The sequence below is a fragment of the Cryomorpha ignava genome (assembly GCF_010686655.1).
Lineage (GTDB): Bacteria > Bacteroidota > Bacteroidia > Flavobacteriales_D > Cryomorphaceae > Cryomorpha > Cryomorpha ignava.
The window spans coordinates 1-57,671 of record NZ_JAAGVY010000024.1 but is presented as its reverse complement, the minus strand read 5'-3'; the positions used below and the strand labels follow the sequence as shown (position 1 = coordinate 57,671).

At 40.3% G+C, this 57,671-nt stretch carries 50 protein-coding genes and 1 riboswitch; of the genes, 22 read left to right on the top strand and 28 right to left on the bottom strand.

Translation table 11 applies throughout. From position 1 onward, the window contains the following. Nucleotides 1-65 precede the first annotated feature (65 nt). Nucleotides 66-265, top strand: a riboswitch (cobalamin riboswitch). 125 nt (nt 266-390) lie between these two features. The 4 genes from G3O08_RS12690 to G3O08_RS12675 are packed head-to-tail and all read left to right on the top strand — an operon-like array spanning nt 391 to nt 4,296. Further along, nucleotides 391-2,298, top strand: coding sequence for a TonB-dependent receptor (locus tag G3O08_RS12690; RefSeq protein ID WP_163285755.1), 1,908 nt, complete (start codon nt 391-393; stop codon nt 2,296-2,298). Continuing rightward, on the top strand, nt 2,288-3,331 hold the full coding sequence (locus G3O08_RS12685; RefSeq protein WP_163285754.1) for a YncE family protein: 1,044 nt from the start codon (nt 2,288-2,290) through the stop codon (nt 3,329-3,331). Before G3O08_RS12690 ends, G3O08_RS12685 begins: the two co-directional genes overlap by 11 nt. Before the next feature lie 35 nt (nt 3,332-3,366). Then, nucleotides 3,367-3,849, top strand: coding sequence for an Mpo1 family 2-hydroxy fatty acid dioxygenase (locus tag G3O08_RS12680; protein ID WP_163285753.1), 483 nt, complete (start codon nt 3,367-3,369; stop codon nt 3,847-3,849). Then, nucleotides 3,850-4,296 carry a GNAT family N-acetyltransferase gene (locus tag G3O08_RS12675; RefSeq protein ID WP_163285752.1) on the top strand — a complete coding sequence of 149 codons (447 nt, stop codon included), beginning with the start codon at nt 3,850-3,852 and terminating at the stop codon, nt 4,294-4,296. Nucleotides 4,297-4,325: 29 nt separating this feature from the next. Here G3O08_RS12675 and G3O08_RS12670 read toward each other — a convergent pair whose 3' ends face one another. Next, on the bottom strand, nt 4,326-4,994 hold the full coding sequence (locus tag G3O08_RS12670) for a HEPN domain-containing protein (RefSeq protein ID WP_163285751.1): 669 nt from the start codon (nt 4,992-4,994) through the stop codon (nt 4,326-4,328). Between the two features lie 267 nt (nt 4,995-5,261). Between G3O08_RS12670 and G3O08_RS12665 the strand changes: the two genes are divergently transcribed. The 6 genes from G3O08_RS12665 to G3O08_RS12640 all read left to right on the top strand — a co-directional run bounded on the left by G3O08_RS12665 (nt 5,262) and on the right by G3O08_RS12640 (nt 12,407). Further along, nucleotides 5,262-5,618, top strand: coding sequence for a hypothetical protein (locus G3O08_RS12665; RefSeq protein WP_163285750.1), 357 nt, complete (start codon nt 5,262-5,264; stop codon nt 5,616-5,618). Between the two features lie 44 nt (nt 5,619-5,662). After that, nucleotides 5,663-7,999 (top strand): TonB-dependent receptor, encoded by a 2,337-nt coding sequence (locus G3O08_RS12660; RefSeq protein ID WP_163285749.1) that lies wholly within the window; start codon nt 5,663-5,665, stop codon nt 7,997-7,999. Nucleotides 8,000-8,020: 21 nt separating this feature from the next. Next, nucleotides 8,021-8,632 (top strand): type 1 periplasmic binding fold superfamily protein, encoded by a 612-nt coding sequence (locus G3O08_RS12655; RefSeq protein WP_163285748.1) that lies wholly within the window; start codon nt 8,021-8,023, stop codon nt 8,630-8,632. Between the two features lie 27 nt (nt 8,633-8,659). Next, entirely contained in the window at nt 8,660-9,391 is a 732-nt protein-coding gene (locus G3O08_RS12650; protein WP_163285747.1) for a hypothetical protein, read from the top strand. 97 nt (nt 9,392-9,488) lie between these two features. Next, nucleotides 9,489-11,630, top strand: a complete 2,142-nt coding sequence (locus tag G3O08_RS12645) for a S9 family peptidase (protein WP_163285746.1) — start codon at nt 9,489-9,491, stop codon at nt 11,628-11,630. Nucleotides 11,631-11,636: 6 nt separating this feature from the next. Then, the gene (locus tag G3O08_RS12640; protein WP_163285745.1) at nt 11,637-12,407 is read left to right on the top strand and encodes a metallophosphoesterase family protein; all 771 of its coding nucleotides are present in this window, start codon (nt 11,637-11,639) and stop codon (nt 12,405-12,407) included. Here the strand turns inward: G3O08_RS12640 and G3O08_RS12635 are convergent. From G3O08_RS12635 to G3O08_RS12615, 5 genes are read right to left on the bottom strand one after another with little or no spacing between them, the layout of a single operon-like run. Next, a complete protein-coding gene (locus G3O08_RS12635) occupies nt 12,404-12,913 on the bottom strand; it encodes an ABC transporter ATPase (protein WP_163285744.1) in 510 nt (169 codons plus the stop codon). The genes G3O08_RS12640 and G3O08_RS12635 overlap by 4 nt on opposite strands. Next, nucleotides 12,913-13,707 carry a (Fe-S)-binding protein gene (locus G3O08_RS12630; protein WP_163285743.1) on the bottom strand — a complete coding sequence of 265 codons (795 nt, stop codon included), beginning with the start codon at nt 13,705-13,707 and terminating at the stop codon, nt 12,913-12,915. Before G3O08_RS12630 ends, G3O08_RS12635 begins: the two co-directional genes overlap by 1 nt. Before the next feature lie 13 nt (nt 13,708-13,720). Then, nucleotides 13,721-15,049, bottom strand: a complete 1,329-nt coding sequence (locus G3O08_RS12625; RefSeq protein WP_163285768.1) for a 4Fe-4S dicluster domain-containing protein — start codon at nt 15,047-15,049, stop codon at nt 13,721-13,723. After that, the gene (locus G3O08_RS12620; protein WP_163285742.1) at nt 15,050-16,081 is read right to left on the bottom strand and encodes an MlaD family protein; all 1,032 of its coding nucleotides are present in this window, start codon (nt 16,079-16,081) and stop codon (nt 15,050-15,052) included. A gap of 16 nt (nt 16,082-16,097) precedes the next feature. Beyond that, nucleotides 16,098-17,270 carry an N-acetylmuramoyl-L-alanine amidase family protein gene (locus G3O08_RS12615; protein ID WP_163285741.1) on the bottom strand — a complete coding sequence of 391 codons (1,173 nt, stop codon included), beginning with the start codon at nt 17,268-17,270 and terminating at the stop codon, nt 16,098-16,100. Nucleotides 17,271-17,415: 145 nt separating this feature from the next. Here G3O08_RS12615 and G3O08_RS12610 point away from each other — a divergent pair, with 145 nt between their 5' ends. Next, nucleotides 17,416-20,040: a putative LPS assembly protein LptD gene (locus G3O08_RS12610; RefSeq protein ID WP_163285740.1), complete on the top strand. Its 2,625-nt coding sequence runs from the start codon at nt 17,416-17,418 to the stop codon at nt 20,038-20,040. On the opposite strand, the gene G3O08_RS12605 is transcribed toward G3O08_RS12610, so the two are convergent. The 7 genes from G3O08_RS12605 to glyA all read right to left on the bottom strand — a co-directional run bounded on the left by G3O08_RS12605 (nt 20,041) and on the right by glyA (nt 28,874). Then, the gene (locus G3O08_RS12605) at nt 20,041-21,825 is read right to left on the bottom strand and encodes an OstA-like protein (RefSeq protein ID WP_204336869.1); all 1,785 of its coding nucleotides are present in this window, start codon (nt 21,823-21,825) and stop codon (nt 20,041-20,043) included. 31 nt (nt 21,826-21,856) lie between these two features. After that, complete coding sequence (locus tag G3O08_RS12600) at nt 21,857-23,143, bottom strand: adenylosuccinate synthase (RefSeq protein ID WP_163285738.1); 1,287 nt, start codon at nt 23,141-23,143, stop codon at nt 21,857-21,859. Nucleotides 23,144-23,152: 9 nt separating this feature from the next. Further along, nucleotides 23,153-23,506 (bottom strand): STAS domain-containing protein, encoded by a 354-nt coding sequence (locus tag G3O08_RS12595; protein WP_163285737.1) that lies wholly within the window; start codon nt 23,504-23,506, stop codon nt 23,153-23,155. Nucleotides 23,507-23,515: 9 nt separating this feature from the next. After that, nucleotides 23,516-23,971, bottom strand: a complete 456-nt coding sequence (locus G3O08_RS12590) for a Fur family transcriptional regulator (RefSeq protein WP_163285736.1) — start codon at nt 23,969-23,971, stop codon at nt 23,516-23,518. Between the two features lie 62 nt (nt 23,972-24,033). Continuing rightward, complete coding sequence (locus tag G3O08_RS12585) at nt 24,034-26,262, bottom strand: RelA/SpoT family protein (RefSeq protein ID WP_163285735.1); 2,229 nt, start codon at nt 26,260-26,262, stop codon at nt 24,034-24,036. A gap of 34 nt (nt 26,263-26,296) precedes the next feature. After that, nucleotides 26,297-27,574, bottom strand: a complete 1,278-nt coding sequence (gene fahA / locus G3O08_RS12580) for a fumarylacetoacetase (RefSeq protein WP_163285734.1) — start codon at nt 27,572-27,574, stop codon at nt 26,297-26,299. Between the two features lie 28 nt (nt 27,575-27,602). Beyond that, nucleotides 27,603-28,874 carry a serine hydroxymethyltransferase gene (gene glyA / locus G3O08_RS12575; RefSeq protein ID WP_163285733.1) on the bottom strand — a complete coding sequence of 424 codons (1,272 nt, stop codon included), beginning with the start codon at nt 28,872-28,874 and terminating at the stop codon, nt 27,603-27,605. Between the two features lie 92 nt (nt 28,875-28,966). Between glyA and G3O08_RS12570 the strand changes: the two genes are divergently transcribed. Then, nucleotides 28,967-29,380, top strand: coding sequence for a thiol-disulfide oxidoreductase DCC family protein (locus tag G3O08_RS12570; RefSeq protein WP_163285732.1), 414 nt, complete (start codon nt 28,967-28,969; stop codon nt 29,378-29,380). A gap of 697 nt (nt 29,381-30,077) precedes the next feature. On the opposite strand, the gene G3O08_RS12565 is transcribed toward G3O08_RS12570, so the two are convergent. Next, complete coding sequence (locus tag G3O08_RS12565) at nt 30,078-32,030, bottom strand: T9SS type B sorting domain-containing protein (RefSeq protein ID WP_163285731.1); 1,953 nt, start codon at nt 32,028-32,030, stop codon at nt 30,078-30,080. 107 nt (nt 32,031-32,137) lie between these two features. Here G3O08_RS12565 and G3O08_RS12560 point away from each other — a divergent pair, with 107 nt between their 5' ends. Continuing rightward, entirely contained in the window at nt 32,138-36,094 is a 3,957-nt protein-coding gene (locus G3O08_RS12560; RefSeq protein WP_163285730.1) for a T9SS type A sorting domain-containing protein, read from the top strand. A gap of 216 nt (nt 36,095-36,310) precedes the next feature. On the opposite strand, the gene G3O08_RS12555 is transcribed toward G3O08_RS12560, so the two are convergent. The 3 genes from G3O08_RS12555 to G3O08_RS12545 all read right to left on the bottom strand — a co-directional run bounded on the left by G3O08_RS12555 (nt 36,311) and on the right by G3O08_RS12545 (nt 38,503). Beyond that, nucleotides 36,311-36,943, bottom strand: coding sequence for a peroxiredoxin (locus tag G3O08_RS12555; RefSeq protein WP_163285729.1), 633 nt, complete (start codon nt 36,941-36,943; stop codon nt 36,311-36,313). 97 nt (nt 36,944-37,040) lie between these two features. Further along, nucleotides 37,041-37,769 (bottom strand): ZIP family metal transporter, encoded by a 729-nt coding sequence (locus tag G3O08_RS12550; protein ID WP_163285728.1) that lies wholly within the window; start codon nt 37,767-37,769, stop codon nt 37,041-37,043. Next, nucleotides 37,766-38,503, bottom strand: a complete 738-nt coding sequence (locus G3O08_RS12545) for a class I SAM-dependent methyltransferase (RefSeq protein WP_163285727.1) — start codon at nt 38,501-38,503, stop codon at nt 37,766-37,768. The genes G3O08_RS12550 and G3O08_RS12545 overlap by 4 nt, the downstream gene beginning before the upstream one ends. Before the next feature lie 149 nt (nt 38,504-38,652). Between G3O08_RS12545 and G3O08_RS12540 the strand changes: the two genes are divergently transcribed. Together G3O08_RS12540 and G3O08_RS12535 are read left to right on the top strand one after the other, a co-directional pair. Continuing rightward, complete coding sequence (locus G3O08_RS12540) at nt 38,653-39,210, top strand: SiaB family protein kinase (protein WP_204336868.1); 558 nt, start codon at nt 38,653-38,655, stop codon at nt 39,208-39,210. Between the two features lie 15 nt (nt 39,211-39,225). Then, entirely contained in the window at nt 39,226-39,609 is a 384-nt protein-coding gene (locus tag G3O08_RS12535; protein WP_163285725.1) for a DUF1987 domain-containing protein, read from the top strand. 78 nt (nt 39,610-39,687) lie between these two features. Here G3O08_RS12535 and G3O08_RS12530 read toward each other — a convergent pair whose 3' ends face one another. From G3O08_RS12530 to G3O08_RS12520, 3 genes are read right to left on the bottom strand one after another with little or no spacing between them, the layout of a single operon-like run. Continuing rightward, nucleotides 39,688-40,581: a TIGR01777 family oxidoreductase gene (locus G3O08_RS12530; RefSeq protein WP_163285724.1), complete on the bottom strand. Its 894-nt coding sequence runs from the start codon at nt 40,579-40,581 to the stop codon at nt 39,688-39,690. Then, nucleotides 40,578-41,402, bottom strand: coding sequence for a DCC1-like thiol-disulfide oxidoreductase family protein (locus G3O08_RS12525; protein WP_163285723.1), 825 nt, complete (start codon nt 41,400-41,402; stop codon nt 40,578-40,580). Before G3O08_RS12525 ends, G3O08_RS12530 begins: the two co-directional genes overlap by 4 nt. 44 nt (nt 41,403-41,446) lie before the next feature. After that, nucleotides 41,447-41,953, bottom strand: a complete 507-nt coding sequence (locus G3O08_RS12520; protein ID WP_163285722.1) for a GbsR/MarR family transcriptional regulator — start codon at nt 41,951-41,953, stop codon at nt 41,447-41,449. 144 nt (nt 41,954-42,097) lie between these two features. On the opposite strand from G3O08_RS12520, the gene G3O08_RS12515 reads away from it, so the two are divergent. Beyond that, on the top strand, nt 42,098-43,042 hold the full coding sequence (locus tag G3O08_RS12515) for an FkbM family methyltransferase (RefSeq protein WP_163285721.1): 945 nt from the start codon (nt 42,098-42,100) through the stop codon (nt 43,040-43,042). 11 nt (nt 43,043-43,053) lie between these two features. Here the strand turns inward: G3O08_RS12515 and uvrB are convergent, their stop codons facing one another. After that, on the bottom strand, nt 43,054-45,072 hold the full coding sequence (uvrB, locus tag G3O08_RS12510; RefSeq protein ID WP_204336867.1) for an excinuclease ABC subunit UvrB: 2,019 nt from the start codon (nt 45,070-45,072) through the stop codon (nt 43,054-43,056). Between the two features lie 153 nt (nt 45,073-45,225). On the opposite strand from uvrB, the gene G3O08_RS21885 reads away from it, so the two are divergent. The 6 genes from G3O08_RS21885 to dnaN all read left to right on the top strand — a co-directional run bounded on the left by G3O08_RS21885 (nt 45,226) and on the right by dnaN (nt 50,520). Further along, on the top strand, nt 45,226-45,384 hold the full coding sequence (locus G3O08_RS21885) for a DUF6728 family protein (protein ID WP_394352325.1): 159 nt from the start codon (nt 45,226-45,228) through the stop codon (nt 45,382-45,384). Nucleotides 45,385-45,391: 7 nt separating this feature from the next. Next, nucleotides 45,392-45,688 (top strand): putative quinol monooxygenase, encoded by a 297-nt coding sequence (locus tag G3O08_RS12505; RefSeq protein ID WP_163285720.1) that lies wholly within the window; start codon nt 45,392-45,394, stop codon nt 45,686-45,688. Between the two features lie 122 nt (nt 45,689-45,810). Beyond that, the gene (gldF, locus tag G3O08_RS12500) at nt 45,811-46,545 is read left to right on the top strand and encodes a gliding motility-associated ABC transporter permease subunit GldF (RefSeq protein WP_163285719.1); all 735 of its coding nucleotides are present in this window, start codon (nt 45,811-45,813) and stop codon (nt 46,543-46,545) included. After that, nucleotides 46,542-48,269 (top strand): gliding motility-associated ABC transporter substrate-binding protein GldG, encoded by a 1,728-nt coding sequence (gldG, locus tag G3O08_RS12495; RefSeq protein WP_163285718.1) that lies wholly within the window; start codon nt 46,542-46,544, stop codon nt 48,267-48,269. The genes gldF and gldG overlap by 4 nt, the downstream gene beginning before the upstream one ends. Before the next feature lie 10 nt (nt 48,270-48,279). Next, the gene (locus G3O08_RS12490) at nt 48,280-49,311 is read left to right on the top strand and encodes a DUF4340 domain-containing protein (protein ID WP_163285717.1); all 1,032 of its coding nucleotides are present in this window, start codon (nt 48,280-48,282) and stop codon (nt 49,309-49,311) included. A gap of 87 nt (nt 49,312-49,398) precedes the next feature. Then, nucleotides 49,399-50,520: a DNA polymerase III subunit beta gene (gene dnaN / locus G3O08_RS12485; protein WP_163285716.1), complete on the top strand. Its 1,122-nt coding sequence runs from the start codon at nt 49,399-49,401 to the stop codon at nt 50,518-50,520. 91 nt (nt 50,521-50,611) lie between these two features. Here the strand turns inward: dnaN and G3O08_RS12480 are convergent, their stop codons facing one another. The 7 genes from G3O08_RS12480 to G3O08_RS21880 form a co-directional block, all read right to left on the bottom strand. Beyond that, entirely contained in the window at nt 50,612-50,953 is a 342-nt protein-coding gene (locus tag G3O08_RS12480) for a tRNA-binding protein (RefSeq protein WP_163285715.1), read from the bottom strand. 53 nt (nt 50,954-51,006) lie between these two features. After that, nucleotides 51,007-53,415 (bottom strand): TonB-dependent receptor family protein, encoded by a 2,409-nt coding sequence (locus tag G3O08_RS12475; protein ID WP_163285714.1) that lies wholly within the window; start codon nt 53,413-53,415, stop codon nt 51,007-51,009. Then, a complete protein-coding gene (locus G3O08_RS12470) occupies nt 53,393-54,751 on the bottom strand; it encodes an HTTM domain-containing protein (RefSeq protein WP_317164066.1) in 1,359 nt (452 codons plus the stop codon). Before G3O08_RS12470 ends, G3O08_RS12475 begins: the two co-directional genes overlap by 23 nt. Further along, nucleotides 54,738-55,859, bottom strand: a complete 1,122-nt coding sequence (locus G3O08_RS12465) for an imelysin family protein (RefSeq protein WP_163285713.1) — start codon at nt 55,857-55,859, stop codon at nt 54,738-54,740. Before G3O08_RS12465 ends, G3O08_RS12470 begins: the two co-directional genes overlap by 14 nt. A 1-nt stretch (nt 55,860) precedes the next feature. Further along, complete coding sequence (locus G3O08_RS12460; RefSeq protein WP_163285712.1) at nt 55,861-57,018, bottom strand: DUF4856 domain-containing protein; 1,158 nt, start codon at nt 57,016-57,018, stop codon at nt 55,861-55,863. A 116-nt stretch (nt 57,019-57,134) separates the two neighbouring features. Beyond that, complete coding sequence (locus G3O08_RS12455) at nt 57,135-57,356, bottom strand: DUF1232 domain-containing protein (protein ID WP_163285711.1); 222 nt, start codon at nt 57,354-57,356, stop codon at nt 57,135-57,137. Between the two features lie 181 nt (nt 57,357-57,537). Further along, a partial coding sequence (locus G3O08_RS21880; RefSeq protein ID WP_163285710.1) for a T9SS type A sorting domain-containing protein occupies nt 57,538-57,671 on the bottom strand: 134 nt, incomplete at its 5' end.

Genomic DNA, 57,671 nt, shown 5'->3' with positions numbered 1-57,671 from the left:
TACAAACGTATATTAAAACAAATGGTTTTCCTATTGATTTATTTGGGCGTATAATTTTATATGTGCTAACTTTGCGCCGCTAAGGTTCATTTTTATTCTTGCCGGAATAAAAGGAATAATAGGGAATCAGGTGTAAATCCTGAACAGTACCCGCTGCTGTAAGCTCTTATACTTCAGTCAATCACGGCCACTGCTTCACAATGCGAGGTGGGAAGGCTGACTGAAGGGAGCGAGTCAGAAGACCTGCCTTTGCATTTAAATTTATTTCTGGCTTTCGGGATTAGAAGCATGAAATTACCTGGGCAATTTGCCCCTGTATTTCAATTTTTCTCCTTTTAGCCGAATTACATTGAAGAAAAGGTTATGCCTGATTGGATGGTTCGGATAAAAGTGAAATTAGGAATTGCTGCCCTTTTTGGTATGCTTTCCGGTTTCGCTCATGCACAAGTTGATACGCTGCTTATCAAGCAGGTAGAAATTGTGGGGCATAATTTTCAGGAAGACCTGGTGGGAATTCATCTGGAAAAGCTAAAACCCGTGGATGCTCCGCTTAGTTTGGGGAAAAGTCTCGATAACTGGCTGGCAAACAGAACCAATCTGGTATTGCGCGGCTATGGCCCGGGTAGTAGCTACGGCATATCCATTCGCGGAAGCAGCACCAGCCAAACCCAGATTTTAGTAAACGGTGTACCTTTTGAAAATCCCGGTCTCGCTACTTCTGATGTTTCAACCCTTCCAAATGCTATTTTCTCGGGAATGTCGCTGTATCGTGGCTCGGCGGCATCATATCTGGGCAATGCAGCTATTGGCGGAAGCATTTTAATGGAAACCGGCGAATCAGAAAACCATGAGATTTTCACTCAAAATTTTTCGGTGGGAAGTTTTGGCAATTTGAGCACTGTTTCAAAAATGCAATACGGTACCAATCGCTTTTCGGGAACTACACGCGTTTATTTCAATAAGGCTAAAAATAACTTTTTGAGACCGGATCCGATTGATAAAAACGAGGAAATCCGTCAGACCAATGGAGCTTTTCAAACAGCTGGCATTGCGCAAGATCTAAACTTTTACGGAAAGGGGAATGCAAAGGGCCACGTCTTTCTTTGGGCTGGCGATACACGACGCGAAATACCGCCTATAAAGTCAAAAAGAAATGCCGAAACCACCCAGAGAGACGAGAGCTACAGAGCGCAAGGTATTTTTGAAACGAAATTTCAATCGCTTGAAATTAAGGTGAATACTGCACTCGATCACGGTCGTTTAAATTATTATGACCATTCGGCAGGGCTCGATGAAGATTCCGAATACACCACTTTTCACACACAAGCAGAGCTTCGAAAAACGATTGGAAGATTTCGGGTATTTGCACTTGGAATTTTCCGGGACTCGCATGTGCTTACCGAAAACTATGAAGGTTCGCAGCGCCGCACAAGTCCGGCCGTGGTTGGAGGTGTTAATACAGCCTTTTGGAAATTGAGAACAAAAATGTCGCTGGTTTTAAGACAGGAGTTTTTAAACGGTGAAGCGTTGCCCGTTGTACCGGTAATTTCGCTTGAGCAAAAAATTGCTGAGCCACTTTACGTCACCCTTTCAGCTGGAAAAGCATACCGCTTGCCTGGATTGAACGATTTGTTTTGGTCGCCTGGCGGAAATCCGGATTTAAAACCTGAATCGGGCTGGTTTCAGGAAGCGGGAATGAAGTACGATAAAAAATACGAGCACAGTAAAATATCGATTGGCATATCTGGCTTTCACCGCTTGATAGAAAACTGGATACAATGGGCACCGAGTGGTGATTTCTGGTCGCCACGGAATATTAAGAAAGTAAGAAGTCAGGGATTTGAAGGCTCTGCGCGAATTGAAAATAACATTGGGTTACTTGTTTTTGAGCATCAGGCGTCTGCAACTTATGCGCAGGCCACAAATTTAGAGGCGGCCTTTGAGGGAGATCAGTCGGTTGATAAGCAGCTGATTTATATGCCATTTTGGTCTGCGATTTTTCAGGAATCCATATCCACGAAAAATCAACTGTTCAAAATTCATTTTATTGGGAAATATACGGGCGAGCGCTTTACCACAGGCGATAATCTGCGCAGCCTTGATCCATTTTTCACATTTGATATTGAATGTGTTTCAGACCTAAAAATCAAAAACCTTCCATTATCCATATTCGCGGCGGCGCGCAATATTTTTGATGTAGAATACCAATTACAAGCTTCACACTATATGCCCGGAATTAATTTTGAAGTGGGCGTTCAACTAAAAATAAATCTTAAAAAAACAAAAAATGAAATTTAATTATCTCTTGTGCGCTCTGGCGCTTATTCTATTTTCTTGTAGTTCTGATGATGACACCGAACTACCCGTGGTAAATCCTGATTCGGAAAATCTAATCCTAATTGGAAATGAGGGTGCTTTTATGGGCAATAGTGCCAGCCTTACTCTTGTAGATCGCGATGTGAATGAAGCGACTCAAAATGTTTATTCCAGTGCAAACGAAGATGCTGAACTTGGTGATGTTACGCAGAGTTTGTATCAATTCAATGATGAAATTTATGTGGTGGTAAATAATTCAAGTAAAATTGAAGTATTAGACGAAAATAACTTCACAACCAAGCGCACTATTGTTGGCTTGGAATCGCCGCGCTATATGCTTTTTGAAAGTGCCGATAAGGCCTATGTTTCTGATTTATATGAAGTTGGTATTCACATTGTTAATCCAGCAAATGGCACCTATACATCATTTATCAATACGCCTTTTCCAATTGAGCACATGGTGGATTACAACGGAGAAATTTGGTGTAGCGCTACCGGAAACGATAAGGTTTACTTTCTTGATTCGACTACCGATATGGTATCTGATAGCCTTGAGCTCACCTATGGTGTTAACGAGATTGTACAAGATGAAAATAACGATTTTTGGATTCTTTCACGGGGAGATGCTTTCGGAACTCCTGTGATAGCTGCCGTACTACACAAAGTAGATGGTGATTCAAAAGCTGTTGTGAGCTCTTACACACTCCCCCTTTCTCCCGGATATGGCGAGAGTATGGCGATGAGCAGCAATAAAGAGGATGTACTTTTTATAATGGATGGTAAGATTTTTAAAATGGGGATAGATGAAACTACCCTGCCTGCATTGCCATTTATTGAAAAAACGAGTAGCTTTTATAGCCTTTCGGTAAATACTGCCAACGGAGAGATTGCTGCCACAGATGCTTTTGATTATTCACAATCTGGAAAAGTGTATTTTTTTACTGCTAATGGCGTTGATATTGACAATTACAGTACCGGAATTGTACCGCATAGTGTATTGTGGTTGGAAGATTAAAAAAATCATTACTTTCATAATTCAATTTTCGAATTATGAAGACAATGCAAGACTGGTTTGATGCTTACGGCGAAAGCCATAAAGACCACACCAACAAAACGATACATTGGATTTGTGTGCCTTTGATTTTTTATTCCATTGTGGGAATATTGTCATTGGTTCCGTTTGAATTTATAAAAGGTTGGTTCCCTTACGGAATTCAGCCTTTTATACATTTGGGCACGCTGCTGGTCTTGTTTGGTGTTCTGTTTTTTTTAAGGCTTAGCATCCCAATTGCTATTGGCATGTTGGTCGTTTCATTCATTATTCTTTTGCTCGTAAATCAGACCCATTTAGCTTTTGGCAATCTTGCCTGGGTATTTTTTGTCAGTGTTTTTGTTTTGAGCTGGATTGGTCAGTTTATTGGCCATAAAATAGAAGGGGCAAAGCCTTCATTTTTTGACGATTTAAAGTTTTTGATGATCGGCCCTGCCTGGCTTTTACATTTCATTTACCGAAAACTGGGAATTTCATACTAAATGAACACTTTCCACATAGCAGAAATCTCTGCTGAAGAAACTTTTCCATTGCGCTCACTGGTTTTGCGAAGTAGAGATAGCAGCATTCCATGCCCTTTTGAAGGCGATAAAGAAAAAACGACGCACCATTTTGGATACGTTCGCGAAAATGAAATTGTGGCCATTGCCAGTTTTTATCAGCGAAAAAGTGATTTGTTGGGGCAAAAGGAAATGGTTCAGCTGCGTGGAATGGCGACTCACCCCGATTATTCTGGTCAGGGCTGTGGCAAGGAGCTGATGGAATTTACAATCGATTTTTATAGAGATAATGGTTTTGATCTAATTTGGTGCAACGCCCGCGAAATTGCTTTTGGATTTTACCAAAAGCTGGGATTTTTAAGCAAGGGTGAAAACTTTCTTATTCCTGAAATAGGCGTTCACCGTGTGATGTATTATGCTTTTGAGTGATATTATGATTGTATTATCGCTCAATATTTTCATCTAATTTCTAATCCTGTTCTTTTCACTAAATCTATCAATGGAGAAATATTTGTGCTGTTAAATATATCTTTACCAACAAGATAGGGCTCTATCTTTGTGTTGACTTTTCTGGTCAAATTCCAAATTCTTCCAGTCAATTGGTCATCCTCATTTTCAGATACAATCAGTACATCAATGTCGCTATCTTCAGTGGCGGTATTTGACAAATAACTTCCGTATAAGAAGGCTTTGTCAACTGTAATTCCTTCTGAACGTAGCAGGCTAATATATTTTTTCAATATCTCTACAATCTCACTTTTAGCCATTGGAATAAGGATTTTAGTCATTTCATAATAGTTATTCACTGTGGAAATATCAGGAAGCATAGGATTGTAATCCGGATAACGACCTTGCAACTGATACTTCATCAATATCCCAAGAAATATTTGATTTTCCTCATTTAATTCTAAGCCCGCTTTTTCTGATAGATAAACCAAGTTATGAGATTTAGGAGCAACTTCTTCTGATGTTTTGACAACATGCGCCTTAATGGCTTTTTCGATCACTAAATGACAAAAAAATAAACCGTGCAAAATTCGTTTTTCCCGTATAAGTAATGCAGCAGTTACCAAGTCATCTTCAGCTCCATTGATCCAATATGCTATCTGTTTTTTTACATCAATCATTTTGTAATCTAATCATTCAAAGATACTAAAAACGTTAAATCAATTAATTAAATCGTCTAATGTATTACAGGCGCTGATTGCGTGTTGTGAAATAGCAGACATAAATAGTATAAATACCGACGGGTTCCATTTGTCGCTTTTAATAATGTGATTAGAATCGCAGGCTCATTTTACAGACGGAAATTTGCTCATGTCCTTCATTTCTAAAATTCTCTAAAGAATATCAATTTTCAAATTTCTCAATTTATAATTAGTAACTTTGCCCCCATGCAACTGCGTAAGCTAAAAGTTCATATTTCCTGGTTTTTCCTGATGGTTCTCTCATTGGGATTGGCCGACTTTTCCCTACACGCCTTAACACATGAGCACGCCCAATCGCACGAGTCATACCATTCCGTATGTGAGTATGATTCAAAAATTGAAACTGGAGCTACAACAATTTTTAATGCTGAACAGGAATGTTTGCGCTGCGGACAGTTTTTGGTACATACGGCTTGGGCGGTAGCCGATTTGGTTTCTGTTCAATTACTTGATTACTTCGAAACTCTCGTAGTATTTTCTCATTATCAACTGATTTCAAACAAATTGCCTTCTGCCTTTTTGCGCGGGCCACCGGAAGCATAGCAAGTCGTTTCGCTTCTTTTATTTGTTGAAATTCATCAGTATTCATGAAATTTTATTTGCCCCTAATCGGGCTTTTGCTCGCTGCAACGCAGATTTCTGCACAGCAAGAAAATTGCGATATAAAAATTTACGGTCGTATTCTCGATTCCAATTCCGGAACCGGATTGCCGTATGCTACTATTCAGATTAATGGTACTGGTGAGGGAACAGTCGCCGATAGCCTTGGAGCTTATCAATTGGCAAATCTCTGTGCCGGAAGAATCACCCTTAAACTCTCACATATTGGTTGCGCACCGGAGTCCAAAACATTTATCCTCCATTCCGACACGATTTTAAATTATTACATGGATCATTCCGATCACTTTTTAAAAGAATTTGAAATTGTAGCAGGTGCAGAGCGTATATCGGCAGACAGAAATATCCAGTTGTCGAAATTGGAAATGCGTGAATCTACGGGTTTGCAACTCGCCGATAGGATGAAGGAAATGCCCGGAATTCGCGTGCTTCAATCGGGAAATACCATATCGAAACCCATATATCGCGGTTTGCACAGCAATCGGCTTTTAATCTTTAACAACGGTGTGCGTCAAGAAGGACAATATTGGGGTGCAGAACATGCTCCAGAAATTGATTCTTACTTAATAAATCAGGTAGAATTGCTCGATGGAGTAGAAGGATTGGCCTATGCGCCAGACGCCATAGGAGGAATAATTAAAATAGAATCTGAAAGCGTTTTTGCATCTGATTCGCTGCACGGAGATTTCCAGTCGAGCCTTTCAACTAATGGTCGAGGCGGTTCCGCAGCCTTATCACTGGGTGGTAGGCTTGCAAAGAAACTTCCGCTTTATTATCAGTTTCAGGGATCTCTGAAAAAACTTGGAGATGTTGAAACTCCTGATGTTGTTTTGTCTAATACCGGAACCGAAGAGTACAACTATTCTTATGCGCTCGGCTATAAAACTAAAAACTTGGTTTTAAATACGTTCTACAGCAAATTCAATCAGGAAGTTGGGATTTACCGCTTTTCGCACCTCGGAAATCTTACCGATTTACTTGAAGTGCTTGGCGGTGGCCGTCAACCAGATACACTCGATTTTAGCTATGACATAAATCGTCCGCGGCAGGTAATAGACCACGAACTTTTTAAGGCTGAAATGCGCTTGATAACAGGAAGATCATCAAGTCTTGCGGCGAAATATTCAAGACAGTTTAATTCACGGCAGGAATTTGATGCACATACAGGAATAAATCCATCGCAAGAAGAGCTGGCCAGGCCACAACTAAGCTACAGGCTGCTCACTCATCAGGGAGATATTACCTTTTCGTACCGCAAAGAAAGGCTGGAAGGGAAAATGGGCATAGCCGGAATTGCCAGAACCAATACCTTTTCGGGAAGGAGTTTTATTCCAGATTATGAGAATTATCAAGTGGGGTTATTCCTTGTTCAGTCTTATACCCTTCCGGGAATAAAGCTCAATGCCGGTTTGCGATATGATTTCTACAATTCAGATATTTATGCGCCTTATGGCAGCCCCGAGAATCCGATTAACCAAAATTTTAAAGGTTTTGCTGGTGCAGTTTCGGCGGTTCAGCAATTTGAAAATGCGTCGATCAAATACGAAATCTCTTCCCATTGGCGGGCTCCTGGAGTAAATGAACTTTTTAGTTCGGGGTTGCATCATGGTGTAGGAGTAATTGAACAAGGCGACTCTACACTTTCGCAGGAGCGCTCTTACAATGCTTCGCTCGTATTCGTGAAAAACTGGCAGAAACATCAATTCAACCTCTCGCCTTACCTGAATTATATCCGCAATTTCATCTATCTCAATCCCGAATCTATTGAGCTTACCATACGCGGCGCATTCCCAAGAATGGATTACAAGCAAGCCAATGCGGTTTTTGCTGGTGTTGATTTAGATTATTCCACAAATTTTAAAAGGTTTGATATCAACCTTGCGGCCAGCATGATTTATGCTCAAAATATAAGTCAAAACAGCAAGTTAAACGGAGTTCCTCCACAGCAATTTTCGGCGGAAGCCAAATACAATTTCAGAAAATGGCGCAAAATTGAAAATCCGTTTATTGCCGTAAAAGGAAGCTATACCATGGAGCAATACCGCGCTCCTCAAGTGCTTCCGGCCGATTTGTTTTTAAACCAAAACACCGATGCGGAATTGCCCTCCAGTTTTGATTTTGCCCCAGCGCCAGATGGGTATTTTCTATTGAATATTCAGGCGGGATTCGCAATAAAGAGGAATTTTATTTCCTTAACTGTGGATAATACGCTGAACAAAACCTACAGAAATTACCTCGATCTCTTCCGATACTATGCAGATCAACTCGGCTTAAATTTTACACTTAGATATCAATATAATTTTTAAACCTTTAAAATTCTAAATCAAATGAAAAACTCAAAAATTATTTCAAAAGCTCTTATAATATTCGCAATCCCTGTGGTTTTTGCCTGTGAGGGCAATGATGATGACAATCCGCAAATTGAAAATGAAGCTGAATTGATAACGGTTCTGAATATTACGCTTATCAATCCGGTAACAAATGATACAACATTTGCGGTTTTTTCTGATCCGGATGGCCCCGGTGGAATTTCCCCTACGGTGACGCCGATTACATTGAAATATACAGGAGAAAATGGGCAGTACTTGGCGCATGTAGAAGTTCTGGATTCTTCAAATCCCAATGATGTGGAACAAATCAATCCGGAGATTTTGGAAGAGGCAGATATGCACCAATTTTTCTACCTTCCCAATACCGAAGCTGGTGAGGTCGTGAACATTTCTTACGATCCACAAGAAATCGACAGCAATGGGAATCCACTTGGGATTTCTTCAATCTGGAATGTGTTGGGGCTAACAAATCAAGGCGAAACGGTGACAATTGTTTTACGTCATTCTCCAAATAAAGGTGGGGCAGGAGTTGCCACGGGCGACATTACCAATGCCGGCGGCGAGACCGATATAGAAGTTACATTTCAGCTGGAAATTCAGCCTGAGTAATACGGCGCGATTTTGTACTTTTCGGGCATGAAATTTAAAGCTGTGCTTCTTGGTCTTGCGATTCTGTTTCTGGCTTGTACCAAAGTTGAAAAAGATGAGAGAGCCCCGGTAATTGAGTCGCTAGATCTAAATAGCGACTCTTTTCGGCCACCTGATGTAGTGAAAATTACGGTGGCATTGTCAGATAATGAAAATCTTGATCAAGTGAGAGTGCGTATTTCGCCCGCTTTTGCGAAAAGTTTTGGCGACTGGAAAGATTTACAAGTCAGAGATATTTCCGGACAAACCTATGAGGGGTCATTTTCATTTGTGATTCCCGATACGGCTCGCTCGGGTTATTATCAAATAGTTACCCAAGGAGCCGATTTGAGAGGCAATGGTACCAAAGATTCCATTCTCTATTTTACTATTAATCAGCCCGGATTTGCTCCTAATATAATTGATTTTCAAACAGATCCACCAATCGTTGAAGACGTGATATACATGAGCGGTCAGGATAGCCTGCGCTTTACGGGATTGCTAATAGATAATGTCCAGCTAAAAGAAGTAACCTTCGATTTGCGATCAACAAACGACGAGCGGATAAAAATGCTGACTCATGATATTCCCGATTCGCTTACATCATGGGATTTGGCTTTAAATACCGATACGATTTTACCCGATTACGAAACAAAATTTCCGGGATTGCTGCTGGTAAAAGTGCTCGATAATGATGGGAATCAAACACGGATGGAAGTACCTGTTGATTATACACCGTGATTTAGTAATAGGCTTCGATGACTCCATAGCGATTCAATAGATGACTCTTATTTCTGGCTTTTGCCAATTACCTCTATATTTGGGCAAAATTTTAAATATGTTGAAGCATTTCATTGCGGTAATATTCCTTGTTTTCTCTTTCTCAATTCAAGCTCAGGAACTTAAAACGCTTGATCTGGAAACTGCTGTTTCGCAGGAGTATAGATCTTTGTATCCGGATCGATTAAAGGGAGTTGAGTGGATTTCTCCAACAAATTTTGCCACAATCGGTGACGATGGCGAGCTTATGATAAGAAATACTGCTGGCGATACAGTTAGAACTATTATTGCTTCAGATTTAAATCCACAATTGACGAAATTGAAGGTGGACTCAATAAAAAGTGTAAGGCCTTATGCCTGGCTTGATGCCAATACTTTTTTGATTCGTTGTGGTGGTGATTTAGTAAGTGTGAATACAGAAGATTTGACTGCCAAAATGTATATGCACATTCCGGCAAAAGCCGAAAACATTGAGTTTTCTTCTGCATCGGGTTATATGGCTTACACCTTAGAAAACAATGTGTTTATTGCAACTTCTGCAGATTCAGCCATTCAGGTTACCAACCACAGCAAAGAATCTGAAATAAGCGCAGGCGTTGCCATTCACCGATCAGAGTTCGGAATTACAAACGGACTTTTTTGGTCGGAAGATGGAAAATCGCTCGGCTTCTACGAAATGGACGAAAGTATGGTAACCGATTATCCATTGGCAAATTATACACCCATACCGGCTGAAGTTAACCTGATAAAATACCCAATGGCCGGTCAAAAAAGCCACCATGCGAAAACAGGGATTTTTGTGGTGGGAAGCGAAGAACTGGTTTATCTGAAAACCGGTGAACCGCTTGATCATTACCTTACCAATTTCACATTCTCGCCTGACGGAAAAAAGGCATATCTCGCAGAAATTAACCGCAATCAGAATGAAATGAAACTCAATGTGTACAATGCGGCCACAGGCGATTTTGAAAAAACATTGTTTACCGAAATTGATGCGAAATACGTAGAACCCGAGCAGCCGCCTTATTTCCCTAAGGGCGACGGCAAAGAATTTTTATGGATGAGCGAGCGTGATGGATTTAATCATATCTACTCATACACCGCCGATGGCAAACTCTTAAAGCAAGTCACTAAAGGCAATTTTGATGTTTTGGAAATCAATGGCCAAACAACCGATGGAAAAACCATAATCGTAACCGCAGTAGAAGGTCTGATAGATCGCGCAATATATGCCGCAAGCGTAAAATCTGGTAAGATGAAAAAGCTCACCGCCGAAAAGGGCTCATATCAGGTTACGATGGACAAAGGAGATAATCTCATGGTGGCTTTATCTTCTCCTGAATATGGAAATAAGGTTACAATAGTCGACGTAAACGGCAAGGTGATTTCTACTCCGTTATCTGCCGAAAATCCGCTTGAGGATTACAAAATTGGTGAAATGGAATTCCCGATTATTACTGCTGCTGATGGTACAAAACTTCAGGGACGATTGATAAAGCCTTATGATTTTGATGCTTCAAAAAAATATCCTGTCATCGTTTATGTATATGGCGGGCCACATGCTCAAATGGTTAGAAACGACTATAAGGGCGGAGCAAATGTATGGATGTATGAGGCTGCAAATCGAGGTTATATAGTCTTTACTGTTGACAATCGAGGAAGTGGAAACAGAGGGATGAAATTTGAACAGGCCGTTTTTAGAAACCTTGGAACGGTTGAAATGGAAGACCAGTTGAAAGGAGTGGAGTATTTAAAAACTTTGCCTTACGTCGATGCCGATAAAATGGCGGTTCACGGCTGGAGCTTTGGAGGATTTATGACTACTTCGCTTATGCTGCGCCACCCGGGAGTTTTTAAAATAGGTGTTGCCGGCGGACCGGTTACAGACTGGCGCATGTATGAAATTATGTATGGCGAGCGCTATATGGATACACCGGAGCAAAACCCCGAAGGATATAAAATTGCCGATTTGAAAAATTACGCAGATCAACTGGAAGGTGATTTGCTTCTTATTCATGGGTTAGATGACAATGTAGTAGTGCCGCAACATAGCTACACGCTACTGCAGCAGTTTGTTACCAACGGAAAGCAGGTTGATTTTTTCACTTATCCAAATCATGAACACAATGTTCGTGGAAAAGATAGGGTGCACCTTATGACTAAAGTTCTGGATTATATAGATTTGCATTTCAAAGAGTAAATAATCTTGAAAAGCCGAAGTGAAAGAGCCATTGATCGACTGAATATCAACCTTATCGATCCGCTCGACAAGCGAAGAAAATCGTTCTTTGTACCTAAACCAGCATCGGGAAGAAGATTGGTAATTACCGATATTCACGGGTGCTATCAAACGTTTGTGAAATTGCTCGATGCTGTCGATCTAAAGAAACACGATCAGCTTTTTATTATCGGCGATATGATAGATCGGGGACCTTATTCTTATCTGGTGCTCGACAAAATCTGGCAATTACTCGATAGAGGATACCAAGTGTTTCCGCTACGTGGGAATCACGAACAGCTTTTTCTGAATTTTAACCGCGAGAATGCCCGAAAGCTTTTTTCGTTTGCTTCCCGCCAATACGCGTCTCATTTAATTGATAGTGACGGAAGGCTCAACAGCGATGTCGATAAATTTTTCGGGAATTTACCGTTTTACTACGAAACAGATATTGCTTTTTTGGTTCACGCCGGTTTTGATACCAATCTCAAAAACCCTTTTGAAGCATGGAAAGACATGATATGGGTACGAAGCTTTTGCTATAACGAAAAACGGCTGAAAGGCAAAATGGTCATTCACGGACACGTGCCAACCAATTACGAGTCTATTAGTCAAGAAATTGAAGAAGGAGCAAAAATAATCAACCTTGATAATGGTTGCATTCGCTCACGCGTAGATGGTTACGGAAAGCTGCTATGCTTTAATCTGGATACACGAGAGTTAATCGCACAAAAAAATATTGATCTCCTTCCGATTTAATCGATCAAACGGCTTTGCCAGCTCTCCGAAATAGGAATAAGCCAGTTGTTATCCATTTCTTCTCGGGTGCGAATCAGATTATTGAAAACCAGTGTTTTGTTGGATATTTCACCTGCTTCGAAAGCATCTTTAAGGCCGTGCATGTCAATTATTTTCACTTCTCCATTTTCACTGATGTATGCCACGTCAGTGCGATTTAAAAGCGAAACGCTGTACTCTTTCTCTAATGATTTGATGAAGTGAACAGAGCTGTCTATTGAGCAGCCCGAAGCGGAAAACCCAGTTTCGTCTACAAATAAACAGATAAACTGATTAAAAAATAGTTGACAATCTGCGATTAGGTTATTGCCATGAGCAGACCATTTTTCAACGAAAGTAGTGCACGTATCATCAATTTTTGCGGCTTCACTTTCGGTAAATGGTTTTGAAGCCTGGTAAATCCATACTTTTGCGTTTGGACTAATACGCTCCTTAATTTTTATTTCTACAGTCTTTGTGCTTAACATTATAAATCATTTGCTTGAGCGATAAGCTCGGCAACATCCATTACCTGCGTCTCGTCTTCTTTATTAAAATTCTTTACACCATCTGTCATCATCGTATTGCAAAACGGGCAACCAGTGGCAATAATATTTGGTTTTACTCCCAATGCTTCTTCGGTACGTTCTACATTTACTTCTTTGTTTCCCGGTTCTGCTTCCTTCCACATTTGTGCGCCACCTGCTCCACAACAAAGTCCTTTGCTTTTGCAGCGCTTCATTTCAACGAGCTCGGCATCAAGCTTTTCTATAAGCGAACGCGGAGCGTCATACACATTATTTCCGCGACCCAAATAACACGGATCGTGAAAAGTAATACGCTTTCCTTTAAATACTCCGCCACCTTGTATGGTGAGCTTCCCTTCATTTATAAGCCCTTGTATAAATTGGCTGTGGTGCTGTATTTTATAATTACCACCAAGACCCGGGTATTCATTTTTTATGGTGTTAAAGCAATGTGGGCAGCCTGTTATGAGATTCTTAATTCCATATCCGTCGAGCACCTGAATATTCATCATGGCTTGCATTTGAAATAAAAACTCATTTCCGGCGCGCTTGGCAGGATCGCCGGTGCAGCTCTCTTCAGTACCTAAAACAGCAAATTTCACATCGGCCGCATGTAGGATTTTGACAATCGCCTTGGTAATCTTTTTTGCCCGATCGTCAAAACTTCCCGAGCAGCCAACCCAAAAAAGTACTTCCGGCATTTCGCCGGCAGCAGCCATTTCGGCCATGGTTGGAACTTTAATATATTCACTCATTATTTGTTCTTTTTTAATTCTCCTCGGCCCATTTTAATCGGTCGGTGGCAGGAAATGCCCAAGGGGCTCCGTTATTTTCAATATTCGTGTTCATAGAGTTCCATTCGGTTGGCGATTTAGCGTCTTCCATTAGCATATAGCGACGCAAATCGACAATAATTTCCAATGGGTCAATGTTCACAGGACAAGCATCTACGCAAGCATTGCAGGTAGTGCAAGCCCAAAGTTCTTCTGGGGTTATGTAATCGTAAAGAAGCGATTTTCCATCATTGTGATCTTTGCCATGCTGATCAATATTTTTGCCCACTTCCGCAAGTCTGTCGCGGGTATCCATCATGATTTTTCTTGGCGAAAGGAGCTTTCCGGTGATATTTGCCGGACAAACAGATGTACATCTTCCACATTCAGTGCACGAATAGGCATCCATCAAATTTTTCCAATGTAAATCCTGAACATCCTTAGCGCCAAATTTTTCTGGTACTGCACCTTCTTCCGGTTCGGGAGGCGCCGCATAAGGATCTGCTTCCGGATCCATCATTAAGTTTACCTCATCGGTAACATTAGACAAATTGGTAAACTCGCCTTTTGGTATGAGCTTGGCGTAGTAAACATTCGGAAAAGCCAATAAAATATGGAAATGCTTTGATATAGGTAAGTAATTTAAAAACAGTAGAATACCAATGATGTGAAACCACCATGCACCCCGCTCAATGCCAATAAGTGTTGAAATGGATAAGTCACCAAAAACGGGAAGCAAAAGACTGCTAACAGGGTATGCTCCCGCCTGTACATAGTGCTCTGCGCCTTTTTGCTGAAGCACATAGTCAGCTCCATTCATACTTAGGAAAGCAGTCATCAATAAAATTTCAATAATGAGGATTAAGTTGGCATCATTCTTTGGCCAGCTCGTCATTTCACGGGCATGAAGGCGCTTGATTCGTCCAATATTTCTTCGGACAAGAAAGACCACACAAGCGAGAAGAACAAGTATGGCTAATATTTCAAAACTTCCAATAAGGATGTCATAAAAACCACCGAGAAATGCGAAAATACGATGCGTACCGAAAATTCCATCAATAATAATTTCAAGAACTTCAAGGTTGATAATAACAAAGCCAACATAAATGAAAATGTGCATAATACCGGCGAGTGGTCGCACTACCATTTTAGATTGACCCAAGGCTACCCGCGCCATCATGGCAAATCTTTCACCTTTTCTATCGCTCCGATCTACATCCTTTCCAAGTAAAATATTCCGGCGGATTTTGCTGACCTGAAAAGCGAAAAGTCCTGCCAGAGCAATTAAGATCACGATGAAAATAATATTAGAAATACCCATAATTTACTTGTTGTTTTCGCTGTCTTTTACATATTCTTTCAGCTGTTCAAGTTCCGATTTTGTAAGTTCTATACTCTTGTTTTTTCGGCCGAACACCGAGAACTGTACGTAGCGACTTGGATTGATTCGAATATCTTCCATAAGCAAATCAAGGTTGGCAGAAGCCGACTCAAGTTTGTTGTACAGTTCAGGATTGTTGATCAACATCCCAAGTGATCCCTCGCCATTGTTGATCTTTTCAACCATATCGTTTACGGTAGTCAATGCCAGATTTGCATTTAGCAAAGTCTCTGATATTTTGGCTTTGGCCAATGTGTCGCTAATCTGCGAAAAGTTTTTGATGATGTTGTTCAGTTCGCCTCCATTCTCAGCCAAAACAACAGAAAGGCTGTTGATATTCTCTAAAATTTCACCAATCCGTATTTTCTCTTCCTGCACAAGGGTATCAATTCTAAAAGAGGTGCGCTGCAGGCTTGCTATTGCATCATTTATACCTTTAAAGCTCTGTACCAGATTGTTTTGAGATTGTGGATTTAAAATAACTTCTATAACCCTAATTACAGAGTCAACAGATGAAATAAGCCCTTCGGCTTTTCTTTTAATAGGTTTGAGTTGCTCATTTACACCTTCTACCAGGTCTTGTTCAATATCCGGCGTTAGCGTATCTCCCGATTGTGCAAGTACCGAACTATTCCCCATCACCAATTGTACTTGCATAGATCCAAGTAAATCGGCCGCTCTTAGCAGTGCTTTTGAATCTTTAGGGATATCAAATTCTTTGTTAACAGATAAGGTAACCAATAGATTACCTGATCCGTCCTGAATGATTTCAATATTCTTTATCTGGCCTACTTTGAAGCCATTCAGCACCACAGGATTAGATTTTTCAAGACCGTTTACCTTGTTGTAAATACCGTAGAAAGTGCGTGATTTATCAAAAATATAAACGCCTTTTAAATAGTTAAAGCCAATGAAAAGAAGTGCAATGGCTACAATAACTACAATTCCTATTTTCGTTTCCTTGCGAACTTTCACAGATTCGATTTTTGTTTTAATTTGTCAATTTTAAGGCTTTTTCCAAAGCTATCCGGTTATTGTGTTCATCAAAAGCTACTACAAATGCTCCTTTGTACCCACTTTGCCGCGCACCTTTCTGGAGGTTCTTAGCTCCTTCATAAGTACTTGTTGAGCCGTAAAGATATTTATACATTCCGTTATCTTCATACTCTATTACGTTTTCAAGTCCTTTGAAGTTCCCAGGTTTTAATTCCACCTTAGCCGATGAAGATAATAGCTGAACTTTAAATATAACACCTTTTGGCGTATTTGTTTCAGAATTGGGTTGAATCGCCTCTTTTGATTTGTCGTTTTCTACCTTTTCAGGCTGCGCTTCATCCAATATTTCCATAGTGGTTTTATACGTTTTAAAAGCTCTGTAAATAGCAGATGCAGTGTAGTCTTGGCCTTGATCGCTAATCAAAAAGTCTTCTTCTTCTTTATTGGTCAAAAACCCCAGCTCGACTAAAACACTAGGCATTGTGGTAAACGAAATAACCCAGTACGGAGCCTGACGCACACCTCTGTCTATCCGACCGACCCGATCGCGCATTTGATCTTGCACTTCCTTGGCAAATTTTAAACTTTGATGTATGTGGGCATTTTGGCGTAGGCTAAGTTCTATTAAGCCTTCCGGCGAATTTGGGTCAAATCCTCCGTAGTTCTCATCAAGATTTTCTTCCAGCAACATGGCTTTATTCTCTTTCTGCGCCATTCTTAAATTGGCTTCTGTTTTGGCCGCTCCCATTACGTAAGTGCCTGTTCCCTTGGCAGATTCTCTCGTAAAAGCATCGCAATGAATAGAAATGAACAGATCAGCATCTTTTGTATTTGCAAATTTGGTGCGTTCGTGAAGCGGAATAAAAGTATCGTCGTCGCGCGTGTAATAAACTTCTACATCGGGAAAGGCCTCTTTTATGTAAGCACCCACTTTTAAAGATACATTAAGTGCAATTGTTTTTTCGGTCACTTTATTGCGACCGGTTCCCAGATTTCCGGGATCTTTTCCACCATGCCCTGCATCTATAACTACGCGGGTTATTACACCTTTGCTGGTTTTTTTTGGCACGGTAGATGCTATCAGAATAATCCCTGAAAAAAGGATTATTGCGATGATAAATTGCGGTCTTTTTTTAGACCATTTAGATAATTGGATTTTTACGTCCATGTTTAATTAGGTATTTACGTAGTTTTGGACGATTTTAAATGTACAGAAAATCATAAGTAAAGTTAGGCATATCGCACCAAATCGTCACACGACAAAGTTAGTTTTTATCCTTGGACTGATGTTCATAATCGGGTCAAATCGATCTATGGCACAAACCAATGTAGATTCTGTGAAAACAGATACCGTGCCGAATTTGGTAAATGATACTACTGTTGTGGCTACAGATACGTTAACACAAACCCTTGAAGGTGATACTTTACAGGTAAAACCAGCCGAAAGTAATTCTGTAATATCAAGCAAAATAAATTACAGCGCCTCTGATTCTATTGACAATGATGTAATTAATAAAAAGGTATATCTCTACGGAAATGCCAAAATTCAGTATGAAGATATAACACTTACCGCTGCGAGAATAGTTTACGATTTCGAATCGTTTACTGTGCATGCTGAAGGGGTGCGCGATACGGCTGACAATTGGGTGAATCTTCCAAATTTTAAACAGGGCACTTCAGAGTTCGTATCCAATGAAATGGATTATAATTTTAAATCGAAAAAGGCCTATGTCAGGCAGGTTCAAACAGAAATTATAGAAGGTACTCTTACTGGCGAAAGAGTTAAAACGGTTGACAACAACAATGTAGTTTACATCCGAAAAGGAGAATACTGCCCTTGTGAAGATCCAAATGCGAAGACCAGATTTAAAATCGGCAAATTAAAAATTATTAAGGATAAGCAGATTGTTACCGGGCCGGGATATCTCGCTTTGGGCAAAATTCCTACACCGCTCGTGTTTCCATTTGGCTTTTTTCCAAATTCTGAAGATCGACAGGCTGGCTTAATCGTACCTAGCTATGGAAATGGCGGAACTAAAGGATATTTCTTAAACGACCTTGGCTTTTACCTCCCGATTAGTGATTATGTGGACACGAAGATTTTGGGCGATATCTATTCTCGTGGTAGCTGGGGTCTCGAAAACCTTACCCGATATCAAAAACGCTATAAATTCACAGGCGGCTTTGGAGTGCAGTACAACAAACAAGTGCTTGGTGATAGAGATTTGAATAATTATTCTGAAACAAACTCCTTCTTTGTTAATTGGAATCACAAACAGGACATGAAAGCGCGACCGAATTCTAATTTTGCCGCATCTGTAAATGCAGGAAGTACCTCCAATTTCCGAAATGATCTCAATGCATCACAAGAAAATTATCTCACGAATACTTTCCAATCGAGCATTTCATACAACAAAAGCTTTTATGATTCGCCTTGGTTTTTTACAGTGCAAGCTGGTCATCAGCAAAATTCGCAAACCGAAATATATAAGTTTACACTACCTGAAATTTCCTTAGATCGGGCCAGAACAATGCCATTAGATGGGCTTTTTAACGACAATCCCAAGCAGCAGTTTTACGAAAAACTCGGTATTACCTATTCCGCCAATTTTAGAAACGAGCTTTCTGTAAAGGAATCTGAACTGTCCGTAAATAATTGGCCGGAGCTTGAAAAACAATTTAAAAATGGTATTCAACACAATGCTGGTGCTTCGATGCCATTAAATGCAGGGCCATTCACTTTTACACCTTCATTCCGCTATACCGAGCGGTGGTATTTTAAAACGTATGGAAGAGCATTTAATGATGAGCTTCCCGGATACGAACCTGATACAATTAGTGGGTTTGACAGAAATTACAATTACAGTTTCGGTACCTCTGTTAGCACCAAGCTATATGGAATGTATAGTTTCAGAACCGGATCTTTAAAAGCTATCCGCCACACCTTAACTCCTGCTCTGAGCTATTCGGTAAACCCGGAATTCGATCCGAATATTTACGGGTTTTATGGTGATAACGGAACGCTAACACGCTATTCGCCTTATGCCAATAGCGTTTATTCCTTTTCAGGTTCACCCCGAAGTGAATCATTAAATTTTTCTCTTGTCAATAATTTAGAAGCAAAGGTTTTAACCCGTCGCGATACGACAAGCAAGTTTAAAAAAGTGCCGATAATTGAGAATATTGCCTTTAACGGAAGTTATAATTTTGCTGCAGATTCAATGAAATTATCTACAATCAGGGTCTCCGGACGAACCAAAATAACCAAGTACGCTAATATTAATTTTAGCGGTGCTTTTGAGCCATATACCTATGTGGCAACAGATGAAGGGTCTATTAGAAGAGTAGATGTTTTTCTGCGTGAAAGTTCAGGCACCCTTGCCTCATTTGAATCAGGTCAAATCGCTTTAGACGGATCAGGTTTTGGAAGTGAGATGTACGGCCGGAATAAAACAGGAAACACCATTGTGCCGGAAGCTGGTGCGGAAGGTGACGGAGATTTAGAAAGTATAACTGCAAACCCTATAGTGGAAAGGCCAAAAGGTTTTTTTGATGAGTTTACTGTGCCGTGGCATTTGAATTTTGGCTATAAATTGTCTGCAAACAGAGGTCGTGCAATCGTGCCACTTGCTGAAGGTTTCGCCTTAGTTGATTCAATAAATATTATTCAGTCGCTTCAGTTTTCGGGCGATTTTAAAGTGTTTAACCGGGTTTCGTTTCGGTTTAATTCGGGATATGACTTTGTTAATAAAGAGCTGACTCCTACAACTATATATATGACCGTCGACTTAAATTGCTGGGAGTTTAGCGCACGGGTTATTCCTTTTGGTGAACGAAGGAGCTATATGATGACACTCAATATCAAATCTTCCATTTTAAAAGATTTGAAGTTTGAAAACAAAGGTAATTTTGGAGAAAGAGATCAATTCTTCCAATAGCTACTCTGATAAAATATTGTTTATTTCTTTAGGAGTATCGGCTTCCAATATCTCCGGCTCTTCTTTTAGAAAAATATCTGACCGCTTTAAAGGCCGACGATATTCTTGCCAGGAAAAACCATCATAAAAATATTCGTCTCTCGGGAATTTTTCCAATGGGTAGAAAACTCCGTCTGGTTTATTGAGAAAAACAATGCGTTGCACCTTATTGTTGGTCAGATAAATAGCGATATTGCTGCAAATAGCTTTATTAACTCCAATATAGGTTTGTTCCCTGATAAATACCGAGTCTGTTTCAGCAGATAGATTTGATTTTCCTATAGAATCTGCTGAAATAACGGTGTCAGCAACTGCTGTCGTATCTTTTACGGTTGTGAATTCTTCGGCTATTGTGGTATCGGCAGGATGTATAACTACCGCTGAGTCTATTCGCGAACTATCGGAAGGCAAAACCTTATTCGCTTCCTTGGCGCTTACTTTTACTTTTTTCTCCTCAGCAGCGTAATAAAGCGATTGCCCGTTTCCTCTTATCAAAACTTTGTACAAATCATTGTCTCTAAAATAACCGGTAAGCCGCTTGCCTTTTATTTGGTTGTACATCACAGAATCAATCTTATTGACCATAAATGCGTGTTCAAAAACGTACAAATTTTCGATGGCACCTTCCACCGATTTTATCTGAATGGTATCGCCGGTAATTTGCAGATTTTCTGACCAGAGAACTGGATTCTTATACATGTGTATCAAACTGTCGCTTTGCGCAAAAATCACCGAGTCGGCAGCACCCTGCATGTCTTTTCTATAAAATTTTACATTGTTATAGGCGTATATCTTATCGCCTGATATTGAATCTGAAACAGCCAGCAAAGTATCTCCATGCATAAATAAGGAGTCGACCTCATCGTATTGCATGAGTTCAGCGCGGCCTGTAATCAACGTTTTTCCAAGCAGCTCAAAGTACTCTCCGTAGTCTCCGAAAATGTTTACACGCTCTGTGGTATCAATTATAGACACATTTTCATATGCTTTACCTATTCCCTCATTCCGTGAGTACCAAAGACTGTCGCCGCTTAGCACCTGTTGCCCATTATTCAAGTAGGCATTTTCATTAAATTGAGAAATATCTACCTTAGTATCATACCATCCATTTTCGCAATAGATGATATTTTCATCTGAATAAATAAAGGTAGGGCCCTTAAAATAGGCTATCTCACTTATATTACCGTAGTTTAAAGTGTCGGTTTCCATCCGGTATCTCGGATTTTCGAGCACTACGCTGTCTCTGAAGTAGAAAAAAGAATTGTTTGAATCGTAAATTCCTTCGCAGCTCACAAGTTCATTTTCGTTTTGGGTTGATGTAATAATTCCCCGATCAAAAAATACGGCTCTACCCGTTTTTCTATCATAGTCGAGCGTATTTGTAGTGAGCTTCATGTCCTGATCATTCAGTGTTACATGATCGCGCACTTTTACAAACTGCGTATTTCCGTTGTAGTACAGCTTGTCGCTTAATAGGGTTAACGTATCTCCTTGAACCACACGAACATTTCCAAAGGCATCAAGGCTATTGCTTGAGTTGTAAAGATAGGCGCTATCACAATACATCAGTGCGCCTTTATGCTTAAAGCGTACATTGCCTAAAAGGCGTTGCGCATCTAAACCAAGGCTTTTGTCAAATTTAAGACTATTCGCGCCGAGTAGCTCTATCTTGTTTGTTTGAGAGTACAGGGCACCGAGACTTCCCATCAATAAAAAAAGGCTAAAAAAAAGGCGCATTAATTTCATTGAGTGGCTCAGGTCAAAAGTAATGCCAGATTTAAACTGCCACCGGTTTTCGCAAAATGGTTTGCTTTCTGTCGGGACCAAGCGATACAATGGTAATAGGAGTATCCAGATGTCTTTCCAGATAACTGATGTAATCGCTCAATTCTTTCGGAAAAGATTCTTCGGTATCTAGTTTGGTAAGGTCAACTTTCCATCCCGGTACAGATTCATAGACAGGTTTTAGCTTGTCTGTATCCAAATCGTATGGCAAATAGTCAAGTTGTTCGCCTTCATAATCGTAATGAGTACAGACTTTTATCTCATCAAAGATAGAGAGCACATCAGCTTTCATCATATTGAGTTGGGTTACACCATTTATCATTATGGCGTACTTTAAAGCCGGGAGATCAATCCATCCGCAACGGCGCGGTCGGCCTGTTGTTGCACCAAATTCATTCCCTTCTTTACGTAAAACGTCTCCTGTTTGATCAAAAAGCTCGGTAGGGAAGGGGCCGCTTCCTACACGTGTGCAGTAAGCCTTAAAAATCCCTATTACTTCGCCTATTTTATTGGGGGCTACACCCAAACCTGTACATGCACCGGCGGCTACAGTATTGGAAGAGGTAACAAAAGGATAGCTTCCGAAATCTATATCAAGCAAGCTTCCCTGCGCACCTTCCGCAAGTACTTTCTCGCCGTTATTCATCGCATTATTAATGTATTGCTCTGAATCAATTATGGTGAGTTCTTTTATTTTCTTTACGCCTTCAAACCAGTTGGCTTCCTGCGCAGATATATCATATTCAAAATCGAAATTCTTTAAAAGATGCTCGTGCTTGGCTTTTAGGTTGTTGTATCTGGTTTCAAAATCTTCCAAAAAAAGATCACCTACACGCAATCCGTTTCTGCCGGTCTTGTCCATATAAGTTGGCCCAATACCTTTTAGGGTAGATCCAATTTTTTTTATTCCTTTTTCAGCCTCATTTGCCGAGTCAAGAACGCAATGAGTGGGTAGTATAAGGTGCGCTTTTCGCGAAATAAAAAGATGACTTGTTACATCAACACCCATTTTCTCAAGCGCATCTATTTCGCGTTTAAAGATTATAGGATCTATTACCACTCCATTGCCAACAATGTTTTGTTTGTCAGTGTGAAATATCCCGGAAGGAATAGTGTGCAAAACATGCTTAATGCCATTAAATTCGAGCGTATGGCCTGCATTTGGCCCGCCCTGAAAGCGCGCTATAATATCGTAATGCGGCGTAAGAACATCCACAATTTTTCCTTTCCCTTCGTCGCCCCATTGCAGGCCGAGAAGTACGTCAACTTTAGTGCTCATGTTTTTGATTTACTCCTGTTCGGCAAAATATGCAGTAGCTTCTTCCATGGTTTTCTTCATTTTAAACACAGAGTCGAGCTTTGTAACTGCAAAAAGAGATGCTATTCTTGGGGCTGCACCAATAATGATTGATTCGCCACCTTCGTTTCTGGTTTTGTTCATGATATTGATCAGTATATTCAGCCCGGTGCTGTTCATATACTCCAGTTTGCTCAAATCAATAATAAATCTATGCGTACCAGATGCCAGTTCTTCATCAATTTCTACGCTGATTTCAATTGCTTCAACTTTATCAACCAGTCTGCCTTCCATAGCGAGAAGTGCGAGATTGTCTTTCTTTTTGAGTTCGTACGAAAATGCCATACCTGATAGTTAGTTTTGGGGTTGTGGTGCTGTCTCTTCGCTGTTCTTCACAGCGTAAAAGTACAAGCTATGGTGCATTACTTTAACGTTAAATACTTCTTCAATTGTTTTTTTGATTGTCTCAATCCTAGGATCGCAAAACTCGAGCACTTCGCCGGTATCTGTGCAAATGATGTGGTCATGTTGCTTAAATTCATGCGATTTTTCAAACTGCGCCAGATTTTTCCCAAATTGATGCTTGCGTACCAGGTTGCAGGCAAGCAATAAATCTATGGTATTGTAGAGGGTGGCCCGGCTTACACGATAATTTTTGTTTTTCATTTTAATATAGAGCGACTCTATATCGAAATGACCGTTGTAAACATAAATTTCATTGAGTATTGCAAATCGTTCGGGAGTTTTCCGGTGGCCATTTTGCTCCAGATAAGCCGAGAATATCTGCTTTACTTTTTCTTGTAATTCCAACCTTGATACAGTATCTAATTAAGCCTACAAAAGTAACGTATTTCTAATGATCTATCAATCATTTACATTCCTTTATCTTTTTCGCCATAAAGCTCCCCACGCTCCACTGTTAGCACGCCTTCTACATTGCGTAGACGCCTCATAAGATTGTTCAAATGGTCTTTGTCGTAAACATACACAGAAATTCGGCCATCAAAAACGCCATCGTTGCTTTCAAAACTAATCGACTTCATGTTTACATTTAAGTCGGTTGAAATAGCCTGTGTAATATTGCTAACCAAACCCACATCGTCAATTCCCTTAAACAACACATTGGCCAAAAACTCTTTGTCTTTTTGACTCTGCCATTTGGCTTTTATTACGCGGTATGCATAGTTAGAGCGGAGTTGAACAGCATTGGGGCAATTCATTCGGTGTATTTTGATCCCGTCGTTAATCGTTACAAATCCAAAAACATCGTCTCCGGGAATGGGGTTGCAGCAAGGTGCGATTTTGTAAGGAACGTCTTTTTCATCATCGCCTATAAAAAGTGTATCTCCGGGAATTTTTGAAGTTGATTTTGTGGATTTCGATTCGGGTTCTGCAACCACAGGTTTTTTGTTTGTGAAAGATAATTCACCGTTTTCAACAACCTGACTTTTTATTTTTTTGAGCGAAATTTTGCCCGAAGCTATATCCTGGTATAAGTCCAGCGTATTTTTGTATTTAAAATACTGTTCCAACTCGGCTACATTTTTGCTGTTAAATTCAGCACCCATGCTTTTAAACTTCCTTTGCACCATCTCTTTACCGATGCTGGCTACTTTTTTCTGCTCCTCTTTTAAAGCTGTTTTAATTTTAGATTTGGCTTTACCAGTTACCACATAACTAAGCCAATCTTCTTTCGCTTTCTGTTTCTTAGAAGTCAGAATTTCAATCTGGTCGCCACTTTTTAACTGATGGCTAAGAGGTACAAGTCGCTGGTTAACTTTGGCACCAATGCACGACTCGCCAACCTGGCTGTGAATTTCAAAAGCAAAATCGAGCGCAGTAGCTCCTTTAGGAAGGCTTTTTAATTCGCCGTCGGGCGTAAACACAAAAATCTCGTCGCTGAATAGATTGAGTTTAAAGTCATCTATAAAATCTATAGCACCGCTACTTGCAGATTCCAGCATATCACGAATCCTTGCCAGCCATTGATCCAGACTTGAATCGCCATCTTGCTTGCCCTTGTATTTCCAGTGTGCGGCGTATCCCATCTCGGCCACCTCGTCCATGCGCTGGGTTCGTATTTGAATCTCAACCCATTTTCCGGTTGGGCTCATTACAGTGGTGTGCAGCGACTCGTAGCCATTAGTCTTTGGTGTCGATATCCAGTCGCGCAACCTGTCAGGGTTTGGCTGATAAAAATCAGTTACAATAGAATATACCTTCCAACTTTCGGCTTTTTCATTCTCTGGTTTGGTGTCAAGGATAATCCGAATAGCAAAAAGGTCGTAGATTTCTTCAAATGGAATATCCTTCTTATGAATTTTGTTCCAAATGCTGTATATTGATTTTGTGCGGCTTTTAATCTCATACTTAAAACCGGTTTCATCCAGCTTTCGCCTTATGGGCAACGTAAACCGATTGATAAACCTGGTTCTTACTGCCTGCCCTTTCTTTAGTTTTACAGCAATGTCTGCATACTCTTCAGGCTCGGTATATTTCAAAGAAAGGTCTTCCAGCTCCGTTTTTATAGAATAAAGCCCAAGCCTGTGTGCCAATGGGGCATACATAAATAAAGTTTCGCTGGCAATCTTAAGCTGCTTGTCGCGCCGCATAGATTCGAGCGTGCGCATATTATGTAGCCTATCAGCAAGCTTTATTAATATTACCCTCACATCATCCGAAAGGGTGAGCAGCATTTTCTTAAAATTCTCTGCCTGAATGCTGGCGGTATGGTCAAAAACGTCGGCTATTTTAGTAAGCCCGTCTATAATAGATTTAACTTTTGGCCCAAATAAATGGTCAATATCGGCCAGGCTTATATCCGTATCTTCTACCGTGTCGTGCAAAAGAGCAGCAACAATGGCAGTAGGACCCAGGCCAATTTCTTCAGCAACAATACGCGCTACAGCAATGGGATGATAAATGTAAGGCTCGCCGGTTTTTCGACGCATATCCTTATGAGCCTCAAGCGCTACATCAAATGCCTTGCGAATATCTCGCTTATCTTGAGGCGATTTGGCATTCTTTATCACCCGCAGTAATCCGCGATAACGCGAAAGAATTTCTTTCTTTTCTTGTTCTAAATCAATTTCTAAATCCATGTATTTTGTTAGACGAACTAAAACTACGCTATTCTTATTTAGCTGGCAATACTTTTGTTCGTACTTCTCCAAATCCTATTTTAACACCATTGCCCATTGCATGGCCGCGCATAATTACCGTGTCGCCATCGTTCACAAACGTTCTTTGGGTTCCGTCGGCCAGTTTTATTGGCTTGCTGCCACTCCATGATAGCTCAAGCATAGAACCAAAACTTGTAGGCTTGCTGCCCGATATTGTTCCCGAAGCCATCATGTCGCCTCCGCGAATATTGCATCCATTTACAGTATGGTGAGCCAACTGCTGATTTAATGTCCAGTACAAATATTTATAGTTTGAAAAGCAAATAGCAGTTTCTTCTCCGCTTCCGGTATCAATAGCTACCTCCAGATTAATATCAATGTTCTTTTCGCCTTCAAATTCAAGATATGGCAGCACTTCCGGATTTTGGGCAGGACCTAATGTGCGGTACGGTTCCAGAGCATCCAAAGTGACTATCCACGGAGAAACGGAAGAGGCAAAATTCTTGGCTAAGAACGGTCCCAGTGGCACATATTCCCATTTTTGAATATCGCGTGCAGACCAGTCGTTAAACAAAACCATTCCAAAGATATAATCATCTGCTTCTTCAGTAGAAATACTGTCACCCATGGGTTTACCGTCAAATGTAACGAAAGCCAATTCCAGCTCAAAGTCCAATCTTTTTGTAGGGCCAAAAACGGGTGGCTCTTCCGGGTTGGGTCTGGTTTGCCCTTTTGGGCGATGGATAGCAACACCACTTGGCACAATAGACGAGCTGCGGCCGTGATAAGCCACCGGAATATGACGCCAGTTGGGCAATAAGGCATTTTTTGGATCCCGAAACATGGTTCCAATATTGGTAGCGTGCTCTATACTTGAATAGAAGTCGGTATAATCGCCAACTCGAACCGGTAAATGCATTGTTACCGATCGCTGAGGTTTTAATATCGCAGAAATATCAGATTCTTTGCTTTGTAAGTCGGGTGTATTTGTATCGAATAAGTCAGCCAATCTATTTCTCAATTTCCGCATACCCATTTTTCCCGATTTCATCAAATCATTCAGTTCGGGCTTCTTAAAGTCATCGGCTGTAATGCCGAGATCATCTAAGTAGCCGCGGTTAGCCAATTCGTATAAATCGGCTATTTTATTTCCAATAGCTACACAGGTTCTTGGGCTGGTGCCCTTGTCGCTGTAGATTCCGAAGGGAATATTTTGAATTGGGAAATCACTGTCTTTACCTATTTGTATCCACGATTTTCTATCTGGATTATTTGCTGTAATTTTTGTCAAAATCTTAGTTTTTTTATTCAATGAATAATTATGCGAAAAGCGGGTACTTACTCATCATTTGATGAACTTTAGCTTTAATCTCTTCAATTTTATCCGGATTATCTCTGTTCGTAAGCGTATCATCTATCAGTTGTACTATGGCTTCCATGTGTTCTTCTTTAAGCCCACGAGTGGTAATAGCCGGTGTGCCAATGCGCATTCCGCTGGTTACAAAAGGCGATTTATCATCAAATGGAACCATGTTTTTATTTACCGTAATGTCTGTAAGTATCAGTGCATTTTCAGCCTCCTTTCCGGTAATGTTTTTAGACCGTAGGTCAATGAGCATACTGTGGTTATCCGTTCCACCGCTTATTACTTCGAAGCCGCGATCCATAAATGCTTGCGCCATTTTGCGGGCGTTGGCAACTACTTGTTTCATATAGGTTTTATACTCGTCAGTAAGGGCTTCGCCAAATGCAATTGCTTTAGAAGCAATAACATGCTCAAGCGGCCCGCCTTGCGTACCAGGGAACACGCCGGAGTCTAATAGCGACGACATTTTGCGCACGGCTCCTTTTGGTGTTTTAAGCCCAAATGGATTGTCGAAATCTTTGCCCATCATAATAATTCCACCACGTGGTCCACGAAGGGTTTTGTGGGTAGTAGAGGTTACAATATGGCAGTGTGGCATAGGATCATTCAGTAATCCGGTTGCTATCAATCCCGCAGGGTGGGCGATATCGGCCATCAAAAAGGCATCTATTTTATCGGCAATGCTGCGCAAACGCTCATAATCCCAATCACGAGAATATGCCGATGCACCACAAATTAAAAGTTTCGGTTTTTCGTCTATCGCTTTCTGCTCAAGTTTATCATAGTCAATTCTGCCTGTTTCTTTTTCTACTCCATAAAAAACCGGTCGGTAAAGTTTTCCTGAAAAGTTAACCGGAGAACCGTGGGTAAGATGCCCGCCGTGGCTAAGGTCAAATCCCATAATTTTATCTCCCGGTTGCAAAATTGCCAGCATTACTGCTGCATTGGCCTGCGCGCCGCTATGTGGTTGAACATTTGCCCATTCAGCACCAAAGAGTTCTTTTAATCTGTCAATCGCAAGATTTTCGGTCATGTCCACAAATTCGCAACCGCCATAATACCGCTTGCCTGGAAGACCTTCTGCGTACTTATTAGTCATTACAGAGCCCATGGCCTCCATAACCTGTTCGCTAACAAAATTTTCTGACGCGATTAATTCTATACCTTCCGTTTGTCGCTTTTTCTCCAGCGCAATTATTTCAAAAACCTTTGTATCTCTTTTCATGTTTATTCCTTTAGTCCGGCTAAGTGCCAAAATTAGAAAATACTTGGCATAAGATTAACTTTGCACCAACGACTTATCCCAAATCTCCATAAATGTCATCTATTCCCGAAGGAAAAACGCTGGTACTCTTTGATGGATATTGCAATTTATGCAACGGCGCGGTACAGTTTATCTTAAAACGCGACAAAAAGGAAGAGTTTTACTTCGCAAGTTTGTCATGGCCAATAGCTGATGAGATTTTAACAGAATATCCACAATACAAGAATGTTGACAGCATACTGGTTTACAGAGAGGGGAAAGTATACGATCAAAGCTCGGGAGCCTTAAAAATCGCTGCAGGAATGGGTTCGCTATGGCCGCTTATGGGTGTATTTTGGATAATTCCAAAATTTATCCGCGATGCCGTGTATCGTTTTATTGCCAAAAATCGATACCGCTGGTTCGGCAAAAAAGATGCCTGCATGATTCCTGATAAACCCGTGAGCCATCGATTTGTAAAAAAATAGCTTTAAGTGAAAAGCTATAAACCATAAGCTGCAACCTGCAAGACTCTGGATCAAGACAACGGCATGACTATAATCGGTCTTTAATGCTGGCGTGCGCCCTAGCCCTAAACTAATCTCTTTACACAAGTTGATTAATTTCTAAAATAGCGTGGTAATAATCCGCGAAACTTTTATATCTTAAGCCCTTCGCGCGCCCCAACCCTAAAGGTAGTCACCCGCACGAACTATTGTTCCCTTAGAAATTTCATTCAGTAAAACTCCAGTATTTGTTGAGTTGACTTATTAATGAATAGACTTAGTAGTTTGGATGATTTGTGCGGTTGAACCCTTCTGCATCCGACGAGGCTTTTTACCGAGAGGAATGCACAGGCGCGCGAGGGCATTAATTGGAGCTATTTATTAGGGCACTTGCAATTACTCACAGTTCAAAAAAGATGCGATGCATTGAGCGGAGTCGAAATGTGTATAGAGATTAGAGCCTAAAGAGAAAGTCTACCGCACATGGAACATAATGACATTTATCGTCATTAAATAACCGTTCCGGGATTCACCAGAAATTAATAAGATCAAGGGAATTCACTAAACATGACTCACGACTATTCTCCAACCAAATTCTATTTTGGGACTAGCGACTAGAGACTGGCGCCTTTTTTCTGCCCAAAATTCTCCCTCGCGACTAGAGACTAGCGACTCGAGACTATTTCACAACAACCTGCACCCCAAAATCCTTAACCTCACCACTTTTCCCTCTGGCAGTAATAATCACCGTATAAACTCCATCAGGATACTGATTCTCTTCCGGGCTCCAGAGCGCTAGAGCAGGTGGAGGGTTTGTAGCTTCGCCGCTATGGATAAGGTTGCCCCAACGGTTGCGCACTTCCCAGCGCATAATGGCTACGCCCCCGGTTTGTGCCACGAGGGCATCGTTGCGGCCATCGTTATTTGGTGTGATGATATTGGGAATAATCATTTTTAATCCTTCCGCTACGCGTATGGTGGCAAAGGCCGTATCTGCACAAGTCTCATCAATGCGGTAAGCTATAAGAGCGATGGTAAACGTGCCCGTATCGGCAAAGGTATAGCCGGTGTAATTTGCAGAAGTGCTAAAAGGTTCGTCATCCATTTGCCAAACATAACTCGTAGCGTTGGTACTTTGGTTTTGAAAAACCACTTGCAGGGGGGAGTAACCCGAATCGGGGTTTGCAGTAAAGGCCGCTGTTTGAAATGGACTTAAATCAAGCACCACCGTACTGTCCCAGGTACAGCCTAATGCATCCTGCACCGAGAGTTCATAAATGCCCGGCGCGAGATTCTCAAAAGTGGCATTGGTTTTTGTTTCTCCGTTTACGCTGTATTGAAATGGAGTTTTTCCATCCATGTCGCCAAAGATGATTTTACCGGTATTGGCGGGGCAGGTGCTGGGAATGAGTTGGAGATTTCTTGGGCGCGGCACTTTACCAACGGTTAGAAAAACGGGAATGGTTTGTGCGCAGGCTCCATCTTCATCATCGTTCCACATACGCACGCGGTACCACCCGCTGCTGTCTGCATTGCAAATGGGATTAGCAATGGTAGTATCGCTAAGCCCTGCTGCCGGTGTCCAGGCATAATGGTCGTAGCCGGGTATGGCGCTGAATTCTATGGGCTCTGTGTAATCAGGCTGGCCGGGGGTGGGGGATTGCAATAAGCACTTTGAGTAGGATCGCAGCATTTCTCCGGTTGAAAGAGGGCATGTTGGGGTGTAGGTGATGTTGAAAGAGGGGTGCGGATTGAAACCGCCATCGGGTCGATATTGTACGCGGTAAAAAATGAAATCTTGAAAATCAGAATCATTATTAATATAATCGTTAATAACACAAACACCATCTTGACCTTCAACATGATTATTTGCTGAATCACCATTTAATCCTTCCGCCATCCCGTTTTCATAATAAAAGTGACCTTGTACACCTGCATAAGGTGAGGGATTAACTGAATCTGGGCCGAGAATAGTGCCTACAGAAATATTATTGATTAAGATTTCACTTTTATCACTGTCAAATGGTGTAATCCTGCTTGAATGGATTCCAAAAATTACAGGTGAAGATAATACATATTCTGGTGAATTAATTGAATAATGCTGTGGTGCTGTTTGATTTTTATCTGAGATATAAATTCTTGTACAAATATCTTCAATAATATCAGGTGATTCATATAAAATGACAACATACATTCCCCACCAGCCCCAATTAGGATAGTCTTCATAAAATTTTTGAGGGGGAAAATCTATGTTTAGGATATTATTATTTATTTGTATTAAGCTTGTTATATCCATAGCCTGAGGCGCAAAATAATTGGCACCTGGTTCTATTTCTATTTGCTCAATTCCTACTTGTGTACTGAAGTTCCAATTCACTTGCGCGGCATTCACAATCATAGTATGAGGCTCGGGTCTGCCATATCTATATGTAAGGGCAAAAGCTGCACGAAGTGTATAATTATCCTCCCATTTTATTTCACATGTATTATTCCATCCTGCTCCGATATTGTCCATTCCACCAGTCGTCACACCTCCTTTAAAACAATCTTCCATAAATAGGATTTGACTAAAACCTGTTGTGGAAGTAATCATTTGAAATAGAACTACTGCGAGTAATAAAAGCTGTCTCAATATTGTTAATTTAAATGAATTGTTGAAAAATATATTTGAGCAAATATAGTCATATTCCGTTTTTTTTTTTATGACATTTAACACTTAATCCCTTAAAACTATCAGTTATGAGCAAATTTACTAAAATAGGAATCGCACTAGTATTCCTTTTAACAAATTACAATTTAATTGGCCAAAACCCGATTTGGACATTGCCACCAAGCCAATTTAAAGGTGGAGTTCCGTCCATTTCTCTTCTTCCAAATGGTTCAGGGGGAGCTATGTACACCGGCCAACCTGCCGACAACTTACATAGCTCTTATTCTGATCAAAATGGAAACCTTGTTTTGTTTACAGTCGATCACGAGGTTTACGATCGGCATGGATACCTTGTTGACGATATGCGAATAAATTATGAATCGAAAAAAGGGCATAATGAGCGGATCATTCTGCCGATGGGAAATGATTGTAGCAAATACGCTATCATTTATCCTGCATCCCCAACTTCTAATGAGGCATATTCATCTAAACTTTATGGACGACGCTTGTATATGGCTGTATATGATTTAGATGCAGTAAATACTGCGAACCCTATGGCTACTGGCGCTCTTGAAGTTTATAATCCAAACTCATACACAACTATAACAGATATTTCAAGAAGAGACGCCTTACTCTACGGATATCCAGCCGGAGGGACGTATAATATTTACCAATATACTTCCACAGGACAGCAATTTTATCGCTCCAATATTCAAATAACAGCCACTGATTTGATTGATAACTGCTTTTATTACGTTTACGTTTTTGACGGTATGCACATTATAAGGTACAAACTTACCAGCGATGGTTTAGAATATGACAATTACGTATTTAAACTTGATCTGGCGGCTTTTGGTTCTGCTTTAAGGAGTGAAATGGAACTTATAAAACTTTCTAATGGAAATTATAGAATCGCTACCCCTGTAATGTTCGGAGGTTCAGGAGAACATGTTGGATTCGTTATAACCGACATTGACGCTTCTACTGGCGATGTTATAACTAATTCTGTCCAAGTGGTTTCATTGGAGGATAATGGAAATGATGCATATCCTCACGGCGCAGAATTTGACCCAACGGGTAGATATTTATACATTACTCATGTAGCAAATGCTGGTCTGCCAAATGCCCTTGATGTGTATGATCTTAATACTTCAAGTTATGTTTCAATTCCATCATTAACGGGTATTAGCAACTTCAGACAGTCATTTATTGAGCGCTACGGGGATAAAATGTATTTGGCGTCAGATTCTTATATTGGTCAATTATCAAATATTAGCAATCCAAGTAGTTTATCCTTCAATTCTACTTTTCTCTCCATACCATCGGGTTATGGAAATGCTTATGGAGGGCCAAGTACACATTTCGATTTTCGCTACCTACTCCCTGATCAGGTAGATATGCCCTACGAAAATCTTGCTGAAATGAGTTGTGCATGTTGTAGCAGATATAACTCTGCAACAGATAAATATGAAGCAACAAATACAAGTTTTGTAACATGGTCACCGGGTTCAAATCCTTTTGGAAGCATAAGTGGTGATGTTTACATAAGTGATGAGTTGCGGATAAAAGCCGGTGCAAAGGTGATTATTAGCGGTATGAATTTCTATTTTGCAGAGGGAGCCCGGGTTGTAGTAGAACGTGGTACAACCTCTCTTTCGGGCGGTTATTTAAGGTTGAGTAATGGTACTGTTTTTACTGCCGACAATAGATGTTCGAATTCATTCATTGGAAGTTGTGGAGTTGCAGATAATTGCGATAAGATATTATGGGCGGGCGTGCTTGTAGAGGGAAATGACGCCCTACCGCAATCATTCAGTACATCCGGTAAACAAGGAAAATTTTATATGACAAATAATGCCATGATTGAATATGCCGAAACTGCTGTTTTTGCCGGAGGACCAGCCAATTATGGAGGAGGTTTGGTTCAAATTGTTGACAGCCGCATAAAAGACAATCTATCGGGAGTGATTTTTGATCCATATACGCGCTATCAATCAGGATCAATTGAAGGGTACAATCTAAGCTATATTTCCAAAACACATTTCATGGTTACCAGCGATTGGTACGCAGGGGTAGCGGTAGAACCATTTGTAAAAATAAATAATTCAAGCGGCATCAGGTTGCTTGGGAATTTATACGAAAACCAAATTCCTTCTCAATTTTCATATACACATCAGGGAATTGGAGTGCAGTTTACCGATTCGCGCGTGAATATCACTTCCTCGTGTTCTAATAACACTATTCCTTGCCCTCCCCAAAATATTACGCGATCACAATTTAAAGATCTTCATGTTGGAGTGTATGGAACCAATACCGGTACAGCTACTCGCACGCTCTATTGCTATTACAATGAATTTATCAATGATTACTTTGGTGTTCAGTTATCTGGTGTAGATTTTGCGGAGATACTAGACAATGAGTTTAGCATAAGACCAAGAGCAAGTGCTATTGGTTTATCTCTAAATGCCAGTACCGGTTACATGGTAGAGAACAATAATTTTTCAACCCATGCTGGTGGTTTCAACCATGGAAATTACGGTATTGTAATTTTTAATTCAGGGCAAACGGCTAATGAAATTTACCGTAATTATTTTACTGATTTATCTGCAGGTGGATATGTTGCTGGTATTAATACCGATTTGTCTCATGGACCATCAGGTTATGCTAATGGTTTAGAATGGATTTGCAATACCTTTGATTCAAACATTGCATACTTTGACATAGCGTTGGCGGGTAGTATGAGCGATGAACAAGGGGACTGTAACACTGAACCTGCCGGTAATTTGTTCAGTCATACAAGTACCAGTATTTCCAGCCATTTTGATTTATTCTCTTTTCCATCAGCTCTGAATCCCATTAAATACTATCACCACGATACATCTGTTGGCGGCACAAGCCCCCGAGTAAAACCTGTTCGATATTCAGAAGACCTTGTTACTCCTGTGTATTATTACATTCTGGCAACCTGCAACCAATATGGATATGATGGTGGCAGTTGCAGAGTGAAACATAGTGGTCTTCCGCCAGGGGTAGATCATCCATTGGGTTCCCCAAAAAGCAATGATGAGAATCAACTTTTAACTTATCAAAGCATTCAGGAAAATGCTTCAGCTCTTCAAAGCCAAATTGCCGAGCTAACAGCACAAATTGATGGAGGCAATACTGATTTGCTCATTAATTTGATTCGAGGAGGGGGCTCTGCAGATGAAATTGCCGCATTACTCACAGAAGCTAATGGAAATATTTCTCTACGAGTCCAAAATGCGTTGTTGAATTCGAATGATCCGGAAATAAGTGCTTTGAGTGATGTGGCTCTCAACGATGTTGGTCTAATTGAAAGTGAATTGGCCTTAGCTCACGATCTGTATAAATCACTTTGGAAAAATGCTGTAAGACAATATATGGCAGACACCTTGGGATCTATACTCAAAGATGAAATGGAATCTTTAATGATAGAATTCCAACCTGAAGGATTGCAGCGTTTTGCGTCTGTTATTCTTTCAGATTCCGACCAAAGCTGGATTGCTCCGGATGATATAAGTCAAATAGTTGCAAATTTAGATGTTGTTCTTCCTGCACTTGTAGAGAACGAATTACCAGAAAACATTCCTTCCTATTTCGAATCAGAATTTTTTGCTTCAGCGGCTAATACTGATGCTTTGAATGATTGGTATTATGAGAATGGTGGAGTTTATTATACTTCCTTGCCTAATGACCTATTGCCGCCAATGATTTATGAAGAAGGAAAAAGCAATAAAACGGATAAAGAAATGGCTGATGACAATACCAAAAACAATTTGGTCATTCATCCAAATCCGTTTAAAACTCATACTACATTCGATTTGTCTGCTTATCAGTTTGAAGGCGATAAAAACCGTATCGTTTTCTATGATCTTCTGGGTAAAAAAGTGTTTGAAACACCAATTGCTGAAAAGCAGGTTAATCTTACCGTTCAAAGTGCAGATTTACCGACAGGAGTTGTCATCTATAAACTGTTCGTGAATAATACAGAAGTTGAAACAGGTAAAATAATCAGGATGAAATAAACACAATAAGTTCGTTTACCAATCTTAAATTAAAAAAGCGCATCGGATGAGTTTCCGATGCGCTTTTCTTTTAGCCGCAAGCCTTAAGCTATAAGCTGATGATGCCTAAATTATGCTGGCCAAAAAAAGCCACAAGCTCATAATGGCTCGTGGCTTAGATTTTCAAATTGCCACAAAGCTTCTTACAGCTTGAGGCTTAAGGCTTGCAGCTAAAAATTAATTAGCAGCAAGATACTCAGCAACACCGCTGTGGGTAGCTGACATACCTTCTTTACCTTTTTTCCAGTTAGCCGGGCATACTTCACCTTTCTCTTCAAAAAACTGAAGGGCATCAACCATACGCATCGCCTCATCTACATTTCTTCCAAGTGGAAGGTCGTTTACGACTTGATGACGTACTATTCCTTCTTTGTCTATAAGGAACAATCCGCGGTAAGCTACCAATTCTCCATCTGCCTGAAGCATTCCTTCATCGTCATAGAAGAAATCGCCTGCAAGTACATTGTAATTGTGAGAAATCGTTTTGTTTGTATCTGCAACAAGTGGATATGTAATTCCTGCTATTCCGCCATTGTCTTTACCTACTTGCAACCAACCCCAGTGCGATTGCTCTGTATCTGTTGATACGGCTACAAGCTCTACGCCACGCTCTTTAAACTCCTCAATTCTCGATTGAAAGGCGTGAAGCTCAGTTGGGCAAACAAATGTGAAATCTTTTGGGTAAAAGAATAAAATAACATGCTTTGAACCAATAAATTGATCCAATGAAAAGTCTTCTACTATCTCTTCGCCGTTGATAACGGCTGCTGCTTTAAAATTCGGTGCTTTTTTTCCTACTAATACTGACATAATATTTTCTTTTTAAATGATGCAACAAAGATAAGCCTTGTATGAGTGTATAGCGGTTTGTATTGATTGCTATTTTCTATCCATAGATAGAATTGTGCTAAATGAGCAGCACAAGACCCAATCCGAGCAATATGGCTGCCACTTTTCTCCAGCTAAGGCGGTGATGTTCATCAGCTTCAAATATAATGGTGGTAGAAACGTGAATAAAGATACCTACGGCTACTGCCAATATATGCGCATAAAGCACATCTGGGTTTTCGATGTCGGACTTTATTAATAAATAACCAGCCAGAATTCCAAGCGGAGTGGCGGTAGAGTAAAGCAAGATATACCAAATCACTTTCTTTTTAGATGCATAAAAATGGTATAGCAGAGCTGCGAGTGCAATGGCTTCTGGTATTTTATGAATGGCGATACCAATAAGCAGCGCATTGCCATGACCGTGATGGTTGTGTGAAAGCGCTTCGCCGCCGCTAATTGGCAAGCCTTCGAGCATGGAATGCAAATACAAACTTATAAAAATGCCAAGCGGAAATGATTTCGACTCCTGATCGCTGTGGTGAATGTGGCCGTGCTCAACTCCTTTCGAAAAATAGTCGAGCGTAATTTGCAATAAGAAACCAATCAGAATAAAATAACCTACAGTACCCCCAGCAATATGAAAAATATCAGGGAGCAAATGCAAAACCGTTAGCGCAAATAAATAGGCACCACTAAAGGCGAGCAATATTTTCACATCTTTGGTGATGCGACCATGAAGATAAATGCCCGCAAAGCCACCAAGAAGCCCCGCCACAACAGGTGTTATGATTTGTACGGCCGTCATTTTCCTTTTCGAGCAATTAATATTAGCCTTGGCGACTTATCTTCGTCGTATTCTTCCAGATTATAATTTCCAAATGTATCGAGGATTTCAAAATCGCAGCGGGATAGCATTCCTACAAAATCTTGACGGGTCAGCGCCCGCACGCGCTCAACAAAGCGAAATTCTTTTTCGCCATCTATTATATCTATGTTTTTCTTAATGATTCCATCTTCAATCTCGCGATTAATTTTAAATGTCACTCCGTCAATTTTCTGAATTTCTTCTTTTACTAAACCCTTTATTACCTGATGGGCATTTAAAAAATCAATAAGAATCTTACCCTTCAATTTGAGATTGGAATGAGATGCGCTCAAAACTTTTTCATTTTCTTCAATTGATGGAAAATATCCGAAACTGGTAAATAGATTAAACACATAATCAAATTTTGCGTCGGCGTAACGCTCACGCATATCATGAACAGAAAAGTGTAAATGTTCTTTTTCAAAACGTTTGGCTTTTCTGATATTTTCATCAGAAAGGTCAACGCCTGTTACATCAAATCCTTTACTATTTATGTATATACTGTGACGACCTTTACCGCACCCCAAATCCAAGAAGCGCGCCTCATGAGAAGGGTTGAAATATTTCAGCGCCCTGTCAATAAACCGCGCAGCCTCGTTTTCATCTCTATTTTTATAGAGAATATGATAATATGGCGAGTTAAACCAAGATCTGTACCACGACTGTTTTTGCATGTTTGCTTACTATTCTATAAAAAAGCCTAATAAATCGGCGAAGCTATAGAATTTCTTTTAGATCAATTTAATGAACATTTCTATGATAATATCGTATATGCCGATGAATTGCCTAAAACATTGAAAATATTACATTTGCCAAAACCCTTATGACTTTGACAAAAATACAGGAGATATTCGATTTATATGACTCTATGGAGCGTAAAAATATCATGCTTTCTTTTAAGGGTGATATGTCAACTGATTTGTTGACGTCAATCCTTCAGATTATTGAAAATAAATTAGATCGTTTTGGCGAAAGCCCGAAAGTAAAGAAACGAATTTTTAATATTCTCGTAGAATGCCTTCAGAACTTGTATCATCATATTGAGCAACCGTACAAAAAGGTTGGGTCTGATGCACCGTCGGTAATTGTAATGGTGGCTAAAAACATGTCGGGTTACGCTATTATTACGGGCAATTTTATGCTAAAAAATAATGCCGACGTGCTTAAAAACAGGTTGGAAGAAATAAATGGAATGACTCAAGACGAAGTGAAAGATTTGTACAAATCTGTACTTGCCGATGGAAAAATGTCGGAAAAAGGTGGTGGCGGTCTTGGAATGATCGATATTGCGAGAAAAAGTGGCGAAAAATTGGAGTATGGTTTTATTCCTTTCGGTGATGGAAGCTCATTTTTTAGTTTAAATGTCAAGGTTAATCAATAGAAGAACACAAAATACATGGAGAATTTAAAGATTGAAGGTACTACCAAAACACCTACTGTAAGTTTTGATAGTGAAACAGCGATAATGACTATTAAGGGAAGATCAATTCCTGAAAATTCAATTGACTTTTATAAGCCAATTGTCGATTGGCTCGATGCTTATGCGACAATCCCCGGAGAAAAAACTGTTTTGAATATGCAACTTGAGTATTTTAATACGAGTAGCTCAAAATGTATTCTAGATGTTTTTAAAAAGCTTGAGAATATTAAGAAATCGGGAAAAGATGTTCAAGTTCACTGGCATTACGAAGAAGATGATGAGGATATGTTGGAAGCTGGAGAAGATTACGATGCCATTATCGATATCGACTTTGAAATGGTGAGAGTCGTTGAATTTTAAAATAGATCTCCACCTATTCTAAACATTTGAGCATCTGAATTTTCAGATGCTTTTTTTATGGCTTTTACTTGGTGTTTTTTACGCCAATTCCAAAAGTGCATCTTCGATACGAGGGTGATGAAATTTAAATCCTTCATTCTGAAGTTTTTCAGGATAAACATTTCTGCTTTTTAGTAATAGTTCAGTTTCTGTGCCAATTATCAATGCGCCAAATTCAAGCATGGCTACCGGTTGATTTAATCCAAACGGCATATTGCATTTTTTTCTTAGAAAACGCATCATGTCTTTGTTTTTTAGCGGGTTTGGACTGGTGATATTTACAATACCTTTCAGAGATTCGTTTTCGATAATGAAATCAATGGCACGACAAAAATCGGTAATGTGTATCCAGCTTACCATTTGGTTTCCGGGCCCTAGTTTTCCGCCCAAGCCGAGTTTGGTAACCCTGCGCAATTTTGGGAAGGCACCGCCAGTGTCGCCTAGCACTATTGAAGTACGCATGGCAACCTGGCGCATTTCAGGATATTTTTTGGCAAAGAAACTGTGCTCCCATTCCTTCCACACATTCATCGAAAAATCATCGCCTATTCTCCCTTTCGATTCTGTCATTTGTTCCGTTTCTGCATGAATATAAGCCGTGGCGCTGCTGGCATTTAACCAGATCTTTGGTTTTGCCCGTGCTGTCAAAATGTAATCATGAAGTGAAGTGGTTGGCTCTATACGAGAAGAAAAAATGGATTTTTTGTTTTTGTCCGTATATCTGCAATCTACAGATTTTCCACTCAGATTAATTAATACTTCAAATCCATCTATGGCTTTGCACCATCCGCCAGTATCTTTCCCATTCCAAAGCACGTCGCCGAGAAATTCTGGCGCTCTGGCTAAAACCAAAACTTCATGGTTCTGATTTCTAAAATGTTTCTTAAGGCTCTGCCCGAGAAAACCGGATCCGCCTGCTATGGTGATTTTCATAATGCGATTAAAATTAAAAGGGCTAAAACTAAAATTCTGTAACCTATCCAGCTAAAAGTCATCCATTTCGACATTTCAAGTGTTTTACAACGTGAGAGATGGGTTTGAAGCATAATCAGCACAACCAGACCAAAGGCTATAATGAGATAGAGCGGCCCAAGCCCTAATATACTATGAATAAGCAGAGCCGGAATGAGAAGAAGAGCACCAAGAAATGACACCGTGCTCATATTACCCAGATAATCTAAAAACTTAGTTTTATTAAAGCTTTTGGCAACAATTCCCTGCCAAATAATTTGCCCGAAGCAGATTCCATATTCCATCATTGGAAAATAAGTGAAGCCGAGTGCGGCGCTAAGTCTTTGCCCTAAAATGCTAAGAACGAATCCGGTAAATATGGCCGTCGAGATAATGTAGGTCCAGCGATATGCTCTATGCACATCTGGCTCACAAGCCAAGCCGGGATTGAGGCCTTTGGAAGAAGCAATAACCTTACGATTGAAGGATATGAGGCGATAAAACTTTAGCAAAATCCAATGAAATGGCGAGAAGCGAAGAAAGCGGTTTAGCCCTGGGCTATTCTGCGAAACAATTTCAATAAAGGCATCTATGCCATATACAGTTTCTTTCGTTTCGGTATCCACAAAGGCGATTTCGCTTCTTGCCCGGTCTAAGTTTACCGACCAGCAATATTGATCGCCAGTATTTTGATAAGGAATAACGGTTTGACTGTCAATTAAATGTAGTCTTTCAAATCCTTTTCCATAGAGCTGACACATTGGGCAGTCGGCATCGATTAGTAATTTCTTATTTTTAATCATAACAGAAGTTTTAGAAATAATTGAAAGTTTGAGATTAAAAAAAATCAGGAAAGTGTTTTTATCAATTTCTTGAAAAATATATTATCGTTCATACGAATCATCAGTTCAGTTAATTTGTCAATTTGCTTTACAAATTCATCCAAATCTGCAATGAGTTTTGAAAAATGGGCTATTTCTTCTTTCCCGCCGGTAAGTTTTTCATTTTTAAAACGCTCCAGAAAATCCTGAATGGGCTGTAATTCCCTTCTTTTTCGCTCGTTTACAATGTTTCTCGCTACATTCCAAATATCCTGGTTTGCTACAAAGAATTCTTTTCGTTCTCCTATTTTATTCTGCTTCGAAACCAGTTTCCAGTTTGTCAACTCCCTAAGATTGATGTTCACATTTCCGCGCGAAAGCTGAATATGCTCCATAATGTCTTCGGCGCTTAACTGAGTATTGCTGGCAAGTAGAAGTGCATGAATCTGCGCCATACTTCTCGGAATCCCCCAAGCGCTGCCAAGAGCACCCCAAGTTTGTATAAATTCCATTTTGGCATCTGCTACTTTCATAAGACAATATTAATTAAATATTCTGAACTTTCAAAAAATATTGAAAGTTTATTTGCTGGTACGTCGCTTTTTTGTTAATTAAACTTCCCGTCTGCGAAAGATAACCATCTATTATAGTAATTTTACCGATTGATAATAAGCTAGATGACTGATATTGAAATCAATAAGAAAAAAGACAAGGCAGAAGTGATTCTGGAAGGGGAGAAGCTCGGCGATTTTAACCCTCAACAAATTTGGGATCTGGCAGAAGAATTGCGCGATTATACAATTGCTAATTCTGAATCATTTTCTGAGATTCCGATACAAAACATTTCCGTTGGAAATATCAACTTCAATGTACACCCTTTAAATCAACCCGATTTTTGGAATTTGGTGAATAAGGGCGATTGGGAACCAGAAACCTACGCGGTGTTTGATCGGTTCATTAAAGCCGATACCGTATTTTTGGATATTGGCGCCTGGATTGGCTCAACTTCGCTTTACGGCGCACAGCTTGCAAAGGAAACTCATGCTTTTGAACCAGATCCGGTAGCTTTTAGTGAGTTGAAATCGAATAAGGAAGCCAATGCGGAATATTCCTGGGCAAAGAAACTAATGATCTATCCGAAAGCGGTTTCGCAATTTAACGGTACGGCGCACTTGGGCAGTAAAAATAATGGCGGAGACTCTATGAGCAGTATGCTCTTTGCAGATGAAAATAAAAGCTGGAAGGTAGAAACCATTGATCTCGATTCATTTCTAAAAGCTAAAAATCTGGAAGGGCAACCGCTGTTTATTAAGATGGATATTGAAGGCGGAGAATATGAACTTTTACCTTCTTTAAAAGTCTCACTCCAAAAAAATAAAACTTTTCTTTTCCTTTCACTTCATCCCGAGTTCTTGCTGCAATCCATTCGCGCCGAGACAAATGGAAAGTTTAGAGAGTTGAAAACGAGAATTGCTTTCTTCAAAAAGCACAATAGATTGATCAAGAGTCTACCGTATTCAAAAATTCAACACGCTGACGGCCGGCCTATTAATTTACAAAAGCAATTGATAAAGGCATTATTTCTGGGAAAATTCCCACATACCATTCTCGGTTTTTCATAAACCGTTAGTGATTATTTATTCTTCTCAACTGCCTTCTGCATGGCAAAGAGCTCATCGCGCAACCTTGCAGCTTCCATAAAGTCCTGATCTCTAGCTGCTTTCTGCATTTTAGAACGGGTTATCTCGATTGATTTTTCCAGATCTTCTGGTTTCATATATGCCATTACAGGATCAGCCGCAACATTCACTTCGTCTGGTTCAGAATAGTATTTTTTGCCTCTTTTTTTGTCGGGGTTGTTCTGAATCAGGGTCGATTTTCTACCTCCTTTTATGGCGGTGGGTGTTATGCCGTGCTCTTCGTTGTATTCATTTTGTTTAACACGTCGTCGTTCGGTTTCATCAATGGTCTGCTCCATGCTGTTCGTCATTTTATCGGCGTACATAATTACCATTCCATGCACATTTCGCGCAGCTCTACCCACTGTCTGCACCAGCGAACGACCGCTTCGCAAAAACCCTTCCTTATCGGCGTCAAGAATCGCTACCAATGACACTTCCGGTAAATCGAGCCCTTCTCTAAGCAGGTTTACACCAATCAAAACATCGTAAATACCTTCTCGCAAATCATTGATAATGTCTATTCTGTCCAGCGTATCAACATCGCTATGTATATAGCTGCATTTTACTCCCGCTTTCGCGAAAAAATTCTGAAGTTCTTCGGCCATCCTTTTAGTAAGGGTGGTTACCAAAGTTCGCTCATCTCGCTCCGTCCGAATATTGATTTCTTCTAATAAGTCGTCAATTTGATTTTCACTTGGGCGTACTTCTATTACAGGATCAAGCAGGCCGGTAGGACGGATAACTTGCTCGATAATAACACCCCCAGATCGCTCGAGTTCAAAATCGGCTGGGGTAGCACTTACGTAAATTGTTTGATTTGTAAGACTTTGAAATTCATCAAATTGAAGTGGTCTATTGTCCATTGCTGCCGGCAGTCTGAATCCATAGTCAACAAGGTTAATTTTACGACTTCGGTCGCCACCATACATAGCGCGAATTTGCGGAATAGTAACGTGGCTTTCATCAATCACCATTAAAAAATCTTCTGGAAAATAATCAATCAAACAGAATGGTCGTTGCCCCGGCAAGCGCCTGTCAAAATACCGCGAGTAGTTTTCAATTCCCGAACAGTAGCCTAGCTCGCGCATCATTTCAAGATCGTATGTGGTGCGCTCTTCCAGTCGTTTTGCTTCCAGATGGCGGCCTTGCTCTTCAAAAAAGTTGACTTGGGAAACCATATCTTGTTGAATTTCCCAAATTGAAGTGTTCAGTGTCTCCTTGGTGGTAACAAAAAGATTTGCCGGATAAATATTAACAGCGTCCAGCTCCGTAATTACACTTCCGCTCTCAGGGTCAAAACTGCTTATTGCATCTATCTCGTCTCCAAAAAACTCCACGCGAATGCCGTAATCGGCATAAGCGAGATAAATATCAACTGTATCGCCTTTTACCCTAAATTTTCCGCGGTCGAGCTCAAAATCATTCCGCGCATATAAACTTGATACGAGCAGGTGCAAAAAGCTATTGCGCGATACCAGTTCTCCACGTTTTATCGGAATTACACTTTTGTGAAACTCGGTAGGATTTCCAATACCGTAAATGCACGATACAGACGCAACAACTATCACATCTCTGCGTCCGGAAAGCAGTGCCGAGGTCGCGCTCAAACGCAACTTTTCAATCTCCTTATTTATGCTTAAGTCCTTTTCAATAAAGGTGTTGCTCGATGGAATAAAAGCTTCAGGTTGGTAATAATCGTAGTACGAAACAAAATATTCTACCCGATTATCCGGAAAAAACTGTTTGAATTCTCCATATAGCTGGGCGGCAAGAGTTTTGTTGTGCGATAAAATGAGAGTAGGTTTTTGAACTTTCTCTATCACATTTGCCACCGTAAAAGTCTTTCCCGATCCGGTAACTCCAAGCAGTGTTTGGGCTTTATCGCCATTCCCCAGGCCTTCAACCAGCTGTCTTATTGCTTCCGGTTGATCTCCAGTAGGTTCAAATTCTGAAGTGAGTTTAAAATCCATTCTTATTTTCTATTTTTAACCAACGTTTTAAGCGGTCTTATCAATTTTTTCCGTTTACTTTGTGTGTCAAAATGTGCTTCACCTCATTTTCTCTACAAAACTAACCATTACCGTCGACTCTCATTTAAACTAATAACTTTAAAAACCCAAAATATGTTTTTTAAAAGATTATTACACTACCTCAATCCCGCCACGCTTTTTCAAAAAGGCAGTAGCAATGTAAACCTGCGCATGATGCACGGGATTAACCGCATTTCAATCCTTGTCTTTTTAATCTGTCTTGTGGTTTTGATCATTCGATGGGTTTCTTAAAAGAAGTATGGTAATACGAATTGTAGAGCTTCATATTCATAGAGATCGACTCGAAAAAGCCCAATTGCTTTTGGCAGAAGTTGCTCCTAATGTCAGAAAAATGGATGGGTGCAGCCATTTGAATATTCTCGAAGGGCTGAATAATAATGCCCATATAACGACTTACAGTTATTGGAAATCTGAGGATCATTTAAACGCCTATCGCCAATCTAATGTCTTCAAAACTTTTTGGGGAGAAATAAAACCCTTGTTTGCCATGCCCGCAAGAGCTTGGAGCTCTTATTCGCTTCACTATTTGCCGTAAAGGCATGTTAAGAATTGTTAGATAAGCCCAGCCTTATATTGCTCTTAACAATCCGCACGTTGAATCAATCGGTTGCGGCACTTCAAAAAATGTATCTTTGACCGCTAAAATCGAAAGCGCCAATGTGGGCATTATTGCTTAAAGAAATACGAAGTTTTCTCAGTTCAGTGATCGGCTATGTGGTTATGGCTGTTTTTCTGCTGCTTACAGGGCTGTTTATGTGGGCTTTTCCAGGAAACTTGCAAGTGCTTGATCAGGGTTACGCTACCCTCGATACCCTTTTTTACGTCGCCCCTTGGGTGTTTATGTTTCTGGTTCCTGCTGTGACCATGCGCTCTTTTTCAGAAGAAAAACGAACTGGAACAATAGAATTGCTGTTTACCCGTCCGCTTACAGACTTTCAGGTTATTCTCGCTAAATATTTTGCCGGAGTTGTTCTTGTGCTTTTGGCCCTGCTACCTACCCTAATCTATTATTACAGTGTTTACAATCTGGGCAATCCTGTTGGAAATATAGACCAGGGCGGCACAATAGGTTCATATATCGGTTTGCTATTTCTCGCAGCCGGATTTACGGCAATTGGTATTTTCGCATCATCTATTAGCGACAATCAAGTGGTAGCTTTTATTCTCGCACTTTTTCTTTGTTTCGTTTGCTACAGCGGCCTCGAGCAAATAGCTTCTTTCGATTTGTTGGGATCTTTAGACCGATTTGTACAAGAACTTGGCATAGCGGAGCATTATGACTCCATGAGCCGGGGCGTAATTGATACACGCGATGTTGTTTATTTCATTTCCCTTTCGGGGATATTTATAGTGCTTACTAAAGCCGTACTTCAAAGCAGAAAATGGTCATGAAGAAACGCGCTATTGAAAAGAATAAAGTTTGGATAGAAGCATTGCTTGGCATTGCTCTGTTTGTTTTGTTGGCCTACCTAAGCACTTTTGTATTTAAGAGATTTGATCTAACTGAAGAGAAGAGGCACACACTCACGCCCACAACAATAGATTTAGTAAAATCTCTTGACGATGTGGTTTATATCAAAGTTTTTCTCGAGGGTGATTTTCCGGCTGATTACCAACGATTAAGTCAGTCGGTAAAGGAAAAACTTGATGAAATGCGTGCCTATGCGGGCGATAAAATTCAATATGAGTTTATTAATCCAAGCGAAGCGCCGGATAAGAAATCGAGAGAAGACATGTATGGTGAGCTCGTTAAAAAAGGCTTGCAATACTCAGCGCTCCAAATTAGAAATAAAGATGGAGTAAGTGAGAAGATCGTTTTTCCAGGGGCTTTGATTTCATACAAGAATCGAGAGGTTCCTCTTCAAATACTTCAAAATCAACAGCGCATTACCGATGCTGAAATGATAAACCGCACCATTAATAATTTGGAATATCAATTTGTAAATGCCTTGTATCAGGTGCAGCGCGAGGAAAAACAAAAGGTTGCTTTTCTGGAAGGCCATGGAGAACTATCGGCTATGGAAACAAAAGATTTTGAGATTGAGCTCTCAAAATACTACGATGTTGACAGGCTTGCTCTGGATGGAATGGTTGACGCTCTAAGCCGAAATGTAGCAGGAGAGGGGAGACGCGTGAATAGGTATGATGCAGTAATTCTGGCCAAGCCGCAGGAAAAATTCTCGGAGCAGGACAAATATATTATTGACCAGTTTGTAATGAACGGTGGTAAAGTGCTCTGGATGATTGATGCTATGCAGATGAATATGGATAGCCTGCGCACCACAGATTTGACCATGGCAACACCGCTGTCGCTCAATCTTGATGATATACTGTTCAATTATGGTGTTAGAATAAATCGGAATTTACTTCTCGACAGAACCTGTGCGCCCATATCACTTCTTACCGGGCCAAAGGGCAATGAACGATCTGAATTATTTCCATGGTATTATGCACCTATTCTTATCCCGGAAGGAACAAACCCCATTGTGGCGAACGTTGATCCAGTAATTACAGAGTTTATTAGCAGTATTGATACGGTAGAAACCCCCGGCGTGCGAAAAAAAGTAATTCTGACTACTTCAGAATCTACCAGAATTCTTAAATCGCCGGCTAGAGTAAGCCTCAATATTGTCTCTATAAATCCCGATTTTGGAAATTCAAATCGTCCTTACCAGCCGGTGGGAGTTTTGCTTGAAGGAGAATTCACTTCAAATTTCAAAAACCGTCTTCCACCCGATTTCTATGATGCAAAATTGCTCGATTTTAAAGAAACCAGCCCACTAAACCGCATGTTGGTAATAGCAGATGGCGATATTGCGAAAAATGGTGTGAGTAGCGATGGAACAAAGTTTAGACCATTGGGCTTTGACCCTGCAATGCAGCGCAAAATGTACGGCAACAGAGAGTTACTCATAAATTCTGTAAATTACCTGCTTGGTGATGCCAGTTTGATAAATGTGCGCTCAAGAAGTGTGAAGTTGCGTAAACTGGATGATGAAAAGGTTTTGCAACAGCGCTACTACTGGCAGGCAATCAATATAGGCCTACCAGTTTTAATTATCGTTTTATTTGGGATTGGTCAATGGATATGGCGTCGAAGAAAATATTCCCGTTAATATTAAGATTATGAAGAAACTACTTCCTTTACTTATTTTGGTGGCTATAGCTATCGCACTTGCTTATTATTTTACTACATCGGTTAATGTAAAAGGAACATCGGTAGAATCTCAAACTAGTTTTGCGATTAGCGATACCGCCTCGATTGGTAAAATTTTTATTGCCGACAGAGCCGGTAATACGGCTACGCTTTCGCGGGATGGCAGTGGATGGTTCGTAAATGGTAAATACCCTGCCCGCGAAGATGCTGTTGCCACATTACTGAAAACCTTTAAAAATGTATACATACAGCGCCCGGTTCCTAAAGATGCACAAGAGCAGGTAAACAGAGTAATGGCCGGAGCGAGCAACAAGGTAGAAATTTACGATCGAAAGGAGAAGTGGATTAAAACCTGGTATGTGGGCCATGCTACAATGGATAAAAAAGGAACCTATATGTTGCTTGAGTCTCCAAATGGAGGAAGGTCTACGGCTCCATTTATCATGGACTTACGTGGCTTTATAGGCATGTTGAACACGCGGTTTTTTACCAATGAGAATGAATGGAGAAGCGTGGGAATTCTTCGATATCCTGATATGAATTTGCAAGAGATTGAAGTGTTCTACCCAAACGATCCGAGTTCGTCATTCAAAATAGATTACAATGGCGGAAATGATATTTCATTATTTCAGTTTCCTGAAAATGAGGCGGTTCAAAATTTTGACACTGCGATTGTGAAAGACTATATGCTTAATTTCAAGCTGGCATCTTTTGAAAATTATAAAACAGGATTAAGTGAGGCAGCCGAAGATTCAATTGCCAATTCTACACCCTTTCAAATTATCAAGGTAAAAGATGCCAATCAAGAGCGCGAAATTAAACTTTGGGTTAAGGCACCTCGCGAAGGAAAATATGAGGCAGATGATGTAACTCCCGAAATAGTGGATAGAGAAAGGGTTTATGCCACTTGCAATGATGGCGAAATGGCTCTAGCACAGCGCTATGTCTGGAATAAGTTTAGCGCACCGATACAGGTTTTCATTAAAAAACCAAATGTGTAAAGCTTGTTCAAAATCTTATTCTATTACTTCGTTTGAATCAATTATATTTGTCGCCACAAACAGCTAAGCTGAAACTTTCTTTTTATCATGAAGTTCATTATTACTAGTACAGATTTACTAAAGCGCTTGCAAACAGTTAGCGGCGTTCTTTCTACAAATAATACGCTGCCAATTCTCGATAATTTTTTATTGGAGCTAGATACCAATCAACTGACAATTTCTGCCAGCGACCTGGAAACTACAATGATTACTACCGTAGAAGTAAAAGCCGAAGAACAAGGCTCTATCGCTGTACCGGCGAGGTTACTTTTAGATTATCTAAAAACGCTTCCCGAGCAGCCACTGACTTTTACAATTGATGAGGCGACACTTGGCGTTGAAATTTCGAGTTCTTATGGAAAAAGTAAGCTCGCCGGATTTACTGCCGACGAGTTTCCTAAAAACCCGGAAATGGATGACCCATCAAGCGTAATGGTTACTTCAGAGGTGTTGTCTGAAGCAATCCAAAAAACGATTTTTGCTACCGGAAATGATGATTTACGCCCAGTAATGTCAGGTATATTTTGCGAATTTTCTTCAGATGAGTTGAGATTTGTGGCCACCGATGCTCACAAACTCGTTCGCTATACACGACGCGATGCTAAAGCAGATAAAACTGCTTCGTTTATCGTTCCAAAGAAACCACTCAATCTTTTAAAGAGTATTCTTGCCTCGAGTACAGCCGATGTTAATATGGAGTTTGATGGTAAAAACCTAAAACTTTCATTTGAGGGCAATGTGGTTATAGCCCGCTTGATAGATGGAAAATATCCGAATTACGAAGCGGTTATTCCAAAAGACAATCCGAATAGAATGTTGGTTGCCCGCGCTGCCCTGCTTGGCTCTATCAGAAGGGTTTCTATCTTCTCAAATAAAACTACGCATCAGGTACGTCTTCGCATTAGCGGCAGCGAGCTTTCTGTATCTGCTGAAGATCTTGACTTCTCTAATGAAGCAAATGAAAGACTATCATGCAGTTACGAAGGCGACGATATGGAAATTGGCTTTAACTCACGCTTTTTGATCGAAATGTTGAATAATCTCGATACGGAAGATGTAGAGCTTCAGCTAAGCGCTCCAAACCGTGCCGGAATTCTAGTTCCTGTGAATACTGATAATGCAGAAGAAGATATTTTGATGCTTGTTATGCCGGTTATGCTTAACGCATAATCTCACTTTTTTAATCAAAAAATAGTCTTGAAAACCGCCACACACCTTTGTTTGGCGGTTTTTTTATTGTTGGGCCTGATATTTACTCAATTTATCCTACTCTTTCGCCATTCCCGATACCGCGCTCTGTTTCTAAGAGCACAACCCCATTATTTGTATAAACGCCCAAAACCAAGCATTCACTCATAAAATCAGCAATTTGTTTGGGTTTAAAATTTACAATCGCCAGAACTTGCTTGCCTTTGAGCGAATTTAGGCTGTAAATATCTGTTATTTGTGCACTGGTTTTTAATTCACCCAATTCGCCAAAATCGATCCATAACTTATAAGCCGGTTTACGGGCTTTATCAAAATTCTCAACAGTTATTATGGTACCTGTCCGGATATCAATTTTCTCAAAATCTGACCATTCTATAAAAGGCTTACGGCTCATTTTATCAATTTTACAATCAAATGTACAAGAACTACGAAATCTCCTTTAGTCCTTTAAAAAGTATAACCTACAGTTAAATATCCACTTATCCCATCAGACGGAATAATACCAGGCCCGGGATATCCATCTGCGCGACGCGTATAATATGCAGCGTTTGATAAGTTGTTTATTCCTGTTTCAATTTTAAATTTGCCCGGTTTATAGGCTAATGACAAATCCAACACGGTGTAGGTTGGAATGATACCATTTACAGCATTTGGGGTTTGCACGGCATTGGTGGCATCTGTGTATTGTTCTCCAGTCATGCTTACCTGAAAAGTGGCGGAAATATTCTTCCAGGTACTTCGCAGGCCGCTTCGAATCATAATTTCCGGGGTTAGCTCAACTTTATTTCCGCTTATGCTTAAATCATTATCTTCAGAGTATTCAGCTTCATTCAAGGCGAAGTTTCCGAAAATCGCAAGTCCAAAGTGCTGCTCATCAGTTTGTTTTACTGCTAACCATTCGGCGTAAGCCTCTATCCCAACTGCTCGAGAATCGGCGATATTCGTACGGTATCTGTAAAACTGAAATGTTTCAGGATCGCGCATTTGAATAGAGCCAATCCGATTTTTGTATGCAAGATAATACAAGCTCACATCATATCTAAAATGCTCATTTCCACCTCTAACACCAATGTCGGCATTAAAACCCCGCTCATCCTCAATATTCGGGTCGATTTGCAGCGATGGGTTGTCAATGCGAATATCGCTATAGTTGATGGCTCGATAATTTTGAGAAATATTTCCGTACGTCTCCAGCTTTTCAGAATGGGTGTAGCTTAATCCAATTCCACCGAGTACGATTCCACGGTTGCGCTCTCTTATTTCGGCATATTCATTTACTTCCAGCGTATCACCAACTGTATTTTTCAGATAGCTATAGTAATTTCCATCGGCACTTGTAAGGATGTTTTCATAGCGGATTCCCGGTGTTAATGTGAGTTTTTCAGACAAGTAAATAATCTGCTCGGCGAAAAGCGCATAATTGATATTATCAAAGTCGTAATCACTTTTATCTGGTTGGTTGGGATTTAAAAATTCAAAGTCAGGTGTTGAATTGCTATTTGCACTTCCTTGTTGGCTTAAGCTGTTTCCATAGTAAGCGCGTCCACCAAGGAGCAGTATATTTCGCCTACCGGCAATCTCGTATCTATGCATAAAGCGCAACTCACCGCCGAGGTTTCTGAATTCACCATAAATCAGATCTCGGTTCCTGGATTCATCGTCTAGCCGGTTTGCACTGCCCAAATAGCCCAATGACTGCCGCTTTGCTAGCAAACCGAAAGTTCTGAAATTTACACTGCTGCTCTTCGATATTTTTCCGTCCAGATTGATTGATGCTATATTCCAGTTCACCTTAAACCAGTTTCTGTTTCGGTTTGATTGCCTCGGATCATCCTCAAACTGCGCATCTGTAAGCCCACCACCTTGCTGCGCCAAATAATCCATGTGCGTAAAGTCAAAGCTTATTTTCCAATCTTCTTTAATGGCGTAACTGTATGCAGCATAGGCTGTATTGACTTCAAACCCGGAATTGTCGCGCCATCCATCGCCGCGCTTGTATTGGTAATAGCCGTAATACGATGATTTTCCTTTTGTGCCACCGAGACTATTAAAGCTACTAAATAAGCCATTACTCCCAACAGTTTGACGCGTAGATACTTCCAGAGGTTTCTTTTGTTCCCCATGTTTCATTACAAAATTCAGCATTCCGCCAAACTGGGTTCCGTATTGAAGTGACGCGGCACCGCGTATAAATTCAATTCTTTCAACCGCCTCTAATGGTGGCGTATAATAGCTTTCGGGATATCCCAGCGCATCAGCACTAATGTCATAACCGTTTTGTCTTACATTGATATTTGCAGTGCGGTTTGGGCTTAGTCCGCGTACACCTATTCCCAATTGAATTCCGGCACCATCGCTTTCCCAAATATTCAGTCCGGGAATACGCGCATATACCTGCCTGGCACTGTTGGTCGCTTTATTGGCATCAATTTCATCTGGAAGCAAAACCTCATTTTTCTTCCCTGCATAAATTCCGAATCCTTCTACGCTCCGCATTCTGGTCAAACCAAACCCGGCGTTTTCTTCCAGCTTTATTTCAACCACTTCCAGGTCTGCACTAAGCACTGAAAGCTCAACAGTAAGCGTAGTATCCGAGTAAAAAGTTAATGTAAACAACTCATTTTTATATCCTGTTTTAAAAACGGTTACGCTTTTTTCGCCTTTCGGCAAATGGGTTTTAACCATACCCATTCTATTTGTTTTGAGTAGACTTTTATCCGGCTGAATATATACATCTGCATCGCCAAGAGCCGTTCCACTCTTATCCAATACCCGTATGGAAAGCTCCGACTGTCCAACTGCTATTGAACAGGTTATAAATATGAAGAAAATGCTAAATACCGCTGATTTCATCATCAAAGGGCAATACCCATGTTTTTGGTTTCCATGTATCTGACTCTCCCGAAAGATCTACGGTGTTGTCAATAAATAATTTGCTCTGCCTTCCGTTTAAAGTCACATACACATCGGCAGTAACTTCTGGATTGCGCATGCCTTCTTTTTCATAATATTCTCTCAAAAAATGAGCATACTGCACCAACATATCTGGTTGAGTAGCCATCATTTTTTCTTGAGTTGGCGTTAAAAACAACCTATTATTTACCGCCAAGGCTCGTGGTGAACCTTCATCTTTAACATGAAAGAATGCTGTTCCCGCTTTTTCCATAAGCATTACACGCCAGCTAAAGCGATATCCTTGTTCGTGCCAGGATACCTCACCGGGATACAATAAGTGACGGAAAGGAAATAGAATTTGAAAAACCACAAAAAGCACGATAAATGAATACGCAACTTTTGGGGGAGACTTTAATACGGCCGACAGCTGACTTTTCTTTTCTCGCAAGAAAGATAGCAGTCTATCATGAAATTTTGGCGGAAAGAAAATAAGTGTCGCGCCTATCATAATATATGGGAACATTCCAATAGGAAAAAGCATTGCTGTAACCATATGAAATCCGATGACTGCGAAATAAGCAAAAGGTCTTGTTCTATTTGCCAATAGGAAGAAAGGAATAGTGAGATCGTAAATCGCTCCGCTCCAACTAAAAACATAAGGCAGCCAATTTGAATCGAATAGACTACCCACAACAGGCCAATGACCATAAGCCTTTAGCCAGATTTTGAGTGGTTGAGCATGAAGGAGCCAATCGGAATTTAATTTTGCCAATCCAGCAAAGAAGTAAACCATTCCGAGCTGTAGCATCACAATTCTGCGATAGATCTGTGGAGCAAGCGAAGCTGCTTTAACTCTTCCGAATCTTACATCCAAAGAAAATCGCCTGTTGGCAGGAATAAAAATCAATAAAAGAGCAGCAAGCGAAACAAAATAGTAATGATTTAGATAATTGGTCTTGTCAAGAAGTTCGATATACGTAAAAGTCAGAAAGAATCCCGCAGCTGCGAAACGGTAGAAGAATCCAAATGCTATGGCCAGCGCAAAGATGCCACATAGCCCAAAAATAATGTACATTCCGGGATCGCCCAATGGTTTTACCCATTCAAAATAGGGGTAAGTGAAAAAATATTTTGGAGCAATATAAAGATCGTAAATCCATCCTTTAGCCCAAAACCGAACAATAGAAGCAAACATCATTATGCCAAAAACAATTCGAAATACGGCGAGAGGTGCTGTGCTTTCAACCTTATCGGCAAATAATGATATTGAAGCTAATTTGTTCTTAATCGCCATCATTATCTACATAAGTAATTTGTATTCCCATAGCAGAAGTCATATCGACTTTTAGCAATACTATGGTGCGTTGTAACTCATCAAAAATACTCAGGCATTCTTCTTGCTGGTTCACAACCGCAGTTTTTAAATCTGTGGCCAATTCTTCGGTTTGATTTGCGGCCATAGTTAATCTGCCGTTTATTTCTTCATGAAGAGGGTTTCCATCGAAACTGGTTCCCAGAAATTTGAGATAATCATCTAATCCTGTTCCCTGGTCTCCATTTCTGGAATTTCCGTTGAACATATTTTTCCAACCATCCATTCCCTTTATCAACATTTCTTTTGAAACAGATCCATTGTAATACCCTTCGACCTGAAGGGGTAAGGGCAGACCTGAACTCGACCTCGCACCTGAAGGAATTCCAATTTTTGCATCCCGAATATGAATTTCAAGATATTGAATAGACGAGTTTACCAATTGCCCCAGCGCGCTGCCGATATCCGTGCCTGAAGCATTTTTAAAAGTAGTGGCATAACCATCCTGCCATGCAGATAAAGTAGTTTGTGCTTTGGTTTTTAACAGGTTGGTATTATCAATTAGATAAGTTAAGTGATCAGGATTTTCTGTAAAAAAAGTAGCTAACATTTCTGCGTCAGTCTCTAGTCCAAAAAGAAGGTAATCTATTGCTTCCAAGCCTACTGCATTGATGTTTGCAGCACTTTCTAGATTGTAATTTCCCGAGGCGATATTTTCTTCTATATGGATCGTTGAAACCGGATATAGATTGAAAAATGACACGAGGCCATTGTCTGATGCCGGGCCAAGATCGTACACCCCTGCATACTGCCATTGGGTGAGGGTAGTTTTCCAAACAGTTCTCACCTGCTCAATATTTTCGGCAGTAGTTGATTGAATAAGAAATTCTGTGCTCTCATGCAACTGATTTGTTGCCACGGTCAAAGAATCATATGCGGGTAGTATTACATTATCAGCCAGATTGGCGAGCATCGCTTTACGATCAAAACTGTCTGAACCACCACCTGCGTCATCATCGCCCTTGCAGGAAACTAGAAAAAGCACAACGGCTATAATGCCGATGTGCTTAAATATCCCACTTTTTAGCTTCATTTTAAAGATCATTTTTAAATGCATTCATTCCGAAAGTGTCGCTAAGTTCATCGCGTATTGAGAGGATATCAGAGATGGTAACTTCATAAAAGTTATCACCCAACATAGCCTCTAGACTATTGATTTCTTGTGGAGTCAAAGTCGAGCTTGTGTTAAACCGCAGGCTACTAATAAAACCAGAACCTTCGGAGAGGAAGTGATTTCGTTTGGCATCATTGGCAAACTGATCTCGTGCTTTATTCATGTAGTGTATCGCAGTAGCGGCTACCACGCGTTCCATTTCGGCAATAATGATATCTCGTTGCTGGTTTTTGGTGGTCATATCATCATTGCTTATTGCAGCTCTCCCGGTTAAAAAGGCATTCATCAATTTGGCGTTTGAGCCAAGTTGTGGATCAACTACATTACTGTATTCACCCCAAAAACGGTCAGTTCCTTCTTCAGGAAAATTAGTAGCCGATGTAAAATATCCAAAAGCTTCATCCCAATGATGCTCCATATCTGTATAATATTTTTCCTCTCCCGGATTTACTGCTGTGGAATTATCAACGGCATCACCAATTTTCGCATCAGTGAGATAATACGATGTCATTTGATGATAAAAAACAGCACCCATCAATCCTTTTGAAATAAGCTGGGTATATTCCTGTCCATTCGCAGTCATTAAATATGGTCCGCCATCAGGCGATTGCACAATACCCGCAACTCCATTCTGTCCATTAGTTTCTCCGGCAACGGTGGCTTGGCTTATTGCTGCCAGGTCGTCCATCATAGTTTCAAATTCACTTTTGACTTCTTCTGCATTTGAAAACTGAGTGGCACATTTATCTCGCAATTGCTTTGATGATGTAAAACTGAAATTTCCATTTCCGTCGTTGTTCACATTTGCAAACATGTCTTTTAAATCTTGCGCTGAAATGGCTGTGCCCGCATTATTTGCAGACTTCATTTTAGATGTTAATTCAGATAGTTGATCTAATCTTTCGGTTTGACCGGAAAAATTGACTGTACTATTGCCATTGCCATCTGTGAAATTATAAGTTTCGGGCACTGTATAGCCTTGCGGCGGATTTTCGGTAGCTGGCGAGTCATCATCTTCACTGCATGAAGTGAGTAATAGGGTTGATAATCCGAGAGCCAGTAGTGATATCTTTATCATTCTATGTTTATTTAAACCAATTCTTAATAACGGCACAAATGTATGTACGGACGTTGGTTTCTGAAATACCGCTTATATGGTATTTTGATTGAATGCAGGAGATTGGGAGAGAGGATTTATTCTCCCTTTTTCTTTCTCGATTTATTTGGCAACAAGAAGTTTGTGAAATCGATCCCGAAATGTTTTAGGGAGGCAATAAGCAGAGTTGCTGCTGCAAGTTCATCGAGATTTCCAATTATTGGAAGATTATCTGGCAACTCCCACACGCCAAATGTAAAGTTGAGCAGATAGATAGAAGAGATAATAATACCGATATATGCTGCTATGCGTTTTCTCATCAGAATAGTTGATTCTATGTAAACATAAGATTATTTGACGAATAAAAATTCGGCTAAAAATAAAAGTCCCGATCACCTTTCGGGATCGGGACTTCAAATTATTCAGAGATTTCAAGTTTCTGATGGAGAACCTGCGGTTCAAAAGAACACGCAAGCTCATTCCATTCAGAAAATCAAATTCTTACTTCGCAATCATAAATTTCTCAATGATTGTTTCATTTTGAGTCGTCATACGGTAAATGTACACTCCATTAGGAAGTGCAGCACCGTTGAAGTCAAGGCGGTATTCGTGGCCTTGTTGTGCTTCTTGATTAA

Bases quoted from the DNA above. Each gene is read 5' to 3' on its own strand.
- G3O08_RS12685 (WP_163285754.1), top strand. From the start codon at position 2,288: ATGAAATTTAATTATCTCTTGTGCGCTCTGGCGCTTATTCTATTTTCT.
- G3O08_RS12680 (WP_163285753.1), top strand. From the start codon at position 3,367: ATGAAGACAATGCAAGACTGGTTTGATGCTTACGGCGAAAGCCATAAA.
- G3O08_RS12675 (WP_163285752.1), top strand. From the start codon at position 3,850: ATGAACACTTTCCACATAGCAGAAATCTCTGCTGAAGAAACTTTTCCA.
- G3O08_RS12670 (WP_163285751.1), bottom strand. From the start codon at position 4,994: ATGATTGATGTAAAAAAACAGATAGCATATTGGATCAATGGAGCTGAA.
- G3O08_RS12665 (WP_163285750.1), top strand. From the start codon at position 5,262: ATGCAACTGCGTAAGCTAAAAGTTCATATTTCCTGGTTTTTCCTGATG.
- G3O08_RS12660 (WP_163285749.1), top strand. From the start codon at position 5,663: ATGAAATTTTATTTGCCCCTAATCGGGCTTTTGCTCGCTGCAACGCAG.
- G3O08_RS12655 (WP_163285748.1), top strand. From the start codon at position 8,021: ATGAAAAACTCAAAAATTATTTCAAAAGCTCTTATAATATTCGCAATC.
- G3O08_RS12650 (WP_163285747.1), top strand. From the start codon at position 8,660: ATGAAATTTAAAGCTGTGCTTCTTGGTCTTGCGATTCTGTTTCTGGCT.
- G3O08_RS12645 (WP_163285746.1), top strand. From the start codon at position 9,489: ATGTTGAAGCATTTCATTGCGGTAATATTCCTTGTTTTCTCTTTCTCA.
- G3O08_RS12635 (WP_163285744.1), bottom strand. From the start codon at position 12,913: ATGTTAAGCACAAAGACTGTAGAAATAAAAATTAAGGAGCGTATTAGT.
- G3O08_RS12630 (WP_163285743.1), bottom strand. From the start codon at position 13,707: ATGAGTGAATATATTAAAGTTCCAACCATGGCCGAAATGGCTGCTGCC.
- G3O08_RS12615 (WP_163285741.1), bottom strand. From the start codon at position 17,270: ATGGACGTAAAAATCCAATTATCTAAATGGTCTAAAAAAAGACCGCAA.
- G3O08_RS12610 (WP_163285740.1), top strand. From the start codon at position 17,416: ATGGCACAAACCAATGTAGATTCTGTGAAAACAGATACCGTGCCGAAT.
- G3O08_RS12605 (WP_204336869.1), bottom strand. From the start codon at position 21,825: ATGAAATTAATGCGCCTTTTTTTTAGCCTTTTTTTATTGATGGGAAGT.
- G3O08_RS12600 (WP_163285738.1), bottom strand. From the start codon at position 23,143: ATGAGCACTAAAGTTGACGTACTTCTCGGCCTGCAATGGGGCGACGAA.
- G3O08_RS12595 (WP_163285737.1), bottom strand. From the start codon at position 23,506: ATGGCATTTTCGTACGAACTCAAAAAGAAAGACAATCTCGCACTTCTC.
- G3O08_RS12585 (WP_163285735.1), bottom strand. From the start codon at position 26,262: ATGGATTTAGAAATTGATTTAGAACAAGAAAAGAAAGAAATTCTTTCG.
- glyA (WP_163285733.1), bottom strand. From the start codon at position 28,874: ATGAAAAGAGATACAAAGGTTTTTGAAATAATTGCGCTGGAGAAAAAG.
- G3O08_RS12570 (WP_163285732.1), top strand. From the start codon at position 28,967: ATGTCATCTATTCCCGAAGGAAAAACGCTGGTACTCTTTGATGGATAT.
- G3O08_RS12560 (WP_163285730.1), top strand. From the start codon at position 32,138: ATGAGCAAATTTACTAAAATAGGAATCGCACTAGTATTCCTTTTAACA.
- G3O08_RS12555 (WP_163285729.1), bottom strand. From the start codon at position 36,943: ATGTCAGTATTAGTAGGAAAAAAAGCACCGAATTTTAAAGCAGCAGCC.
- G3O08_RS12550 (WP_163285728.1), bottom strand. From the start codon at position 37,769: ATGACGGCCGTACAAATCATAACACCTGTTGTGGCGGGGCTTCTTGGT.
- G3O08_RS12545 (WP_163285727.1), bottom strand. From the start codon at position 38,503: ATGCAAAAACAGTCGTGGTACAGATCTTGGTTTAACTCGCCATATTAT.
- G3O08_RS12540 (WP_204336868.1), top strand. From the start codon at position 38,653: ATGACTTTGACAAAAATACAGGAGATATTCGATTTATATGACTCTATG.
- G3O08_RS12535 (WP_163285725.1), top strand. From the start codon at position 39,226: ATGGAGAATTTAAAGATTGAAGGTACTACCAAAACACCTACTGTAAGT.
- G3O08_RS12530 (WP_163285724.1), bottom strand. From the start codon at position 40,581: ATGAAAATCACCATAGCAGGCGGATCCGGTTTTCTCGGGCAGAGCCTT.
- G3O08_RS12525 (WP_163285723.1), bottom strand. From the start codon at position 41,402: ATGATTAAAAATAAGAAATTACTAATCGATGCCGACTGCCCAATGTGT.
- G3O08_RS12520 (WP_163285722.1), bottom strand. From the start codon at position 41,953: ATGAAAGTAGCAGATGCCAAAATGGAATTTATACAAACTTGGGGTGCT.
- G3O08_RS12515 (WP_163285721.1), top strand. From the start codon at position 42,098: ATGACTGATATTGAAATCAATAAGAAAAAAGACAAGGCAGAAGTGATT.
- uvrB (WP_204336867.1), bottom strand. From the start codon at position 45,072: ATGGATTTTAAACTCACTTCAGAATTTGAACCTACTGGAGATCAACCG.
- G3O08_RS21885 (WP_394352325.1), top strand. From the start codon at position 45,226: ATGTTTTTTAAAAGATTATTACACTACCTCAATCCCGCCACGCTTTTT.
- G3O08_RS12505 (WP_163285720.1), top strand. From the start codon at position 45,392: ATGGTAATACGAATTGTAGAGCTTCATATTCATAGAGATCGACTCGAA.
- gldF (WP_163285719.1), top strand. From the start codon at position 45,811: ATGTGGGCATTATTGCTTAAAGAAATACGAAGTTTTCTCAGTTCAGTG.
- gldG (WP_163285718.1), top strand. From the start codon at position 46,542: ATGAAGAAACGCGCTATTGAAAAGAATAAAGTTTGGATAGAAGCATTG.
- G3O08_RS12490 (WP_163285717.1), top strand. From the start codon at position 48,280: ATGAAGAAACTACTTCCTTTACTTATTTTGGTGGCTATAGCTATCGCA.
- dnaN (WP_163285716.1), top strand. From the start codon at position 49,399: ATGAAGTTCATTATTACTAGTACAGATTTACTAAAGCGCTTGCAAACA.
- G3O08_RS12480 (WP_163285715.1), bottom strand. From the start codon at position 50,953: ATGAGCCGTAAGCCTTTTATAGAATGGTCAGATTTTGAGAAAATTGAT.
- G3O08_RS12475 (WP_163285714.1), bottom strand. From the start codon at position 53,415: ATGATGAAATCAGCGGTATTTAGCATTTTCTTCATATTTATAACCTGT.
- G3O08_RS12470 (WP_317164066.1), bottom strand. From the start codon at position 54,751: ATGATGGCGATTAAGAACAAATTAGCTTCAATATCATTATTTGCCGAT.
- G3O08_RS12465 (WP_163285713.1), bottom strand. From the start codon at position 55,859: ATGAAGCTAAAAAGTGGGATATTTAAGCACATCGGCATTATAGCCGTT.
- G3O08_RS12460 (WP_163285712.1), bottom strand. From the start codon at position 57,018: ATGATAAAGATATCACTACTGGCTCTCGGATTATCAACCCTATTACTC.
- G3O08_RS12455 (WP_163285711.1), bottom strand. From the start codon at position 57,356: ATGAGAAAACGCATAGCAGCATATATCGGTATTATTATCTCTTCTATC.